Origin of the sequence: Pseudomonas sp. B20 (assembly GCF_020515755.1) — a bacterium.
GTDB lineage: Bacteria > Pseudomonadota > Gammaproteobacteria > Pseudomonadales > Pseudomonadaceae > Aquipseudomonas > Aquipseudomonas syringae.
Map to the genome: position 1 here is coordinate 342,745 of NZ_JAHPJG010000001.1, position 57,671 is coordinate 400,415.

General features: G+C 56.2%; 41 protein-coding genes (2 of these 41 only partly in view). 23 read left to right on the forward strand and 18 right to left on the reverse strand.

Going from position 1 to position 57,671, the window contains the following annotated elements; all coding sequences use genetic code 11:
* A protein-coding gene (gene fadD2 / locus LIX91_RS01500; RefSeq protein WP_100072407.1) for a long-chain-fatty-acid--CoA ligase FadD2 crosses the window boundary here: on the forward strand, positions 1–1,120 show its 3' portion. 569 nt of this gene lie to the left of the window's left edge; 1,120 of the gene's 1,689 nt are visible here — the last part of the coding sequence; its start codon lies off the left edge, out of view; its stop codon occupies positions 1,118–1,120.
* A gap of 354 nt (positions 1,121–1,474) precedes the next feature.
* Positions 1,475–3,166, forward strand: coding sequence for a long-chain-fatty-acid--CoA ligase FadD1 (gene fadD1 / locus LIX91_RS01505; protein WP_003418434.1), 1,692 nt, complete (start codon positions 1,475–1,477; stop codon positions 3,164–3,166).
* A gap of 272 nt (positions 3,167–3,438) precedes the next feature.
* Here fadD1 and LIX91_RS01510 read toward each other — a convergent pair whose 3' ends face one another.
* A complete protein-coding gene (locus LIX91_RS01510) occupies positions 3,439–3,684 on the reverse strand; it encodes a type II toxin-antitoxin system Phd/YefM family antitoxin (RefSeq protein ID WP_226487871.1) in 246 nt (81 codons plus the stop codon).
* A 173-nt stretch (positions 3,685–3,857) separates the two neighbouring features.
* Here LIX91_RS01510 and hrpA point away from each other — a divergent pair, with 173 nt between their 5' ends.
* The 4 genes from hrpA (at position 3,858) to LIX91_RS01530 (ending at position 15,315) form a co-directional block, all read left to right on the forward strand.
* The gene (gene hrpA / locus LIX91_RS01515; RefSeq protein ID WP_226487872.1) at positions 3,858–7,769 is read left to right on the forward strand and encodes an ATP-dependent RNA helicase HrpA; all 3,912 of its coding nucleotides are present in this window, start codon (positions 3,858–3,860) and stop codon (positions 7,767–7,769) included.
* Between the two features lie 241 nt (positions 7,770–8,010).
* Positions 8,011–9,132 carry a beta-ketoacyl-ACP synthase III gene (locus LIX91_RS01520; protein WP_103690016.1) on the forward strand — a complete coding sequence of 374 codons (1,122 nt, stop codon included), beginning with the start codon at positions 8,011–8,013 and terminating at the stop codon, positions 9,130–9,132.
* Between the two features lie 120 nt (positions 9,133–9,252).
* Positions 9,253–14,148 carry an NEL-type E3 ubiquitin ligase domain-containing protein gene (locus LIX91_RS01525; protein ID WP_226487873.1) on the forward strand — a complete coding sequence of 1,632 codons (4,896 nt, stop codon included), beginning with the start codon at positions 9,253–9,255 and terminating at the stop codon, positions 14,146–14,148.
* A 39-nt stretch (positions 14,149–14,187) separates the two neighbouring features.
* Entirely contained in the window at positions 14,188–15,315 is a 1,128-nt protein-coding gene (locus LIX91_RS01530) for a GNAT family N-acetyltransferase (RefSeq protein WP_226487874.1), read from the forward strand.
* 1,366 nt (positions 15,316–16,681) lie between these two features.
* On the opposite strand, the gene LIX91_RS01535 is transcribed toward LIX91_RS01530, so the two are convergent.
* From LIX91_RS01535 to LIX91_RS01545, 3 genes are all read right to left on the reverse strand, one after another.
* Complete coding sequence (locus LIX91_RS01535; RefSeq protein ID WP_003412816.1) at positions 16,682–18,514, reverse strand: ABC transporter ATP-binding protein; 1,833 nt, start codon at positions 18,512–18,514, stop codon at positions 16,682–16,684.
* Positions 18,515–18,616: 102 nt separating this feature from the next.
* A complete protein-coding gene (locus tag LIX91_RS01540; RefSeq protein ID WP_100072401.1) occupies positions 18,617–19,180 on the reverse strand; it encodes a peptidylprolyl isomerase in 564 nt (187 codons plus the stop codon).
* A gap of 221 nt (positions 19,181–19,401) precedes the next feature.
* Positions 19,402–20,325 carry a LysR family transcriptional regulator gene (locus LIX91_RS01545; protein WP_003402385.1) on the reverse strand — a complete coding sequence of 308 codons (924 nt, stop codon included), beginning with the start codon at positions 20,323–20,325 and terminating at the stop codon, positions 19,402–19,404.
* A gap of 67 nt (positions 20,326–20,392) precedes the next feature.
* Between LIX91_RS01545 and LIX91_RS01550 the strand changes: the two genes are divergently transcribed.
* Positions 20,393–20,707: a 3-phosphoglycerate kinase gene (locus LIX91_RS01550; protein WP_226487875.1), complete on the forward strand. Its 315-nt coding sequence runs from the start codon at positions 20,393–20,395 to the stop codon at positions 20,705–20,707.
* 186 nt (positions 20,708–20,893) lie between these two features.
* Here LIX91_RS01550 and LIX91_RS25670 read toward each other — a convergent pair whose 3' ends face one another.
* Positions 20,894–25,726, reverse strand: a complete 4,833-nt coding sequence (locus tag LIX91_RS25670; protein WP_226487876.1) for a M10 family metallopeptidase C-terminal domain-containing protein — start codon at positions 25,724–25,726, stop codon at positions 20,894–20,896.
* Positions 25,727–25,993: 267 nt separating this feature from the next.
* On the opposite strand from LIX91_RS25670, the gene LIX91_RS01560 reads away from it, so the two are divergent.
* Positions 25,994–26,872 carry a carboxylate/amino acid/amine transporter gene (locus LIX91_RS01560; protein WP_003418418.1) on the forward strand — a complete coding sequence of 293 codons (879 nt, stop codon included), beginning with the start codon at positions 25,994–25,996 and terminating at the stop codon, positions 26,870–26,872.
* Between the two features lies 1 nt (position 26,873).
* Here LIX91_RS01560 and LIX91_RS01565 read toward each other — a convergent pair whose 3' ends face one another.
* Together LIX91_RS01565 and LIX91_RS01570 are read right to left on the reverse strand one after the other, a co-directional pair.
* Positions 26,874–27,608 (reverse strand): SDR family NAD(P)-dependent oxidoreductase, encoded by a 735-nt coding sequence (locus tag LIX91_RS01565; protein WP_003314465.1) that lies wholly within the window; start codon positions 27,606–27,608, stop codon positions 26,874–26,876.
* Positions 27,609–27,686: 78 nt separating this feature from the next.
* The gene (locus LIX91_RS01570; protein WP_024650286.1) at positions 27,687–28,232 is read right to left on the reverse strand and encodes a Bro-N domain-containing protein; all 546 of its coding nucleotides are present in this window, start codon (positions 28,230–28,232) and stop codon (positions 27,687–27,689) included.
* Positions 28,233–28,684: 452 nt separating this feature from the next.
* On the opposite strand from LIX91_RS01570, the gene LIX91_RS01575 reads away from it, so the two are divergent.
* Positions 28,685–29,260, forward strand: coding sequence for a DUF1349 domain-containing protein (locus LIX91_RS01575; RefSeq protein ID WP_074997075.1), 576 nt, complete (start codon positions 28,685–28,687; stop codon positions 29,258–29,260).
* A 56-nt stretch (positions 29,261–29,316) separates the two neighbouring features.
* Here the strand turns inward: LIX91_RS01575 and LIX91_RS01580 are convergent, their stop codons facing one another.
* From LIX91_RS01580 to LIX91_RS01590, 3 genes are all read right to left on the reverse strand, one after another.
* Entirely contained in the window at positions 29,317–29,754 is a 438-nt protein-coding gene (locus LIX91_RS01580; RefSeq protein ID WP_226487877.1) for a DUF3757 domain-containing protein, read from the reverse strand.
* Between the two features lie 741 nt (positions 29,755–30,495).
* Positions 30,496–30,789: a hypothetical protein gene (locus LIX91_RS01585; RefSeq protein ID WP_226487878.1), complete on the reverse strand. Its 294-nt coding sequence runs from the start codon at positions 30,787–30,789 to the stop codon at positions 30,496–30,498.
* Between the two features lies 1 nt (position 30,790).
* Entirely contained in the window at positions 30,791–31,750 is a 960-nt protein-coding gene (locus tag LIX91_RS01590) for a hypothetical protein (RefSeq protein WP_122232171.1), read from the reverse strand.
* 564 nt (positions 31,751–32,314) lie between these two features.
* On the opposite strand from LIX91_RS01590, the gene LIX91_RS01595 reads away from it, so the two are divergent.
* Both LIX91_RS01595 and LIX91_RS01600 read left to right on the forward strand, forming a co-directional pair.
* Positions 32,315–33,163: a DUF2971 domain-containing protein gene (locus LIX91_RS01595; RefSeq protein WP_122232170.1), complete on the forward strand. Its 849-nt coding sequence runs from the start codon at positions 32,315–32,317 to the stop codon at positions 33,161–33,163.
* Positions 33,164–33,382: 219 nt separating this feature from the next.
* Positions 33,383–34,477 carry a hypothetical protein gene (locus tag LIX91_RS01600; protein ID WP_226487879.1) on the forward strand — a complete coding sequence of 365 codons (1,095 nt, stop codon included), beginning with the start codon at positions 33,383–33,385 and terminating at the stop codon, positions 34,475–34,477.
* Positions 34,478–34,526: 49 nt separating this feature from the next.
* Here the strand turns inward: LIX91_RS01600 and LIX91_RS01605 are convergent, their stop codons facing one another.
* From LIX91_RS01605 to LIX91_RS01620, 4 genes are all read right to left on the reverse strand, one after another.
* On the reverse strand, positions 34,527–35,198 hold the full coding sequence (locus tag LIX91_RS01605) for a hypothetical protein (protein ID WP_122232169.1): 672 nt from the start codon (positions 35,196–35,198) through the stop codon (positions 34,527–34,529).
* An 8-nt stretch (positions 35,199–35,206) separates the two neighbouring features.
* A complete protein-coding gene (locus LIX91_RS01610; RefSeq protein ID WP_122232168.1) occupies positions 35,207–36,298 on the reverse strand; it encodes a ParA family protein in 1,092 nt (363 codons plus the stop codon).
* Between the two features lie 319 nt (positions 36,299–36,617).
* Positions 36,618–37,211, reverse strand: coding sequence for a hypothetical protein (locus tag LIX91_RS01615; RefSeq protein WP_226487880.1), 594 nt, complete (start codon positions 37,209–37,211; stop codon positions 36,618–36,620).
* A gap of 307 nt (positions 37,212–37,518) precedes the next feature.
* Positions 37,519–39,639: an alpha/beta hydrolase domain-containing protein gene (locus LIX91_RS01620; RefSeq protein ID WP_317135426.1), complete on the reverse strand. Its 2,121-nt coding sequence runs from the start codon at positions 39,637–39,639 to the stop codon at positions 37,519–37,521.
* Between the two features lie 434 nt (positions 39,640–40,073).
* Between LIX91_RS01620 and LIX91_RS01625 the strand changes: the two genes are divergently transcribed.
* From LIX91_RS01625 to LIX91_RS01650, 6 genes are all read left to right on the forward strand, one after another.
* The gene (locus LIX91_RS01625) at positions 40,074–40,919 is read left to right on the forward strand and encodes a ParA family protein (RefSeq protein ID WP_137983862.1); all 846 of its coding nucleotides are present in this window, start codon (positions 40,074–40,076) and stop codon (positions 40,917–40,919) included.
* Between the two features lie 3 nt (positions 40,920–40,922).
* A complete protein-coding gene (locus LIX91_RS01630; protein ID WP_137983861.1) occupies positions 40,923–41,297 on the forward strand; it encodes a hypothetical protein in 375 nt (124 codons plus the stop codon).
* A 663-nt stretch (positions 41,298–41,960) separates the two neighbouring features.
* On the forward strand, positions 41,961–42,557 hold the full coding sequence (locus LIX91_RS01635) for a DUF6035 family protein (RefSeq protein WP_230412466.1): 597 nt from the start codon (positions 41,961–41,963) through the stop codon (positions 42,555–42,557).
* 2 nt (positions 42,558–42,559) lie between these two features.
* Positions 42,560–42,946 (forward strand): hypothetical protein, encoded by a 387-nt coding sequence (locus LIX91_RS01640; protein WP_226487883.1) that lies wholly within the window; start codon positions 42,560–42,562, stop codon positions 42,944–42,946.
* Entirely contained in the window at positions 42,947–43,117 is a 171-nt protein-coding gene (locus LIX91_RS01645; protein WP_226487884.1) for a hypothetical protein, read from the forward strand. It abuts the gene before it with no gap.
* A 124-nt stretch (positions 43,118–43,241) separates the two neighbouring features.
* The gene (locus tag LIX91_RS01650) at positions 43,242–45,758 is read left to right on the forward strand and encodes a UvrD-helicase domain-containing protein (RefSeq protein ID WP_226487885.1); all 2,517 of its coding nucleotides are present in this window, start codon (positions 43,242–43,244) and stop codon (positions 45,756–45,758) included.
* 335 nt (positions 45,759–46,093) lie between these two features.
* Here LIX91_RS01650 and LIX91_RS01655 read toward each other — a convergent pair whose 3' ends face one another.
* On the reverse strand, positions 46,094–47,458 hold the full coding sequence (locus LIX91_RS01655) for an RNA-directed DNA polymerase (RefSeq protein ID WP_137983859.1): 1,365 nt from the start codon (positions 47,456–47,458) through the stop codon (positions 46,094–46,096).
* Complete coding sequence (locus tag LIX91_RS01660; protein WP_226487886.1) at positions 47,455–48,057, reverse strand: SLATT domain-containing protein; 603 nt, start codon at positions 48,055–48,057, stop codon at positions 47,455–47,457. The genes LIX91_RS01655 and LIX91_RS01660 overlap by 4 nt, the downstream gene beginning before the upstream one ends.
* A 442-nt stretch (positions 48,058–48,499) precedes the next feature.
* On the opposite strand from LIX91_RS01660, the gene LIX91_RS01665 reads away from it, so the two are divergent.
* The 4 genes from LIX91_RS01665 (at position 48,500) to LIX91_RS25675 (ending at position 52,849) form a co-directional block, all read left to right on the forward strand.
* Positions 48,500–49,726, forward strand: coding sequence for a hypothetical protein (locus LIX91_RS01665; RefSeq protein ID WP_137983857.1), 1,227 nt, complete (start codon positions 48,500–48,502; stop codon positions 49,724–49,726).
* The gene (locus LIX91_RS01670; RefSeq protein WP_137983856.1) at positions 49,726–50,187 is read left to right on the forward strand and encodes a three component ABC system middle component; all 462 of its coding nucleotides are present in this window, start codon (positions 49,726–49,728) and stop codon (positions 50,185–50,187) included. The genes LIX91_RS01665 and LIX91_RS01670 overlap by 1 nt, the downstream gene beginning before the upstream one ends.
* Positions 50,184–52,190 (forward strand): DUF3732 domain-containing protein, encoded by a 2,007-nt coding sequence (locus LIX91_RS01675; RefSeq protein WP_137983855.1) that lies wholly within the window; start codon positions 50,184–50,186, stop codon positions 52,188–52,190. Before LIX91_RS01670 ends, LIX91_RS01675 begins: the two co-directional genes overlap by 4 nt.
* A 440-nt stretch (positions 52,191–52,630) precedes the next feature.
* Complete coding sequence (locus tag LIX91_RS25675) at positions 52,631–52,849, forward strand: type II toxin-antitoxin system CcdA family antitoxin (protein ID WP_137983854.1); 219 nt, start codon at positions 52,631–52,633, stop codon at positions 52,847–52,849.
* A 368-nt stretch (positions 52,850–53,217) separates the two neighbouring features.
* On the opposite strand, the gene LIX91_RS01690 is transcribed toward LIX91_RS25675, so the two are convergent.
* Positions 53,218–54,486, reverse strand: a complete 1,269-nt coding sequence (locus LIX91_RS01690) for a mechanosensitive ion channel family protein (RefSeq protein WP_226487888.1) — start codon at positions 54,484–54,486, stop codon at positions 53,218–53,220.
* 159 nt (positions 54,487–54,645) lie between these two features.
* On the opposite strand from LIX91_RS01690, the gene LIX91_RS01695 reads away from it, so the two are divergent.
* A complete protein-coding gene (locus tag LIX91_RS01695; RefSeq protein ID WP_226487889.1) occupies positions 54,646–55,758 on the forward strand; it encodes an XAC2610-related protein in 1,113 nt (370 codons plus the stop codon).
* A 15-nt stretch (positions 55,759–55,773) separates the two neighbouring features.
* Here the strand turns inward: LIX91_RS01695 and LIX91_RS01700 are convergent, their stop codons facing one another.
* Positions 55,774–56,667, reverse strand: coding sequence for a LysR family transcriptional regulator (locus LIX91_RS01700; protein ID WP_226487890.1), 894 nt, complete (start codon positions 56,665–56,667; stop codon positions 55,774–55,776).
* Between the two features lie 106 nt (positions 56,668–56,773).
* Between LIX91_RS01700 and LIX91_RS01705 the strand changes: the two genes are divergently transcribed.
* Positions 56,774–57,671 carry the 5' portion of an MFS transporter gene (locus LIX91_RS01705; RefSeq protein WP_226487891.1) on the forward strand. 365 nt of this gene lie beyond the right edge of the window, so 898 of the gene's 1,263 nt are visible here — the first part of the coding sequence; the start codon lies at positions 56,774–56,776; its stop codon lies off the right edge, out of view.

Here is a 57,671-nt window from a genome sequence, read left to right on the forward strand (position 1 = left end):
GCTGCGCCTGGGGCGCGACAGCCGCATGCAGGCCGTACCGCGAGGTCTGCAGGATGTTGCCGTTCTGCAGTACACCGGTGGCACCACGGGGCTGGCCAAGGGCGCGATGCTCACCCATGGCAATCTGGTCGCCAACATGCAACAGGTCTACGCCTGCATGCGCCAGCAAGGGCCGCAAGGCGGATCGCTGTTTGAAGAAGGCAAAGAGGTGATGATTGCGCCGCTGCCGCTCTATCACATCTACGCGTTCACGGCGAATTGCATGTGCATGATGATCAGCGGCAATCACAACATCCTGATCACCAACCCTCGCGATATCGGCGGCTTCATCAAGGAGCTGGGCAAGTGGCAGTTCACCGCCATGATCGGCCTCAACACGCTGTTCGTTGCGCTCATGAACCATCCGGAATTCAAGAATCTGGATTTCTCGGCGCTGAAAAGCACCAACTCCGGCGGCACTGCGCTGGTCAAGGCCACGGCCGAGCGCTGGGCGCAGATCACCGGCTGCACGATCGTCGAAGGTTACGGCCTGACCGAAACATCGCCTGTTGCCAGTGCCAATCCCTACGGCACTCTGGCGCGCCTGGGAACCGTGGGCGTTCCCGTACCCGGCACCGCGATGAAAGTCATCGATGACAATGGCATCGAGTTGCCTTTCGGCGAGCGTGGCGAGCTGTGCATCAAGGGGCCGCAGGTCATGAAAGGCTACTGGAACCAGCCTGATGCCACAGCCGAATGCCTGGACGCCGAAGGCTGGTTCAAGACCGGTGACATTGCCGTGATTGGCGCTGACGGGTTCGTCAGTATCGTCGACCGCAAGAAAGACCTGATCATCGTGTCCGGTTTCAACGTCTATCCCAACGAAATCGAAGACGTGGTCATGGCTCATCCTAAAGTCGCCAACTGCGCCTGTATCGGCGTGCCGGACGAGCGCTCGGGGGAGGCCGTGAAGCTGTTCGTGGTGGCGCGAGACCCGGGGCTGAGCATCGATGAGCTCAAGGCCTTCTGCAAAGAGAATTTCACCGGCTACAAGGTGCCCAGGCAAATTGTTTTGCGTGATTCATTGCCGATGACTCCGGTGGGCAAGATTCTGCGCCGCGAGCTTCGGGACATCGCCTGATCCTTTAATCGTCTCCATCTGTGTACCTGACCCCGTTTGCAGAGTGCTGCAAACGGGGTCGATTTTTTTCGGAAAAAGGCGATTATGCGGAGGGGCCGCTCTGGTCCGGTGCTTTTAAGGTGTTGATGAAGTTTTATTAAGTGTATTTAAAATGACCATTTGTTATATTTTAGTCTAATTAGTGACTGTGCGGCCTTCTTCTGCCTCTAGTCGACCTTTGGCAAAGCTGCTACTCTCGGCGCGCTTTTTGATCAGTCATAAAGCGGAAAAAGCGTCTACTGCATAATTCCAAGCACAAGAAAATCATCGCTTCAGGCGATGTGAAGAATTCGCTATCGCTACGGAGCCGACTGAATGATTGATAACTTCTGGAAGGACAAGTACCCGTCCGGTATCCCTGCCGATATCAACCCCGACGAGTACCCTAACGTCCAGGCGGTCCTGAAGCAGTCCTGCCAGCGCTTCGCCGACAAGCCGGCGTTCAGCAACCTGGGCAAGACCATCACCTACGGCGAACTGTATGAGCTGTCCGGCGCGTTTGCCGCCTGGATTCAGCAACATACCGACCTGCAGCCGGGTGACCGTATCGCCGTGCAGCTGCCCAACGTATTGCAGTACCCGATTGCCGTTTTTGGTGCGATTCGCGCCGGGCTGATCGTGGTCAACACCAACCCGCTGTACACCGCGCGGGAAATGGAACACCAGTTCAACGACTCCGGTGCCAAGGCGCTGGTGTGCCTGGCAAACATGGCCCACCTGGCCGAGAAGGTCGTACCCAAGACGCAGATCAGGCAGGTGATTGTCACCGAAGTGGCCGATATGCTGTCACCGTTCAAGCGCTTGCTGATCAACAGCGTCATCAAGTACGTGAAGAAAATGGTCCCGGCCTACCACTTGCCCAAGGCCGTCAAATTCAACGATGTGCTTGGCAAGGGCCGTGGTCAGCCGGTGACCGAGGTGTCGCCTGGCAGCGCTGATGTTGCCGTGCTGCAGTACACCGGCGGCACCACCGGCGTGGCCAAGGGGGCAATGCTCACGCACCGCAACCTGATCGCCAACATGCTGCAATGCCGGGCGCTGATGGCGTCAAATCTGGACGAAGGCTGTGAGATCATCATCACGCCGCTGCCGCTGTATCACATCTATGCCTTCACCTTTCATTGCATGGCGATGATGCTGCTTGGCAATCACAACATCCTGATCAGCAACCCGCGTGACCTGCCGGCCATGGTCAAGGAGCTGTCGAAATGGAAGTTCAGCGGCTTTGTCGGCCTTAACACGCTGTTCGTGGCCCTGTGCAATAGCGAAGGCTTCCGCAACCTCGATTTCTCGGCATTGAAAGTCACCTTGTCCGGCGGCATGGCCTTGCAGCAGGCTGCTGCCGAGCGCTGGAAGCAGGTGACGGGCTGCCAGGTCTGCGAAGGCTACGGCATGACCGAGACCAGTCCGGTAGCCACGGTCAATCCCTCTCAGCACGTGCAGATGGGCAGCATCGGCATTCCGGTGCCGTCGACCCTGTGCAAGGTCATCGACGATGCGGGCAACGAGCTGGCATTTGGTGAAACCGGCGAGCTGTGCATCAAGGGGCCGCAGGTCATGAAAGGCTACTGGCAGCGCCAGGAAGCGACCGATGAAATGATCGACAGCGAAGGCTGGCTGAAGACCGGCGACATCGCGATCATCCAGCCTGATGGTTACATCCGGATTGTCGATCGCAAGAAAGACATGATCCTGATCTCCGGTTTCAACGTGTATCCCAACGAACTGGAAGACGTGCTGGCGACACTTCCCGGCGTGCTTCAATGCGCGGCGATCGGCGTCCCGGACGAGAAGTCGGGCGAGACCATCAAGGTTTTCGTGGTGGCCAAACCGGGCGTGACCCTGACCAAGGAACAGGTCATGGCGCACATGCGCGCCAACCTGACCGGCTACAAAGTGCCGCGCAGCGTCGAATTCCGCGACGTGCTGCCAACCACCAACGTCGGCAAGATCCTGCGTCGCGAGCTGCGTGATGAGGAATTGAAGAAACTGGGTGTGAAGAAGTAAGAGCAGGCCCGAAACCGGATTGACGTTCATTTCCACGCCAGGCGCTCATCGTTATATAAAAATCTCGATGAGTGCAGAGCAGGGCTTTTGTAGATACTCTGTTCACGGTCAAGCTTTTATCAGGTGCTTTTCGCTGAAAAGCTTGGCTGTGTCAAAATCTTCTCCAGCGTGCATGCACGCCCACAAACCCGCCAGATATTTACGCATGACAGCACAGATGGCCTGTATTTTCCTTTTCCCACTCCTTCAAGGCCGAGGGCAGAAATTCAAGCTTAAAGGTCATCTATATCTACCGACACCGGCTTTTCATGTTGGCGAGATTTGATCAGCTCGGCCAGATCAAGGTCATCAAGCCTTTCCATCATTGCTTCAAACACCTCGGCAGGGACCATGTAGCCCATGACTTTATTGTGATTAAGGACGGCCACAGGTAAACCATGAGCGCCACTCAGGACCGCTGTCGGATTTTTCTTGAGTTCAGAGACGCTGACCGCGACATCTGCAAGGATGCTTTGCATGATTTAGGACTCCAGTTAGTGCTCTATTTTGGTCTTTTTTGATGCGCTGGTGCAGGAGAGAAGATGCTGCGTCGTTGCCGTCATAGACCGCCCAAGCCTCAGACCATCGTCACGACCCACCGCAATCTGCGACAATCCGCATCTGCCATTTGAAAAAAGACCCTGCGCGCCTGATGACCGACGAATCGCCCTCTATCGACCAACTTCTGAAAAACCTCGACCAAGCGATGATCAGCGAACGTCATCGTCTGCGCCGTCAGTTGCACGACCTGCGCAAAAAGCCCGACGAGGCGAAGCTGGCGCAGTGGGTTGCGCGGGTGCAGGCATCCTGTGCGCAGGTCACGGCGCGGCGTGAAAGTGTGCCGGCGATTCGTTACGACGATAACCTGCCCATCGCGGCCAAGCGTGACGAGATCAAGGAAGCGCTGCTCAAGCACCAGGTGCTGATCATTGCCGGCGAGACCGGCTCCGGGAAGACCACCCAGTTGCCGAAAATCTGCCTGGAAATCGGTCGCGGTCAGCACGGTCTGATCGGTCATACCCAGCCACGCCGGATCGCCGCTCGCAGTGTGGCCAGCCGGGTTGCCGAGGAAATCGGTACGCCGCTGGGTGCGCTGGTCGGCTATCAAGTGCGTTTCGAGGACCAGAGCGACAGCAATACCCTGATCAAGCTGATGACCGACGGTATTCTGCTGGCCGAAACCCAGCACGACCGCTTTCTCGAGCGCTATGACACGATCATCGTCGACGAAGCCCACGAACGCAGCCTGAACATCGATTTCCTGCTGGGTTACCTGAAAACCCTGCTGCCGCGTCGTCCGGACCTGAAAGTCATCATCACTTCCGCGACCATCGACCTGCAGCGCTTTTCCGAGCACTTCAACGATGCGCCGGTGATCGAAGTGTCCGGGCGTACCTTCCCCGTGGATGTCTGGTATCGCCCGCTGACCAGCGAGCAGGACGAAGACGGCAACAGCGTTGAAGAGGACTTGACCGTCGATCAGGCGATTCTCGCCACGCTGGACGAACTGGCGGCCTTCGAGCGCAGCGAGCGCAAGAGCCCAGGCGATGTGCTGGTGTTCCTGCCTGGTGAGCGCGAGATCCGCGATGCCGCCGAGGTGCTGCGCAAGGCGCAGCTCAGGCACACCGAGATTCTGCCGCTGTACGCGCGCCTCTCGCCGGCCGAGCAGCAGCGTATCTTTCAATCGCACCCTGGTCGTCGCGTTGTACTGGCGACCAACGTCGCTGAAACCTCGCTGACTGTGCCGGGCATCCGCTATGTGATCGACACCGGTACGGCGCGCATCAGTCGCTACAGCTATCGCGCCAAGGTCCAGCGCCTGCCGATCGAGGCGGTGTCCCAGGCCAGTGCCAACCAGCGCAAAGGCCGTTGCGGACGGGTCGAGCCCGGCCTGTGCGTGCGTCTGTACAGCGAAGAGGATTTCAACGGTCGGCCGGAATTCACCGACCCCGAGATCCTGCGCACCAACCTGGCTGCGGTCATCCTGCAGATGCTGCACCTGCGCCTGGGCGAGATCACCGACTTCCCGTTCATCGAGCCGCCGGACGGCAAGGCGATCAGCGACGGTTTCAACCTGTTGCAGGAGCTCTCGGCGGTCAACCGCGAGAATCAGCTGACCCCGCTGGGCCGCCAGCTGGCCCGCCTGCCGGTGGACCCGCGCATGGGTCGCATGCTGCTGGAAGCAGCGAAGCAGGGCAGCCTGCAGGAAGTGCTGATCGTCGCCAGCGCCATGTCGGTGCAGGACGTGCGCGAGCGCCCGCCAGAGCGTCAGCAGGCTGCGGATCAGGCTCACGCGCAATGGAAGGACGCCGACTCGGATTTCGCCGGGATGGTCAATCTGTGGCGCGGCTTCGAAGAGCAGCGCCAGACTCTGACTGCCAGCCCGCTGCGTAACTGGTGCCGGCGCAATTTCCTGAATTACCTGCGCCTGCGTGAATGGCGCGATTCCCATCGGCAGTTGAGCCTGATCTGTCGCGACCTGCAACTGACGGTCAACAAGGAGCCGGCCGATTACCCTAAGTTTCACAAGGCCATTCTTTCCGGTCTGCTGAGTCAGATCGGGCAAAAGACCGACGAGGGCGATTACCTCGGCGCACGGCAGCGGCGCTTCTGGATTCACCCGTCCTCCGGATTGGGCAAGAAGCGTCCACAGTGGTTGATGACCGCCGAACTGGTGGAAACCACCAAACTGTACGCGCGTATGGTCGCCAAGATCGATTCGGACTGGATCGAGCCGCTGGCCGGCCACCTGATCAAGAAAAATCACTTCGAGCCACACTGGGAGAAGAAGCGCGGGCAGGTCGTGGCGTTCGAACAGATCACCCTGTTCGGCCTGATCGTGGTGGGCCGTCGCCCGGTGCATTTCGGGCCGATCGACCCGGTGGTTTCGCGCGAGCTGTTCATTCGTGAAGGCCTGGTGCGTGGCGATATCCTGTCGCGAGCCAAGTGCCTGAGCGCCAATACCCGATTGCTGGAACAGCTCGACGAACTGGAAGCCAAGGCTCGACGCCGCGATATTCTGGCTGACGAAGACACCCTGTACAGCTTCTATGAAGCGCGCATTCCGGCCGAGATTCATCAGACGGCCACCTTCGACAGCTGGTACAAGACCGAAAGCCAGAAGAATCCGCAACTGCTGATCATGCGCGAAGAGGACGTACTGGCCCGCGAGGCCAGCGAAGTCACCGCCGCGCAGTATCCGGATACCTTGCGTCTGGGCGACCTGAGCCTGTCGCTGAGCTACCACTTCGAACCCAATAACCCGCGTGACGGCGTGACCTTGCGCGTTCCCGCGCCGTTGTTGCTGTCGCTGCCTGCCGAGCGCCTTGAGTGGCTGGTGCCGGGGTTGCTCGAGACCAAGTGCATTGCGCTGGTCCGCAACCTGCCCAAGGCGGTGCGCAAGAACTTCGTGCCGGTCCCGGATTTCATCAAGGCGGCGTTGCAGCGCATGACTTTCGGCGAAGGCTCGTTGCCTCAGGCGCTGGGCCGTGAACTGCTGCGCATGACCGGCGTGCGGGTCAGCGACGAAGCCTGGGCCGAGGCTGCACAGCAGCTTGAAGGCCATCTGAAAATGAACCTGGAAATCGTCGATGGCAGCGGCAAGTTTCTCGGTGAGGGACGTGATCTGGCCGAGCTGACCGCGCGCTTCGCCGAGGCGAGTCAGGCTGCGCTGGCCGTGCCGCAAACCGCAAAAAGCCAGCAGCCGGTGCAGGCCAAGGCCTTTGCAGCGGTGGCGCAGAAAACCCAGCAGAACATCGCCGGGCTGTCGATGACGGTTTATCCGGCGCTGGTCGAAGAGGGCGGCGCGGTCAAGGAAGGCCGGTTCTCGACCCAGGCCGAGGCCGAGTATCAGCATCGCCGCGCCTTGCAGCGTCTGCTGCTGCAGCAGTTGGCCGAACCCGCGAAGTTTCTGCGCAACAAATTGCCGGGGCAGACCGAGCTGGCCTTGCTGCATCGCGAACTGGGGCGCATCGATGCGTTGATCGAAGACATCCTGCTGGCCAGTCTCGACAGCTGCGTGCTGGAAGGTGAAGCCGAGTTGCCGCGCGACGGTGCAGGCCTGCTGTCGCTGGCTGAGCGCAAGCGCGCCGACTGGACCGAGCATGCCGAGCGGCTCGCGAAGCTGACGCTGGAAATTCTCAAGCTGTGGCACGGTCTGCAAAAGCGCTTCAAAGGCAAGATCGACCTGTCCCAGGCGGTGGCGCTCAACGATATCAAGGCGCAACTGAGCAAGCTGGTGTACCCCGGATTCGTCCGCGAGACCCCGGCGGTATGGCTCAAGGAGCTGCCGCGTTACCTGAAGGCCATTGAGATGCGCCTGGAAAAACTGCCGGCCCAGGTGCAGAAGGACCGGGTGTGGAGCATCGAACTGGCAGGCCTGTGGACGCAATACCAGGCACGCGCCGACAAGCACGCGCAGGAGGGCAAGCGCGACCCGGAACTGGCGCTGTACCGCTGGTGGATGGAGGAATACCGCGTCTCGCTGTTCGCCCAGCAACTGGGCACCAAAATGCCGGTGTCGGACAAACGGTTGAGCAAGCAGTGGAGTCAGGTGGAGAGCTGATCCGCTGCTTCCTGTCACGAAGTAAAAGGCCTCTATCGTGCCTATATTCATTGGCCCGATAGCGCCAAAACCGGGCTCTGTGGCACACTCCGCGCCTGTCTTCACCGTGTCATGAAATGCTGCTCCAGGTTGCGGGCAGCTTTTACAGTCGCACTGGTACGTGGGTCCCAAAAAGCAGTGGGCCTTCGATTGCCGTGCCTGAGCAGGTCATTACCTGCAACTCAATAAGAGAGGAACGACCGTGCACAACGTCGTCATCAGCGGCACAGGCCTGTTTACCCCGGCCAACAGCATCTCCAACGAAGAGCTGGTGCAGTCTTTCAATGCCTATGTTGCACAGTTCAACAGCGATAATGCCGCCGCTATCGAACGTGGCGACGTGCAGGCGCTGAGTGAATCCAGCGCCGCTTTCATCGAAAAGGCTTCGGGTATCAAAAGCCGCTTCGTCATGGACAAGGAGGGCATTCTCGATCCGCAGCGCATGAAGCCCAACCTGCCGGAGCGCAGCAATGACGAATGGTCGATCCTCTGTGAGATGGGTGTAGCTGCCGCCAGACAGGCGCTGCAACGCGCTGGCAAAACCGCGGCCGACATCGACGGTGTAATCGTTGCCTGCTCCAACCTTCAACGCGCCTATCCGGCGATCTCCATCGAGATTCAGCAGGCGCTGGGTGTTGCCGGTTACGGGTTTGACATGAACGTGGCCTGTTCGTCGGCCACCTTCGGCATTCAGGCCGCCTGCAACAGCGTGCAACTGGGTCAGGCTCGCGCCTTGCTGGTGATCAGCCCGGAAATCTGCACCGCGCACCTTAATTTCCGTGACCGTGACAGCCACTTCATCTTTGGTGACGGCGCCACGGCGGTGGTGGTCGAGCGCGCCGACCTTGCCACGTCGCCTTATCAGTTCGATATCGTCAGCACCCGGCTGCTGACCCAGTTTTCCAACAACATCCGCAACAATTTCGGCTTCCTCAACCGTACCTCGGACGAGGGCCAGAGTGCGCCGGACAAACTGTTCGTGCAGGAAGGCCGCAAGGTATTCCGCGAGGTGTGCCCGATGGTCGCCGAGCTGGTCGCTGCGCATTTGCAGGACAACGGCATCAACATCACTGACGTCAGACGCTTCTGGCTGCACCAGGCCAACCTGAGCATGAACCATCTGATCGTCAAGAAGCTGCTGGGCCGCGACGCCAGCGTCGAAGAAGCGCCGGTGATTCTCGACACCTATGGCAATACCAGTTCGGCGGGTTCGGTGATTGCGTTTCATACCTATCAGGACGATTTGCCGCAAGGCGCGCTGGCAGTACTCAGCTCGTTTGGCGCTGGTTACTCGATCGGCAGCGTGATTCTGCGCAAGCGCTGATCGCGTTCGACGGGTAGCGCTCTCGAGACGGGCGCTACCTGTCATATCCCGTTATGTCATGTGCAGGCCGTTGGGTCTTTATCGTATTGGCTATTCACAAAGCCATTAGCGGTATCGACCATGTTCACCCTCAGATACAACCCCTTTGAAACACTAGAATCGTCCGTTGCACACGCCTCTGTAATGCCTCCACCGCAGGACTCTGCGCCGTTCGAAGCGGAGCACGCCAACACCGAGTTCATCAGGCTCAACTTGCCAGACTGGTATGTGGCTGCGCCCACGGCACTGCGCCAGGCGCTGCACGCCAGCCAGCAAAGCGCACGCCGTTGCGCCCAGGCGCTGGAGCCGGTGCGCAACCGGCTGTTATCGGCGCAGCAGTTTGCAGCGCCCTTGCTGTCGAAAGCGTTTGTCGAACGTTTCCAGCTCGACCTCGACGTTGAAGCCTTTCAACTGATGACTTGGCGCTACGACAGCACCTGGAACCCGGCCCCGCTCGAGCAGACCTTGCTCCAGGCGGCCTTGCAGAACTTCGCTCCGAGCAACAGAAGCCGCTTCGATCCCTACTCGGCAATCCTGCGTACAGGTGGCTTGCGCTACTGGCTGATCGACAGCGCCCAGCGCCGCTACAAGGTGGAATACCGCGACCGCCAGGCGATCGATCTCGAGCAGTTCGCTGATTTTTGCCATGAGCTGGATCTGGGCCGTCAGTATCAGACCCATCTGGATAGCGTGTTCAAGCCGCCAGGCCCCGCTGCGCAAGCGGTTGCCAGCGCATTCATGGACAGCGAGCGGGCTGCCGTCGAGGTGCTTGCGCATATCGCCGTGATGAAAGGCGATATCACGGAAGCGGCGTACCAGACCCTGCTGGACATGGTGAAGTCCGTTGACCAGCCGCGATGGGATGGCAAGGGCGTGCGTTATTGCCAGTTGCACATGCTCGACACTTACACGTTCCCCGGCTCGCTGTTACGGGGTGCTTTGCTCATACAGCAAGATGGCGCCAAGCCCGATGACGGTCCTTGTCTGGTCTACCTGCCTTCCGAGCCCTCGCATCCGATCAAGCAGTTCGCATCGTTGCGGGCCTTCAACGCCTGGCTGGTGACCGCGTTGGGCGGCGAACACTATCGACGCTACTTCAGCCGTTTCGTCAGCCTCAGCCAGGCTCCGGCATTTTTTGCCAAGCTGGACGCGCGGCTGTATCCGGCCGGGGATCGCAAGCTGGACCCCGACGCCGATCTGGTCGTGCAGGCACAGCCATTCTCGAAACCGCCATTCGAGCTGCTGTACGACCATTTGCTGGCCAAAACCTATGACGACTCAAAGGCTATCGCGGTGCCATCCGCTCAGGTGGACCAGCAGGCTCACGATGCACTGATCGAAAGCCTTGAAAACAATGGCATGAACCTGCTCAACGTGGCCGGGTTCTTTGTGCCGGTGCTGGGTGAAATCATGTCCGTGGTCGCCCTCTATCAACTCGCCAGCGAAGCGTTCGTTGCTTACGAAGACTGGAAGCACGATGAAGTCGAAGACGCCATGCAACATGTCTACAACATCGGCGAAAATGTTGCACAGATGCTGGTGGTAGGCGGCGTCGTGGGCGCGGTGAGCGGGTTGCAACCCTCGATGTTCATCGAAAGCCTGGTGCAACGGCGTGTCGACGGGGCCGTACGTCTCGGCAAGCCGAGCATCGATGCCTATGCGCATGCGGTGTCGTTGCCCGACAACTTGAGCAGCAACGCCCTTGGGCTTTATGAGCACGATGGCAAGACCTGGCTGCCACTGGACGGCAAACTGTATCGCGTCGAGTCCGATGCCGCCGGCACCCAATGGCACATCAGACATCCGCTGAATGAGCGTTCGTACGCGCCGAAGCTCAAGCACAACGGTGCCGGCGCCTGGCGCCATGAATGGGAAAACCCCATGGGTTGGGACGAGGTAACGGCGTTCAAGCGCCTGAACCCGACCTGTCATGCGCTCCCGGAAGAAGACATTCAGAAAGTCCTGCGCATTACCGGCACCCACGAGGCGTTGCTGCGCCAGATACATGTCGAGAACCTCCAGCCTCCGGCCTTGCTGAAGGACGCGATTCAGCGCGTTGAAACAGAACGGCAGCTGCACGTCTGCATCGACGCTCTTCAGGCCGCCGACGTGTCTGAGGTCCACGTTTCTCATCTTGAGCCGTGGCTGAAACTGCTGGTTTCGTCACCGCGCTGGCATGAGCCCCGCGGCCTGTTACTCATCGACGCCCAAGGGGCGCTGCTGGAAGCCTGGAACGCGGGATCGCAGATGACGCTGTCGTCCCATGTCACAGGGCCGACCGGGCAACTCAGTCAAGTGCTCGGCCAGTTGCTGGAAAGTCTGCCCGCCGATGAAGTCACTCGTCTGACCGGGAGCGACAGTGCCGACAAGGCCGTTCAACTGCGCGGCTTCAAACGCTATCTGGCCGATTACGCCCAGACGCACGTGGGGCGCCTGCTGGATGACGTGCAGGCGCTCAAAGGTCGCAGCGACGACCCGCATGTTCAGCTGATACAGCGCGACTTCGGCAGCTTGCCGAGCAGCGTGGCGCTCGAACTCATCGGCATGGCCAGCGACGCTGACAAAGCGCGGATGACCACGGAAGAACGCATTCCTCTGACACTTGCCGAGCATGCCCGCGAGTACCAGCAGCAACTGCGGATAAACCGCGCCAACGAAGGCTTCTATCGGGCGGTAACCGACAATCTGGACACGCAGGCGGCGGGGCTGGGCATGCTGCAATACGTGCCAGGCTGGCGGGGTGATGTATCGATCGATCTGCTGAAGGATTCGCTGGAGGGCGACGAAATTGCCAGTCTCGACAGCGATCAGGCCCCATCGCACAGGCTGCTGGTCAGCACCGAGTCGGGTGTTCAGTGCTTCGATCCGTCAGGTGAGTCGCTCGGTGAAATCGATCAGCAGTTTTTCAGGGCGTTGTTGCTGGCGCTTCCCGAACAGGTTCGGCTCGACATTCAGTTGCCTGATGGTGCGGATGAGCAGCAACTGCGCAGTCTGTTGCGCAATACGGCAATGCAACGACGTGAGCGCATGGCCGCCATCTTGCAATTGCAGCCGATCAAGCCAGGTCTCAAATGGCCGCAACGCTTGCCCCATGGTCGTATCGGCTACCCGCTGAGCGGACGGTTGCGAGGTTTCTTTCGTCGTCTGGGCATTGGCGCGTCCAGGCACTCGCCGGAGCTTGCGGTAAGAAGTCTGTACCCGGGTTTTTCCGATGCAGAAGTGTCCGGCTTCCTGAGCGCGTTACGCGCCGAACACACCGGGCCGGCGCGGGAGTTGTCGACTTTCGTCCGGCAAAGACTGAGCGGCCTCGCCGATGAATTGCGGACGCTCCAGGTTACCCTGGACACCTGGGTTGCGGAAACGCCCTTTTCTTCGTTGCGCAGGCCGAGGGAGGTCGCCGCGACGCGCATTCACGATTGCTGGAAACGCTTGAGCTTTCAGTGCCGAAATTTTCAGGGTGATTTTTTAGGGTATGCGCTCGATCTGGATAACCTGCGTATCGGAGAACTACCGGATATCACGGCCAACTTCGATCATGTGGCGGTGCTGAAAGTCCGCGCCATGCAGCTTACCGATTCACAAGCGAATGCATTGCTGAAAAACTTCAATAGGCTGCGTTCGCTGAGCCTGGACTTCAATGACCTGCGATCCTTGCCGACCTCGATAGGGCAAATGCCTCAGCTTGCAGAGCTGTCCATCAGCCACAATCCGCTGATCTGGACAGAGTCCGCCAACGTCGCGTTGCAGAACCTGAACCGGCTGGAAATTCTGGACCTCAATTTTTGCTCGCTCGGCTCGGACGTCCCCATCACTGCACTGAACTCGCTGCGCCTGTTGTTTCTGCGCGGTACCGGCATTAGCGCATTGCCGGCGTGGAACTGGCTGCGGTCCGAGCTGATTCGTATTGATGTGCGTGACAATCGCATCTCGGAGATATCCATCGATGAGCTCGATAACATCGAGCGCTCCCTCAGTTCCTCGCGCCTGCACCTGCATCTGAACGGCAATCCGTTGAATTCGCCCACGCTGGAACGCATCAGGCTGTTTCGCGAGGGCAGGCTGCGACCGCGATGGGGTGTCAGCCAGAGTGTCAATCCGGTTGAGGCCGGACCTGACAGTGCGCCGTGGCTTGCGGGCCTGAATCGTGAGCAGGTGAATACCCGCATCAGGCTGTGGCAAGACCTGCGCGCCTGTGTCGGGTCCGCGGATTTTTTTCAGATGCTGAACGATCTGACGCACTCTGCCGACTTCTCAAGTAGCCGCGATGAGCTGATTGCGCGAGTCTGGTCGATGATCGAATCGGCGTCGGTCAACGCCGAGCTGCGTGCCCAGCTCTTCGATGTTGCTGCGCACCCGCAGACGTGTGGCGATGGACTGGCATTGGTGTTCGGCGACATGGAAGTGCGCGTCCAGCTGTTCTCGATCATGTCATCCACGCCGGCGGCCGCGCAGCCACGCAAGCTGTTCAGGATGACCCGCAGCCTGGACCGTCTGGACCAGGTGGAGAAAGTTGCCCTGCGCGATATCGCGTTTCGTCAGGCGAGCGGCGAAAGGGTCGATGAGGTCGAAGTACGCCTGGCCTACCGCGTCGGTCTGCAAGCGCGGCTTGAACTGCCGGGCCAGCCGCGAACCATGTGGTTTCGCGCTATTGCCAAGGTGAGCGAAGCGGATTTGCAGGCGGCGTACAACGAAATCATCGATCGCGAAGCCACCCCTGAGTTTTTCCAGTCGATGATTGCCCGTGAATTCTGGATGAGTTATCTGGAAATTCGTTACGCCCCGGAGTTCGAGCCGATCAAGCAGCCTTTCAATCAGCGCCTGGTGGCCCTGGATGAGTTGCCGCCTGACCAGCAATCCGATCAGCAGTACCTTGAGCAGATTGGCGTGATCTCCCGTGAGCGTGAGCAGGCGATCAACCAATTCGCGATCATTCTTTCCAGGCAGATTGCGGAGGCGATGAACATGACGGCTCAATAAGGGATATTCTTCACCCTGTCTGCCTATCGGGGAACCTGCATGCCTGTTCACGTAATCGACAGCCTCGGCACCGTCGCGCCTGCCCAGTGGGATGCGCTGGTACTTGGCAATCAGCCATTCCTGCGGCATGCGTTTCTCAGCTCGCTGGAGGACAGCGGCAGTCTCGGACCACGATCAGGCTGGCGTGCCGAGCACGTGCTGCACTACGAAAACGATCAGTTGGTGGCGGCGTTGCCTGCCTACCGAAAGTGGCATTCGTATGGCGAGTACGTGTTCGATCACGCCTGGGCAGACGCCTGCCGTCGTGCTGGCATCGCCTATTACCCCAAGCTGCTGGTCGCCGTGCCTTTCAGCCCGGTCGGCGGTTCGCGGATTCTGTCCGCGACGCCTCAGGGTGGCATCGAGTTGCTGGGTGAGCTGCCGGCGTACCTGCAACGTGAGGGACTGTCCAGCGCGCACGTGAACTTTACCGATCCGGCGGCCGATGCCTTGCTTGAAACCCAGCCGGGCTGGTTGCAACGGATTGGTTGCCAGTTTCATTGGCAGAATCGCGGCTACCGCGATTTTCAGGATTTTCTCGACGCATTGAGTTCGCGCAAGCGCAAACAGATGCGCAAGGAGCGTGAGCAGGTGGCCGGGCAGGGCATCGAGTTTGAATGGCTCGAAGGCGCGCAGATGAGCGAAGTGCTGTGGGACTTCGTGTATGCGTGCTACTCCAATACCTACGAGGTGCGCGGGCAGGCGCCTTATCTGACGCGTGAGTTCTTCAGCCTGCTGGCCGAGCGCATGCCCGAATCGATCCGTGTCGTTATCGCGCTGCAGGGCTCACGGCCTGTGGCGATGGCTTTCAGCCTGATCGGTGACGACAGTTTCTATGGGCGTTACTGGGGTTGCCTGGCCGAGTTTGACCGGCTGCATTTCGAAACCTGTTTCTATCAGGGTATGGACTACGCCATCGCCCACGGCCTGCAACGATTCGATGCTGGCGCGCAGGGCGAACACAAACTGATCCGCGGCTTCGAACCGCAGATCACCCGTTCGTGGCATTACCTGATGCACCCAGGCCTGAAAGACGCGGTCAGCGAGTTTCTGGAGCAGGAGCGAGTTGGCGTAATGGCCTATGCCGAGGACGCGCGCAGCGCTCTGCCGTATCGGCAGACGGAGTAACCGGCCAGAAGACATCCAGCGACTGCACGGGCCTCTTCGCGAGCAGTTGGCCCCCACAAGTACGGTGTACACCTGACCGGCAGGTGAGCAGCTACCCAGAAGACATCCGGCGACTGCACGACCTCTTCGCGAGCAAGCTCCCACAAGTTCGGTGTACACCTGACCGACAGGTGAGCAGCTACCCAGAAGATATCCGGCGACTGCACGGGCCTCTTCGCGATCAAGCTCCCACAAGCTCGGTGTACACCTGACCGGCAGGTGAGCAGCTACCCAGAAGACATTCAGCGACTGCACTGGCCTCTTCGCGAGCAAGCTCGCTCCCACAAGTGCGGTGTACACCTGACCGACAGGTGAGTAGCTATCCAGAAGACATTCAGCGACTGCACTGGCCTCTTCGCGAGTAAGTTGGCTCCCACAAGTTCGGTGTATACCTGACCGACAGGTGAGCAGCTACCCAGAAGACATTCAGCGACTGCAAGGGCCTCTTCGCGAGCAGTTGGCTCCCACAAGTGCGGTGTACACCTGACCGACAGGTGAGTAGCTATCCAGAAGACATCCAGCGACTGCACTGGCCTCTTCGCGAGTAAGTTGGCTCCCACAAGTTCGGTGTACACCTGACCGGCAGGTGAGCAGCTACCCAGAAGACATTCAGCGACTGCACTGGCCTCTTCGCGAGCAAGCTCGCTCCCACAAGTTCGGTGTACACCTGACCGGCAGGTGAGTAGCTATCCAGAAGACATCCAGCGACTGTACGGGCCTCTTCGCGAGCAAGCTCGCTCCCACAAGTGCGGTGTACACCTGACCGGCAGGTGAGCAGCTACCCAGAAGACATTCAGCGACTGCACGGGCCTCTTCGCGAGCAAGCTCGCTCCCACAACTTCTGTGTACACCTGACCGACAGGTGAGTAGCTACCCAGAAGATATCCGGCGACTGCACTGGCCTCTTCGCGAGCAAGCTCGCTCCCACAAGTGCGGTGTACACCTGACCGACAGGTGAGCAGCTACCCAGAAGACATCCAGCGACTGCACGGGCCTCTTCGCGAGCAAGCTCGCTCCCACAAGTGCGGTGTATACCTGACCGACAGGTGAGCAGCTACCCAGAAGACATTCAGCGACTGCAAGGGCCTCTTCGCGAGCAGTTGGCTCCCACAAGTGCGGTGTACACCTGACCGACAGGTGAGTAGCTATCCAGAAGACATCCAGCGACTGCATGGGCCTCTTCGCGAGCAGTTGGCTCCCACAAGTGCGGTGTACACCTGACCGGCAGGCGGGGTAGCGGGGATATCACTGCCCCTGAAGATTTTATGGCTTGTGAAGATCTTGTGGGAGCGAGCTTGCTCGCGAAGAGGCCGGCAGCCTCGCCCTATCAATCCACGCCTACAAACCCACCCGTCTGATGCTGCCACAACCGCGCATACAGCCCGCCATGCGCCAGCAGTTCGCTGTGGGTGCCGGTTTCGGCGATCTGGCCTTTCTCCAGAACCACCAGGCGATCCATGCGTGCGATGGTCGACAGGCGGTGCGCGATGGCGATCACGGTCTTGCCCTGCATCAACGTCTCCAGGCTCTCCTGAATCGCCGCTTCGACTTCCGAGTCGAGTGCCGAGGTGGCTTCGTCCATGATCAGGATCGGCGCGTCCTTGAGCAGCACGCGGGTGATCGCGATACGCTGGCGTTGACCGCCGGACAGCTTGACGCCGCGCTCACCGACATGGGCGTCGAAGCCGGTGCGACCTTCGGAGTCCGAGAGCAGCGGGATGAACTCGTCGGCGCGGGCCTTGTGTATCGATTCCCAGAGCTGTTCATCAGTTGCGTGCGGATTGCCATACAGCAGGTTCTCGCGAATCGAGCGGTGCAGCAGCGAGGTGTCCTGGGTAATCATGCCGATCTGCGCGCGCAGGCTTTCCTGGGTGATTTCGGAAATATCCTGGCCGTCGATGAGGATCCTCCCGCCTTGCACGTCGTACATGCGCAGCAGCAGGTTGACCAGCGTCGACTTGCCCGCGCCGGAAGGCCCGATCAGGCCGATCTTCTCACCCGGTTTGATGTCCAGGTTGAGGTTGTGAATGATCCCGTTGCCATTGCCGTAATGGAAATCGACGCCGTCGAAGCGGACGCCGCCGTTTTCGATCTTCAGCGGCAGGGCGCCGGGTTTGTCATTGACCGTGACAGGCTGCGAGATACTTTCCAGGCCGTCCTGCACGGTGCCGATGTTCTCGAAGATGCCGTTGACCACCCACATGATCCAGCCGGACATGTTGACGATGCGGATGACCAGACCGGTGGCCAGTGCGATCGCACCCACCGAAATCATCGACTGCGTCCACAGCCAAAGCGCCAGACCGGTCGTGGTGACGATCAGTATGCCGTTCATGGTGGTGATGGTGGTGTCCATCGAGGTGACCACGCGGCCAGCCAGCTGACTTTTTTCGGTGTGATCGCGCATCGCTTCGCGAGCGTACTGCTGCTCGTGATTGGTGTGGGCGAACAGCTTGAGCGTGGTGATGTTGGTGTAGCCGTCGACGATGCGGCCCATCAGCCTCGAGCGCGCATCGGACGAATCCACCGAGCGCTGCTTGACCCTCGGCACGAAATACATCAGCGAGAGGATGAACGCCGCGATCCAGGTACCCAGTGGGATCATCAGCCGCCAGTCGGCCTCGGCGAACAGCACCATGGCGCTGATCGCATAGATCAGCACATGCCACAGCGCATCCACCGACTGCACGGCCGAATCACGCAATGAGTTGCCGGTCTGCATGATGCGCTGAGCGATACGCCCGGCGAAGTCATTCTGGAAGAAGTTGACGCTCTGTTTGAGCACGTAACTGTGGTTCTGCCAGCGAATCAGGTTGGTCATGCCGGGGCTGATCGTCTGGTGGACCAGCAGGTCATGCAGGCCGACAAAAATCGGCCGTAGCAGCAGGGCGACGACGACCATCCAGATCAGCTCGGAACCGTGAATGCTGAAGAAATTCTCCGGCGGCGTGGTTTGCGCCAGGTCGATGATGCGGCTCAGGTAGCTGAACAGCGACACTTCGATCAGCGCACCGATCAGCCCGACCACCAGCAGCGCGGTGAACGTCGGCCACACCTGACGCAGGTAGTAGAGGTAAAACGCGAAGACGGTATTGGGCGGGGCAGCGGTAGGAGCGTCTTTGAAGATATCGATCAGTTTTTCGAAACGACGATAAAGCATTGGCTATCACACCCACGCGACGTGGGTTCTCCTTGATAAGTGGAGGCTCTCCCGTCCGGACCGCACGAAGCCCGAAGGCCTCATGCGGTGCAGGTTTCCCGATCAGTTGACGCGTTTGGCGGACTTGATCAGGATCGGGTCGATTGGCACGTTTTGCATGCCTTTCTGAGTAGTGGTGCGGGCGTTGACGATGTTGTCGACGACGTCCATACCCTTGACGACTTTACCGAACACCGCGTAACCGAAGTCGCGCGCGCCGTTGTCGAGCATGGCATTGTCATTGGTGTTGATGAAGAATTGACTGGTGGCCGAGTTCACGTCCGAGGTACGCGCCATGGCAATGGTGCCACGCACGTTATGCAAACCGTTCTGGGCTTCGTTCTTGATCGGATCCTTGGTCTGCTTCTGAACCATCTGCTGGGTGAAGCCACCGCCCTGCACCATGAAGCCCGGAATCACCCGGTGAAAGATGGTGTTGGTGTAGAAGCCGCTGTCGACATAGCCCAGAAAGTTCTGGGTGCTGACCGGCGCCTTGGTGTCTGCGAGTTCGATTTCAATCTGGCCGAAACTGGTGTCGAGTACCACGTGCGTGGCTTTATCCGGAGCAGCCATCAGGTTAGCGGCGAACAGCACGGAGCAGGCGGCGAGAGCGATTTTTTTCAGCATGTGGCAACACGTCCTTCATTAAGAGATATCGACTGTGATCGGCAAGGTAACCACGTTTGGCTTTTTTTGCCCAGCGTGTTGGCGGGTTTGCAGCACTTCAGGCGATCAGGCTGCACGTCCATGGGCCGCACAGAGCTTCAGACTGCGTTGCTGGCGATGAATTCCTGCCGCGTGCGATTGAAGTGCTGCATACAGTGAAGAGCGCCACGTGCCTGCGCCTGTCAGGCATTTTGCGGCGTGCCGAGTGCAGCGGTGAGCGGGGTCGTGTCAAAGCTGCGGATCAGATCGATCAGAATCTGCGTCGCCGGGCCCAGCGGTCGGTCCTTGCTGGAGTAAAGATAGAAGGTCGGGTTGCGGCTGCCGCCCTTGTCCAGGCGCAGGGGCTTGAGCAAGCCTTCGCGCAGTTCGCGCTCGATCATGTGCCGCGGCAGCCAGGCGAAGCCCAGGCCGTTGCTGACGAAGGTCGCGGCGGTGCCCAGACTGCCGACGGTCCAGCGCTGTTCCGCGCCCAGCCAGCCGAAGTCCCTGGGTTGCTGCCTGCCCGAATCACGGATGACGACCTGCAACTGGCTTTCCAGGTCCTGAAAGGTCAGCTCGCGATTGGCCTGATGCAGGGCGTGGTCGGGGTGAGCGACGGCGACGAACTCGACGGAGCTCATCTCGGTGCCCAGATGCCCGGCAATGCTGTAGCCGCTGATGGCCAGGTCCGCCACGCCTTCGAGCAAGACCTCTTCGACGCCGGAGAGCACTTCTTCACGCAGTCGCACCCGGCAGCCGCGGCTCTGTGGCATGAATGCGGTCAGCGCCTTGACCAAACGTGCCGAAGGGTACGCCGCGTCGATCACCAGGCGCACTTCGGCTTCCCAGCCCTGTTCCATATGGTGCGCGAGGTCTTCCAGCTGGCTGGCCTGCTTGACCAGTTGCCGCGAGCGGCGCAGCAGTACGCCACCGGCTTCGGTCAGCACAGCCTTGCGCCCGTCGATACGCAACAACGGCACGCCGAGCTGTTCCTGCATGCGCGCCACGGTGTAACTCACCGAGGACTGCGAGCGATGCAGCGCTTCGGCGGCCTGAGCAAAACCACCGTGATCGACCACGGCCTGCAATGTGCGCCACTGGTCGAGAGTCACGCGGGGCGCTTTCATGCTGTAATTCCTCTTTAAATACGGGCTTATTGTTCTACTCTGACAATCCCGACTCGGAGATTGCCGAATGAATCGACTGTGTTGTGCGCTGCTGGTCATGTTGCCGGTGACGGCCCTGGCGTACCCCATCGAGGTGGAAAAACAGTACCAGGACGTGAAGATCGATTATGTTGCCCACAACGTCTATCACGATACCGGGTCAATCACCGTCAACAACCACGGTGAAGTAGACGCCAAATGTTCGGTGGTGTTCATCAACGGGCCGGAGGCACCGCGCACCCGACATGTGCAGGTTGGCGCAGGCAAGAGTCTCGACGTCTCATCCCGATTCAATCGCAGCATCATAAAGTTGCGAATCAGGCTCAGCTGTCAGCCCGCCTGAGAGTAGAGCGCTCTTATGGATAAGACAAATTTATGGGTAGGGGCACAGAGGCTTCGCGTTTTTGTGCAACGCGTTGGTGAAGGACCGGGGTTGCGGGGGATGTCACTCCCCCGGTCGCTCTTGCAGATATTCTGAGGGTGCAGCCCCGTTTCCAGGGCTGTTTATGAGTCATGTGCTTTGGGACGATCAGACAATAATGTCGGCGGCCTGCAGGGTCTGCACGCCCGTGAGCTGGATTTCGAAGTCCGCGCCGACGTTGTCATCGATATTGCCGTACAGCACGCCGTCGGCAAAACGCAGTTCGCCGCTGTTGTTGGCGCTGAACGCTGCGTTGCCGATGAATACGAACGCATCGTGGCCATCGGTCAGCGGGCGGGCATCGAAGCCGGAGAAGTCCAGCTTGTCGCCTTCGACTGTCTTGAAGCCATTGATGATGTCGCGCAGTCCGCCCAAGCCCGTATCGCTGCTGCTGTTGAACACGTAGTGGTCTGCCCCGGTGCCGCCAATCAGCGTATCCGCGCCTGATCCGCCGATCAGCACGTCGTCACCCGCGCCGCCGGACAAGGTGTCATTGCCATCGCCGCCACTCAGGGTGTTGGCGTTCTTGTTGCCGGTCAGCGTATCGGCAAACTGGCTGCCGATCAGGTTTTCAGTGAATTTCAGTGTGTCCAGGCCCGATCCACCGGTGGCTTGCTGGGCGCTGGTGTTCAGCGCAACGGTGACGCCGGCGGTGGCGAACAGATACGACACGGTGTCATTGCCGTCGCGACCGTCCATGACGTTGTCGCCAGCGCCTGCATAAATCAGGTTATCCAGGGCGTTGCCGGTGGCGTTGGCGGCTCCGGTGCTATTGATGACGATGTTTTCCAGATTGGCCCCCAGCGTGTAGCTGGCCAGCGAGCTGTACACCGTATCGACGCCGCCCACTTTTGCATCGGCATTAGTCTCGACCACCCGGTCGGCGGCATCGTCGACGTAATAACTGTCCGATCCATCGCCGCCGGTCAGCATGTCGGCACCTGCAGCGCCGTCGAGAATGTTGTTGCTGGCATTGCCGATGATGACGTTTTTCACGGCGTTGCCGGTGCCGTTGATGGCAGACACGCCGGTAAGCACCAGGTTTTCCACGTTGGCGCCCAGCGTCCAGCTGACAGACGACACCACGGTGTCCACCTGCGAGGGCGAGTCGTTGCTTTCGGTGACGGTATCGAAAGCGTTGTCGACCACGTAGATATCGTTGCCATCGCCGCCGCTCATGTCGTCCGCGCCCTGATCGCCGTCCAGCACGTCATTGCCGGAACTGCCGACCAGCGTGTCGTCGTCACTGGTGCCGAAGATGTGGCCGCCTTCATTCTGGCCACTCTCGAAAATGGCCGCCGGGTCATTGTTGTCAGCGGTGTTGCCATGAAAGCCCAGGTCATCGGCGATGAAATCGGCCAGACGCTGGCCGACGATCTCGGCGGACTCTTCATGCAAGTGCCAGACGTCATCGGGGTAAACCAGCGGGTTGACCTCGTAACGCAGGGGCAGATCGGTGTAGTCAACCGCCAGCTTGACGTCGGCGCGCTCAGTGGCAATGGCTTCCTGGACGCTTCTGACGTACCCGGTGCCTTCGACAATGGCGTTGATCTTTTCTTCGGTGTAACCGCGCGCCTTGGCGGCGTCGGTCTGGTAGTGCCCGGTTTCGGCGATGTACACGGTGAAATCGCCGATCTGCGCGTGCAAATAGTCGAACACTTTCAGCGTCGAAGCCTTGTACAGGTCGGCCGCCGTCTGCTTGTCAGTGGCGCGGGCGATTTCCTGAGCGGCTTCTTCGCCCTGACCCCAGATGATCCCGGTGGTCACTTTGTCGATGGCGGTCAGCGACGCCAGTTGCGACTTGAGCAACTCGGTGGCGCGCAACAGCGCAGGGCCCGGCTCATCGGTGTCGACCAGCCACCAGGAAACACGCTGTTCATCCTGAGTGCCGGTCGAGTAGCCGACCACGGTGCTGCCGCCCACGGCGAGGTCGATGCCATCACCGTTGGCGTCGGTGAACTGGCTGCGCACGTCGTAATCGGTGTAGCGAGTCAGGTCCTTGACCATTTCCGAGGTGCCGGACTGGTTATCGTCTTCAGTCATGCGCAGCAGGCGCGCATTGGACTGGCCCAGCGTCGGCAGGTAGAGAATCTCCTGCGACTCACGCTGGCCGAAGACGAAGTCCGCATCGGTCAGGGTATCGATCAGGTTGCCGCTCAGGGCGATTTCGAAGCGATTGCCGTCGGCATCCGCCGTGGCGGACTTGATGTAGGTCTTGTCGCCCGTTTCGTTGAGGGTCATGTACAGCGTGTGATCTTCGCCGTTGCCCAGCCCCAGAAAGCCCAGTGCGGAGACGTCTATCTTGTCCTGGCCGGGGGTGAAGTCATAGATCGTGTCGGTGGCGGTCAGTCCGCCAGCGTCGTAATCGCGGTAGCTGTCGGTCAATGCGCTGTAGACGAACGTGTCGGCATCGGCGCCTCCGTACAGGGCATCGCGTCCTGCGCCACCGTTGATGATGTCGGCGCCGGTATCGCCGCGCAGCGTGTCGTCACCGCCCAGGCCCAGAATCGTGTCGTTGCCTTCGGTGCCGTACAGCGCCTCGGCGTTCTCGGTGCCAGTGAGGATCCCCGGTGTCACGTTGCCCACGTTGATGGCAAAACTGTCGGCCACCGAAGCACCGGTCGCGTCGCTCGCGGTCAGCAATACCGAGTAAAGCCCCGATGCCGTGCCGCCCGGTGTGCCGCTGAAGGTCAGGGTCTTGCTGTCGAACTTCAACCAGTCGGGCAGGGCGCTGTTATCGGCCAGGGTGGCGCTGTAGGTCAGCGTGTTGCTGTCCGGGTCGCTGAAGCTGCCGGGCTGCACGGCGTAGGAGAACGCCTTCAGCTCGGTGATGTTCTGGTCCATCAGCGGCGTATTGAGCACTGGCGCCTGATTGGCGGCGGCTGCGGTGGAGAAGATGAAGTTGGACGCGCTGAGTTTGTCGGCCAGGTTGCCTTGCAAGGCAATCTCGAAGCGATTGCCTGTGCTGTCGACCGCATCGGTCTTGATGTAGGTCTTGCTGCCGTCGGCATTGACGGACAGGTAAATGGTGTTGGCGCTGCCATCGCCCAGGCCGCGCAGGCCGATGCTGGACAGGTCGATGCGGTCTTCGGCCGGGTTGAAGTCGGTGATCGTGTCGCTTTGCTTGGTGCCGCTGGCGGTGTAATTGCGATAGCTGTCCAGGCGCGAGTTGTAGATGAACAGGTCCGCGCCTGCGCCACCGGTCAGGGTGTCTGCATCGGCTCCGCCAGTGATCGTGTCGGCGCCCGCGCCGCCGTCGATGCGGTCCGTACCGGCATTGCCGTTGAGCACGTCATTGCCGTCGGTGCCGGTGAGGGTATCGCCGCCCGCCGTGCCTTCCACGACATGCTGGAAGATGAAGTGGCTGGCATTGAGCGTGTCTTTCAGGTTGCCGCTCAAGCCCAGCTCGAAGCGGTTGCCGCTGGCATCGGCGTCGAGTGATTTGACGTAGGTGCGGTCCAGTGTGGCGTTGTAGCTGATGTTCAGCGTACCGCCCTTGCCGCTGCCCAGCCCGGTGAAGCCCAGGTTGGTCAGGTCGATGCGGTCCTGACTGATGTCGAAGTCGGTGACCAGATCGGTGGAACTGGTGGTCGCCGTACGGTAGCTGTCGGTCAACTGATCGAAGCGAAAGGTGTCGGCCCCCGCGCCGCCGGTGAGCTTGTCGGCCCCGGCACCGCCGACCAGAATGTCGTCACCCGAACCGCCGTTCAGGGTGTCCTTGCCCGCCAGTCCGAAGATCTGCTCGTGGGCCGCGCCACCGTTGATGACGTCGTTGCCCTCGGTGCCATTGACGGTCACCAGCGGGAACGCATCACCGGCGAAGCTGCCATCGCCGTACACCAGGGTCAGCCCCTTGCTGGTGTGGCTGATGGTGTTGCCGACGATGCCGTTGCGGTCGGTGCCGTCTTCGTTGCGCTCGGCGACGCCGTACGTGGAGTTGTCACTGCCGGTGATCGTGTTGCCACGGATCAGGTTGTCGCTGCCGCTGAAGAACTTGCCGGACACGCCTGTGGTGTCGTCGTAGGACTGAATGATGATTTCCGGAACCGCTGAACCCAGCGCGTTGTTGCTCAGGGTGTTATCGAAGATATCCACCCCGGAACTGCCATAAATGCGCACGCCGGCGTTGCCGTTGTCGTGGATGTCCACGCCGCTGACCGAGACCTGGCTGGACAGCTTGATCAGCACGCCTTCTGCTGCGTTGCCATACACCGCGCCGCCGGTGATGGTGATGTTGGCGGGCGAGGGGATGTTCTCGCTGCCGCGCTGCACCACGATGCCGGTGCTGCCATTGCCGTAGGCAACGTTGTTGCTCAGGGTGAAGTCGTGGGTGCTGGTGACCACGTTGAAGCCGTGACGATCGTTGTCATAGGCGACGTTGTTTTCAAACACGCTGTCGCTCAGGTAATCGGCCACGAAGCCGTCCAGGCCGTTGCCATGCGACACGCTGTTCTTGATCACCATGTTGACGGTCTGCTCGTGCGGGTCGAAGCCGTAGCCCGAGCAATCCTTGATCTCGACGCTGTCGAGGGTGACGTTCGAATCCTTGCCGTCAGAGCCTGGAATGTAACCGTTGAACCAGCCGTCCACCTTGCCGGTGGTGGCGTCGCGGTTACCGTCCAGCGTCAGGTTCTTCATGCCGAAGTCGTGGGTTTCTTCGCCATAGGCCGAGCGCACGATGCCGGTCACCTTGGTGTCCGAGCCATCAGCGAGCTTGATGATCGTCTCGCCCATGCCTGCGCCCGACAAGGTGACGTTGCTCTTGAGCATCAGGCAGCCATCCGAAGGCTCCTCGCCACCGGACACGACGTACGTTCCGGCCCCCATCACCACTTCACCGCCGCCTGCCGCAGCAGCTGCGTCGATTGCGGCCTGAATGGCTGCCGTATCGTCAGTGACGCCGTCGCCCAGTGCTCCGAAGTCTTTTGTGTTGAATATCATGGTGTTACTCCAGGCGACGACGAATGTGGATGAATTGAGTCAATATTGCAGCGTCGGGATGATAAGACCTTTTTCTGTGGAAAAGTTGCCGATATAGGCTATATTTTCGTCGAAACCGACGACATGTACGTCAATAATGCGACTGTCATATTTGTGACGGGTAACGCGGAGCGCGGCGACGGGTTGGCGTCAAAAAGCGGCGGCCGCCGAGTGGACAGTAAGTGACGCAACCGCTATGGTCGCGCCCTTCAAAAATGGGGGGCGGGCATGGGTTATCTACTTTTCGTCACACTGATTCAGGCGTTCTCGTTCAGCCTGATCGGTGTCTATCTGGCCGGGCACGTCGACAGCTATTTCGCGGTGCTGGTCCGCGTGGTGCTGGCGGGTCTGGTATTCATTCCGCTGACCCGCTGGCGTCAGGTCGAACCGCGCTTCATGCGCAGCATGCTGCTGATCGGCGCGCTGCAATTCGGCGTAACCTATGTCTGCCTGTACCTGAGTTTCAGGGTGCTGACGGTGCCGGAAGTGCTGCTGTTCACCATCCTCACGCCGCTGCACGTGACGTTGATCGAAGATGCGCTGAACCGACGCTTTAACCCCTGGGCATTGCTGGCGGCAGTGGTCGCGGTGCTGGGCGCTGGCGTGATTCGTTACGATGGCCTGGACGGCGACTTCCTTGGCGGCTTTCTGCTGCTGCAGCTGGCCAACTTCACCTACGCCGCCGGGCAGGTGCTGTACAAGCATCTGGTGGCGCGTTACCCGAGCGACCTGCCGCATTACCGACGCTTCGGCTACTTCTACCTCGGCGCACTGGCCGTGGTCCTGCCCGCGTTCCTGATGTTCGGCAACCCGCAACACCTGCCGGAAGCACCGACCCAATGGATCGTGCTGCTATTTCTCGGCCTGTGTTCGACGGCGCTGGGCATGTACTGGTGGAATAAAGGCGCGTGCATGGTCAACGGCGGCACACTGGCGGTGATGAATAACCTGCATGTGCCGCTGGGGTTGTTGATCAATCTGCTGATCTGGAACCAGCATGAGGACTTCACCCGCCTGCTGATCGGCGGCGGGGTGATCGTGGCGTCGGTGTGGATCAGTCGCCTGGGCGTGCGACGCGTGCCGGAGAGCGTTTCCGGCACACGTTGAGTCAGACGTGCTGGCCGCCGTTGACGTGAATCTCCGCACCGTTCACGTAGGACGCGCCAGCCGTACACAGGAAGTAGATCAGCGAGGCGACTTCCTCGGGCTTGCCCAGCCGGTGCATCGGCACCAGCCGCTCGACAATCTCGGCGGTGCCGGGTGACAGAATCGACGTATCGATTTCACCCGGCGCAATGGCATTGACCCGTATCCCGTGCGGACCGAAATCGAAGGCCATTTCCCGGGTCAGCGCCGACAGTGCCGCCTTGGACGTGGCGTAGGCGACGCCTGCAAACGGGTGGACCTTTGAGCCGGCGATCGAGGTGACATTGATGATGCTGCCCTTGGCCGCCTTCAACTCGTCAAACAAGCCCCGACCCAGCAGCGCGGTGGAGAACAGATTGACGTTGAACACTTTGATCCAGGTGCTGTAATCCGACTCCAGCACACCCATGCGCCCGCCGTCCTCGGTCTTCGGTGAAACGCCGGCATTGTTGACCAGCGCATCGAGCCGCCCGCCGAGCTTGTCCTTGATCGCTGCCATGCTCTCGCTGACGCTGTCGATATTTTCCAGGTCCAGGTGAATGTGGTTGAGCAGACCTTCAGCCCACGGACAGTCAGCGACCCAGTTCTGCCGCGACGCGGTAAACACCTCCCAGCCAGCGGCATTGAAATGCTTGACCGTGGCATGACCGATACCCCGGCTTGCGCCAGTCAGCAAAAGCTTTTTCTTGTCGCTCATGAGTGCGTTCCGGTTTTTAGGGTGGATGCATCATGTTTTTTGGTGGGTGGGGTGTCAACGGGGTTCAGACAGTACCGGTCAGGCGGCAGTGCGCATTGTGTTGATGCGCTTCAACACCCTGCGCCATAACGGCCGCTTCGGACGAGGAGCTGCCTCGGCCACTACATTCGGCATGTCGCGCAAGCGAACCCAGGTTTCGCTGCGCCAGTGCAGCACGCTCAGCGATGTGCCGGGCCATTGCAGTTGACTCATTCTGGGGTTATCCAGCGTGACGTTCTGTTGATCGTGCAAGGTCGTCAGCACCTCATGCGTCAGCCACTGACGCAGCGCGCGGTTCTCCGGCACGTAGTGATGAACCAGCAGCGCCAGCACGCCGGACTCGCTGATCATCAACTGCCGCTGGCACTCGCCATGAGCTTCCAGCCAGACCTCGCGACGCTGATCCGCATCGAGCTTGAGCGTGGCACGCTCATCCAGCGGCCTGCCCATCAGGCGGGCAAGGTCGGCGAGGCAGAACCAGGCTTGAGATTCGGTGAAAATGGCACGCAGGGTGCGGCTGTGGCGGAGGAAGAGGGTGGCTTCGAAATGGGGTGTATGGGTGTTTCTGAGAACGATATTTTGCATGGGTGACGCTCTTTTTGGTTATCGAGAGCCGCCACGGATTGTCGCCAAACATTGGGTGGCAGCTGTGTGCAGGTTGGCGAACCGGGCAAAAAGACAAACCCCGGCAGACCCGAAGATCTCCCGCGCACAGCCGCCATAGCGCGACATGCAGGCCGACAGGATCTGCTGTTTCGCGATGGAGCGTATTTTTGTCTTTTCTTTGGGTCGCCAAACCCAGCCGCTGATTTTGCAGCGAGCGGCGGGGAGGTTAGCGTGGTGGGAACGGGGTGGCAAGGGTGTGGGCGTGGGTTTGCAGCGTAGGAAATGGCGTTTTTTGGATGGGTAAGATGCGTGCGGTTTTAGGGTGTGGTCAGATGGTGTGTTGTTGGTTGATGTTTATCATCGGGAAGGTATCCATGCATATGGAGTAGATGAGGTCAGTAAACCCTCGACAACCCCACACAGGAGGCGACATGTTCGACGAAGGCATCTGGCTGAACCAACCCCGGCACTGCAGCGTGACGGACGAGCGTCTGACAGTCACCACAGACCCGCAAACCGATTTCTGGCAGCAGACGCACTACGGCTTCTGCCGCGACACCGGTCATTTTCTGGGAGTTTCGGTGACCGGTGATTTCACTGCGCAAGTGCATGTGCAGGGTGATTTCAAGACACTTTACGATCAAGCGGGCTTGATGGTCCGCATTGACGAGCGCAACTGGGTCAAAACCGGCGTTGAAGTCAGCGACGGAGCCTTGATGCTGGGTAGTGTTCTAACCTGTGGACAATCCGATTGGGCTACAGGTGCGTTTGATGATTCGTCATCCGGCCTCTGGCTGCGAGTCACCGTCGCCAAGGGCGTGCTGCGCATTCAGCACTCTAGCGACGGCCTGCGCTGGCCGCTGCTGCGCCTGGCACCATTTCCCGTGAGTGAGTCTTATGCCGTAGGCCCAATGTGCTGCAGCCCGGAGCGGGGAGGGCTGGAAGTAGTGTTCTCTCATTTCGAGGTCATGCCTGCATTGGGCAAGGATTTGCATGATCTGACGTGAGTGACTCTTCAGCGAGCCATTGCAGGCTCGCTGAAGAGCGACAGGGTTATTTCGTGTTAGTGAACGACAGTGAACTTGCAGTTATCAGGTGATGTTTTTTCACACACGTTATAGACAAGACCAAAAGGCCCATCTTCTTTCTTCCAGGCATTGCCTGCAGTTTTTATAGTGAAATCCTTATTGTTTTTAGCGATGAAACGCATGTCCAGCGCCTCGCGCCCACCGATGTTGTAGGTGCAGTGTTGCAACATCTGAGGTGCGTCTGCACCCTCTTGAATAGCGATGGCCAGGTCAAACGACTGCACAGGCATTTTCTTTGTCACAACGCCTTGCAGCACGCCGGTCCACTCGCCGTCATTGCCGCTCGCCCGGTATACACCGGGCGAGACCTGCTCGATCTTCGAGACGGCAGGGCAGTTTTCCGCAGCTTGAGAGGTCATCGACAGTCCCAGCAGGGAGGTAGCAATTGCAGCGCTGATCAATACTTTTTTCATGATATTCCTTAAGTTGATTTAATTCTTGATGTGTATATAAGCGTATATGTAAGATTTTTACGCAGTTAGGCCGAGCGAGCTTGTTTCCCAAGTCTGCTAGTTGGTTGCATATGGCTATCTAGTGTGTGGCAAGAAATGTGTTGCTTGTTATCTCGTTATTAAGCGAGGTGCGTGCTTCAGTAGTAACTTGATCGTATCCAGTGTGGATGGGTTTATCGTAGGCGTTAGTCTGTCTATTGTCTGCGCCTTCAGGCCTTAATTGTTTGTAGGAAATGGCGTTGGTTCGTGTGGGGAAGGTGGGTTGGCTGATTACTCCTGAAAACCTGTCCACATAGGCATGGCAAGGGCAGCGCGCGGGATGACGGCTCGAAAGACCGAACCGGTGGCTTCACCAAGGCTTGGTTCGTGAAAGCCACTCCCCACAGGCGTACGCACCAATAATGCCTTTGCGGTATCAGCAGATGGGAGCCGAATTGTTTGGCTGGCGGGATGGCGGTTATGGTCCATTAGATCTAACGCCGAAGCGCTCAGAAATCCTGATCATTCTTGAGGCGCCATTCACGTATGTGCGCCTCGACCAAGCCAGCGCCATAACTTCATTTTGGCTAACCAGAGGCCATCCGGCGTACCCAGTATTCTAGGGCTTCTCTTTCGATATTCAGGGCCATGGGAAAAGATCGATTCTGATGGGTGGTAGTAGCGACTGGGTTAGGAATGTCTGACCCTTGAACTCTATTTTGGTCAGGCTGCTTTTAATGACCGCTTTGGGTACAGGGTGTGTAAAAACGTCACGAGCGAAGGCAAAACAGGCAAAACAGCGGAGTCTAGGTGTTCTAAAGAGCATTTTTTGCCTGTTTTTAACGCAGTATTTTCAAGCGCAGTAGTTTTTACACCGCCTGGGTCGTTTGCGGCCCTTCGAGACAGGCAGTAATCGGCCAGAAGCGGCCGTTCCGTAAAACCGCTATTCGATTTAAGCTTATATGCATTTTTATCGATTTTTGGCATGTGGTGGCGACGTTCTGATGCAAAATACATGTCACTCCAAACGCGTTTTTAGGGGGACCGCGCTGAGCACTTTAAGACGGCCTTCTCCGTCGTTGAAAAGTCTGTCAAGTTCAAACACTTGCCCAGAAGTAACCATGGTTGGGAGATAGAAAACGATTCCGTCTCGATGTCCGGAACTGGCGATCACGCTTTCAAGCTGAATTAGCATCGATTCGTATGTATGAATATTTACTCTATTCTTGATCTCCACAACTACTGACTGATCACTACTCTTCACTAGGACATCTGCAATAAGCTTCCGTTTTTCCCCGCCAATTTGAGCTTCAGATAACACTTCTGCATCAGGAAAGATAGCGGACAAAAAACCCGCTACCGACCCTAGCCACTGAGAGTACGAGTTACTTTCCAACTCCTCCACGGAACGGAGAGTAAAATACGATTTAAGGGCCTCAGTAACACGACCCAAAAGATCCCCATCCGCAAAATTGAACTTGCTTTTTATCGTCTGCGTCAATAATTTTGCGGCTTCCTCTTCTCGGTCGCGTGCAAGCTGTAAGGCTATCTCGTCTACAAGAAGGCATGAGAACGCTGTTACCGACACAATAGCCAGGAACGCTTCACTCTCGCTGAAGTCCAATTTGTGATCATGAGTAGATGGGTTTCTCCACTCCTGTCTGTAGTTCGTAAATTGATCCAGCACTCTCTTCCTAAAGACATTCGATTTGCTAAAGAACTGCTCAATATCAAATATTCGCGTCTTATCAAGTTTTTTCTTGGCTAGAACACCGTAAGCCTCTTTGAGACCACCCTCGAATGCTTGATTTGTTCTATACACTGCATCAGTGAATGCCGAATCATCGGAGTTCTTTTGCCCCCTCTTCAAATGTTTATAAGCAACTTCTACGTGCGCGAGCAGAGCCATCAGTCCAAGCGTATGATCACCCGCACCAGCTTGATCTATCTTTGCTCGAAGGGTCGCAATAATATCCATTAACTAAAAGAGCTCTAACAATCGATGAGCAAAAAAGCGTAATGTTATCAGCCATCGTTCGTGAGGTCTACCTCGCCCAATCCTGCCATCTGCGAGACGCGCCTTGGGTCGATTCTGTTGAAAAAGTCCGCTTCGAATTCCACGGCAGAAAAGTACGCGCCTGAGATTGAAATCTGAGTTTTGCGCAGAAGGTTCAGGCGTCTGATTTTACGTAGCAGAGTGCAAGCGAGATGTTTTCATCCATCAATATTCGAGCGTTTTGGGCATGCCGACTGTTTTCAACAGAATCGGTCGAAATCGGCTGGCCACAACCAGATGCTTTCGACTATCACCGGCACGCAGCACCCCTCTGCGCGATCACCCATTAATGTCAGGTGGCGATGATCAAAGCATTCTTGTGGCGGCAGGACCTGCTTAAACGAACCTAAGGGCACTATCCCGATGATAGCAATTTGCCTATAATGGCTTAAAGCTAAAACCTCACAAGTAAAATTTCACTCCAGCAAAATTTGCCAGTTAATAACTTTAGGCAGCCAAGACAATACTTTTCAGAGTTATATTTAAATGATCTTATATCATTATACAGACCAAAATGGATTTATGGGTATTTTTCAGCAGAGAGAACTATGGGCGACAAAAATTCAATTTCTTAATGACTCCAATGAACATAAGCTAGCATTGGATCTGGCCGCGGAACTTTTAGAAAGTTACGCAAAAAAATCAAACGATCGAAATGTAAAGGCACGGCTAAATCACTACAAAGACAGTATTCCCCATATTAAAGATAGGAATGTGTGTGTTTGCTCCTTAACTGAAAATGGAGACTTGCTTAGCCAGTGGAGAGGGTATTCGCAGAGCCATGGTGGATACTCTATTGGTTTGAATTATTATGCGCTGGAGCCCTACATAAGATTGCAGGGGTTTAAATTGGTGCAGTGCATATATAGCAAGAAAGAGCAGGTAAGCGTTGTTTCTAAGATGATTGAAGCACTGATTGAGGAGTTTAAAGACGAGCCCGAGCCTGAGTATGGATTCGACATTAGCTATGAAAGTACGTCGACTTTTCTTGACCGCCTATCAGAGATCGCTCCCGTATTAAAGGATCCGAGCTTCGAAGAGGAGGCTGAATGGCGAATTATCGTGACCGCAAGCTTTAGACAATTAAGTTTTCGTGCTGGAAAGTCAATGCTTACTCCTTTTTATAAAGTCAGCCTGCGCAGTAGTGATGATGACAAGTTTAGATTTCTACCACTTGTCCAGGAAGTTGTTGTTGGTCACACTCCTCACCCCGAGCTTGCAGTACTGGCCACAGAGGCCTTCCTTATTAATATGTTTCCTCCCAGATTGCTAGATGGAGATTACTCGACACTAATCGAAGTGCGGAAAACCTCGATTCCTTTTCGAAACTGGTGAAGGGTTATTCCTTGTAATGGAGTTGCATCACTGCCCCCCTCTGAGGGGCCAGTGGTGCGGTTGGCAGCATTTAAGAGCGAAATTTTATGGCCGCTTCTGGCTGATTGCAGACCTTCGTGAAAGGTAATAGTCGGCCAATAGCTGCCTGTTCGTAACGGAGGAAAACTTCCGGAATGGGATGCCTGAAAGCGTATGCTTACGCACTCTAGGTACTACGATATGCCCTCAATTCATACCCTGAACGCTCGCGGCAACGTTCTGCTCCCTGTAATGCGGCAGTACTTTTCCCTCAGCGATGCACGTAGCTTTGCTGAAATACAGCATTTTCATGGTGAGTGCGTCGGCATCCTTAAAGCCAAGGGAATCGATTATGCCTTGCTCAGGACGGCCCTGACCCCGCAACCAACAAAGCACGAGGCGGCGTTCCTCTTCGATACCGATCTTTGTGCCCGGAGCTTTCTGCCTGGAGTGGAGTGCGCCGAAGCGCTATTTTGCGCGCTGGATGCCCAAACGACACATAGTATCCTGGGTGGAGAGCTTTTCGGGTCGAGCGATCAGCTTGCGCGCAAGCTGCTGGATCCCGCAGTCGTCAGCACAAAACCGAGTTTTCAGCTGCCTGATACGTGCTTCGTCCTGTATGTGAACAACCTTTCCGCAGGTGCTATTGCTACAGTCGACTCCCAACTGCAGCAGCTTCCCGCCTACTTAGGCTACTTGCCGTGTACTTACTCAAGCGCAGCCAAAACATTCACCTCGCTGAACCTGATGAATTATGTGATTAAGCATGGCGGGACGGTCATCATGGGGCATGAAGATGATCGACCGAACGCGCAGGATTTCAACCTCCACCAGCATGACTACAAGACACAGGGTTTCCGACTCAGGAGCATTCAGTCGATTTACTTCGGCACATTCCTCTCATACAAGCCTGAGCGCCTGCTGCTAGATCTAACCGACGACGACTTGGAGATTGCGTTAAGGGCTATGTCCTCTGCAGTAGCACCGCTGGCAGAGTTCACTGTCCTCATTGAGGATGCCAAGTTCGAAAAGTACCTTCAGACCACGAAGCTAGGAAAACTGCAAAAGGCCGGGCTGGCAGAACTGACCAAGGCTGAGCTTGAGACCGCAATCCGAAGCAAGCTGCGGATGAACTACCTGTACAACCTCGAGTGTGTGAGCCAACCGACCCACCAGCTCAGCAAATTCAACATCTTGCTTGAGTTCCCTCGAGTTGGCGGCCACCCGGAACGTGTAGTTTTGGCCCTGGAGTACCGCCCAGTCGACCGCATTGTTAGCCTTGTCACCATTACCTGACTACGCCGAGCCTTCGGAACATGGACTGACTATTGTAATTATTTTGAGTTTAATCTATTTGAATTCGGCCTCCCTCAAATTTTGGAGGCGTGTGATTTGTTTTCAAAATTGCATCTGAATAATTAGCAAGCCATATTCCTTTCTCTCTGATGGAAGGTATATCACTGAATTTCAGGGAGTTAACAATATTTCGAATTGCCCGTTTAAGCAAACGCGGTCGCTTGTCTTTTGTTACACCAATATAATCTATGAAGTACAACCCATCGTCCTCCTTCACTATCTCAACGGAGGGAGGGGAACTGGGGTATATAAGATCAATCACATCCGGCGCGATGACCACTCGGGGATAGCGTGCTGATTTACTCTCTACATTATATGCGTCAATAAGTCCTGCGCTAAACGTAAAGGTTCCATTTGTAAAGTGCTGATTTACTGCTACGCCTCCTCTGCATAGCAGTTGCTCATCAAGTAGATACCTTTGATATTCAGCGATACTTGTAATAAAGGGTATGAAATGCGATGCGTCATATGGACGAGAAATTACTATTGAGTCCGAAAATTGGATTATGTTCAGGTTTGGATCTGACTTGAAGATCTCTGCACATTTTTGATGACAACGCAGAAGCTTTTCAAGATATTCTCCAGAGCCTGAGCGAACCTCCTCGTCTACCAAGGCTTTAAACCCAAGAATATCAAGGAAAGCTACGAAGTGGATCTTCATGGTTGTACTCATGGTTTCTTCGCATCAAACTCGTTAATAATATCTGAAATCGACCCAAAGAGAGTTTTATAAGTTGCCATTCGCTTTTGAGCGCCGCTCCAGTTATTCCCCTTCCAAGGCTTAAGGCTTTTGGTGATCAGTGCAGTGTCAGTTTGTTCAATGTTAAACACGGCCTTTCCGACCTCTTGCATAAGCGGGGCAAGCTGGTTGAAGTCGGGTATTTCAACTGATATTGAATATTCGGCAGACTTTACTCTTTGTGTGGGCAAATACAAGGACTCGCTGACGGGGTCATTGAAATAAATCGGTTTCAGCTTTTCATCAATCTCAAGGGGGAGACGTTGCATCCAAAGTTTGAAGCCTGGCTTCGCTTCACCAGCATATTTCTTGAAGGCTTGAACGACAGCACCAAGAAAAGCGGGCTTTCCTGAGCGAATGGGCATGTCTAAAGATTCGTATTGCGAAACTACTTGCTGATGCTCCTTCATCCAACGCTGCAAAATGTGCGAAAGGGTTCCGATGGCTTGAACATTAAAACGATCTGGTGCGACCGGGATAAAGAAACCATCACATACAAGAAAAAAAGCTCTTGTTAAAGCACCTGAGCTCGGACCAACATCTATAAAGATATAATCAAACTTTTCTTTTTTTGCAAGCCGGATAAGAAAGTCTCCAATCGCGACGTATGTCCGCATAAGGTTTGTTCTCATGCTCATTCTTTGAACATGTGCTTCTGCCAGATCGTCCTCAATGGAACTTAAGTCTACGGCACCTCTAATCAAGTGCAAGTTTTTGTGCACTTCAACTGTTTTAACTTTGCTAATATCAATAAATGCGGCATCACCTTTTATCCTCTGATTTAGAGCGTCAAGGATACTAGTGCCGGGTAATTCGTTTACTTTATGATTGGCGGATTTTGCTGCTGCCGCGTCAAGATTTTGTATAGTTCGAGCCAGTGCAATCTCGGTAAGGTTGCACTGGGGATCCGCATCGACCATGAGTACTTTTTTGCCGGAGTTGGCCAAGTAAGTAGCGATATTAAAGGTGGTCGTTGTTTTGGATACGCCGCCTTTGTGGTTATACAAAGTAATAATTTTCAAAAGTTATTCCTTTTCTAATTTGGGGTATTCATCGCATTTATGAATAAATTAGGCTAGCTAATAGCCACTGGTTAGCTTTTTAACACAGATTTCAGGATCAGGGTAAGCCAAGAGTATTCGAGGTGCTCACACTGTGCGAATCGAGCCGTGGGAAGACCGATTCGTGATTGATGTGTCGAATATCGGATTTTGGCTGTGAGCAATCTTAGAGGAGCATCGACTGCTTTTGGCCGATTGCTGCCTGTCGCAAGGGGCTGCAACCGACCCATAGCTGACGCTCAGCGGCGTTAAGAAAGCGGGGGGGGGGGGAGGGCGGTGTTCACAGGCGAGATGCCAACTTCTGGAGTTGGTCGAACAGTCTGAACCCGACATAGTCAGGTTTAAGCTTGTATAGCGACCGATAATAGCAATCCCAGTAGCTGATCATTCGGTCTCGTGTGGCCTGAAAATACTTCGGGTTGTCTCTGGTGAAGGAGCCGTAAAGCACAGGGTCAAGCAGGGAAAAGTAGGATTCGCACGTGTCGAGTATCTCGATCACATACTCGCCAGTGAGCTGAACAACGAATGGAACAACCCAGGGTTCGGAGACCGGAAGGATGCGCTCAAGTTGGCGCTGGCGCACATAGCCATTGTGGTGCCTGGTCAATAGGCAAGAGTACATAATGCTTTGCGTCCGGCTTAGGGACCTACCATCCTGCTCACCGCCCTCGTGGTGGATTCGGTATGGAATGACCACACGATTTTTGTCTGTTGTGACCTCTATGCCTCGATGATCAGCAAATCGGGTATCGCCCATGACCAGGCTCAGACGAGCTGCCTCCAATTTCAAGTAGGGCGGAAAGGCTTTAGCGATTGATTTCGGCGTGGCTGAAGTCTGTAGCGTTACACCGCTTTCCATGGCGAACCTTTTCATGATGATTCAGCTTTTACGACAAGTCGTTTATTTAGGATAACGACCTAGGCTGCGCCCGTCTGCGTCTGCGTCTGCTATTTGCCGATTGCAGCCGGTAAGCTCATGCAAATTCTAGACAGTAGCGAACATCGAACCTGCTTGGTGGCTCAATGATTACGCTCTACGATAGGGCGATAATGCCCGATTGAATTGATCGGACACCATCGCTCCTATGGCTTGGGCTCTGATCGCGAACATCCGCTCCGTAAGGAAAAAGACTTAACGTCGTGTCCGGAATCACTAAGCCACTACAACAGATCACCCCTGCTTAAGGCCCCGTACGCACCCCTTTCTCCTGCGCCTCCTTCACAAGCCGCTCACGGTCTTCAGGAAGCAGCATCCGCGCCTCAACCAGCGAGTCTGCGGCTTTACTCACTGCAGACACATAAGCCTCCTTCGTGGGGTAGCGTTCCTCCAGGGAAAGGCGAGGGTCTCCGGCCACGATTCGCTCTTTCTTCGTCGCGGCAAACGGGAGGAAGCTGCCTTGGAAGTTGCAAAAGCCGCCATCAAAAAACTCGGGCCGGAAGGTGTTCCAACCCGTGTAAGTCCCGATGGGCGCACCCAGATACACATCCCGAACGCCACCCACATCAATTCCGTCTGCATCCACTTGAGGCACCAAGAGGCCGTAACTGCCAACCCCCGATTTCGGCGGCTCGTTTGTGAGAATGCCTGAGCTGTCTTCGGGACGAAACCCAGGTCCAAAATCAAGCACTTGCAGGCTATTGACGGCCCCGGTGTAGCGGAGCTCGGGGCGCGAAACGCCACCATAATTGGTCGCGGGGATGAGCGGGAAACTGACCCTGTCCGCCGGTACGAGGGTGCCGTCCGCCACAGAAGGCTTTATCGAAGCCGGCGGTGTTGTGTCATCACGAACCCAGCCAACGAGATTGATGAACGCTGCGCGCATGGTCCAGGTGTGTGGATTTGGATTTGATTGCACCTGGCAAAGTCCAAAGGGGGGGTTAACCGGGAGTGGCAAAGACGGCGGGGCATGCTGCGTACTTGCCATAATAAAAGTGCGGACGTTTTCCGGTTCAGGTGTATCGCGCAAGCCGAGTGGATCGGTAAGGCCAAGCGACTGGCGTCCCTCCCAAAGTTCAAGGGCCGTTGCCATGTGGAATATCAGAGGGCAAGTATTGTTATCGTTGCAGCGATCCAGCAAACCCTGCGAGCGTCCGGTAACAGGATCGGTTTCCCGGCCATAGGTAAACGGAAAATCGTAAGCAGGGGAGTCATGATCGACCTGCTGGCCCCACGCCCGACCAGGTTGAGCAAACCGGATGTTGAGCGGCATCAGGCCGCCACCGATATGCGGCATCGCACCATCATAGACCCGATGACCTTCCTCGCTGCGGTTGAAACCCAGCGCGATCATGCTGCGGATGAATCGCCCGGATTGTGATGAGCCAGTGATAATCGACTTGACCTTAGGCCCATGCACTACAGGGTTGGGCACACCGGTATCGTCATGCTCGGCCTGCTGGAAAAACGCACCAACATCCCGTGCGATCGCAAAACCAATACCCATTACCGCCGGGTCCTTGGCCTGGTAAATCAGCTCGTAAAGCTTACCGGGCTGAAAACCAGCGGGTAGGCATATCTGGGTTTCGTTCGGCGTATTGCAATCGCCAAACTTCCAGTCATTCACTGGAATTTCCTGTCGGGGCGCATTTGCCCGCGAACGCACCGTCAACGTCGGACGAAAGCCATCCGCGAGCACTTTGGTATTGTCGGTTTCAACCGATTTGTAGCTCGTGTGAGGCGGCGTGGAGGTGAACCAACCTGCAGACAGGTTAAGGCTGACGGTCGGTGAGAGCGTGGTCAACTCACTGCGCACCACACCTGTTACCGGCGACCCATCAGTATTTATGGCCGTCGGCAGTTGCACCATCATGCGGTTGTCACCCGGGGCAACGTCCCCCTGCCAGGCAAACGCGATCAGCGTCGTACCCTGGCGCTGTAGAAAACCGTCCCCGGCGACTTCGAAGTTGTTGAACGCTGCTGGACTACCCTGCATATCAGCGTTGAACAATAACATCGCGCGCTTAGAGCCTCGATTTGGCACGTCGAATAGAAGAATGTCATTCGATTTAGCCACGTCAGCGGGACGCAGGATTGCAACATCAGTCGTGTATTCAACCATCCCACGCCCGTTACGGGGTGCAAGTTCGATGTCTTGAATAATCTTGTTTTCAGGCGCTCCTGGGTCTAATTCACCATGAGCGCGCGCAAAGACGCGTTCGTAAGCTCCTGTATTCCCGAAGTTTTCGCCTCCGAAAGCGGGTTCGGTCCGCAGGATCTCCAATTGTGTGATACGGGCTTGGGCGGGTGCTGCAACGATCATCATGGAGCTTGCAAACGCTGCAGCATGAAATAGGCGATTCATCTTTACCCCCAATTTTTCATTTTTTTTATAGATGGCTTTTGATGCCCTGATAGCAATGCTTGTACAGATCAAAAGGCCTCAAGCATAGCCTGCAGGTAGCTCGGTTATCATGAATTTGTAAGCGTTCCGAGAGTATACCTTGCCAATTTTAGCCTTCAGGTGGGCAGTGGCTAGGTGAGGCATGTACGCCGTGGCTTCGTGCTGAGCCTGAAGCCGTGCTGCCTTTTGCTCTTAGCCGGCGAAACCGCTCACGACAGTAGGAGTGGTGCTGATCATTTTTTGCTCGAGTTAATACCGTCGAAATTTTGCTCATGAAAAACCTAGACTCCACGCCTTCAAAATAGTAGCGTCTGAGTGAGTGGAGAGTACGGATAAAGAAATACCTTCCAAAATGAAAGTAAATCATAATAAATTTATACCAAAAGGATTGGGTTATGACAAAAGTAGTAAGTTTCATTAATCTAAAAGGTGGTGTTGGAAAAACCACTACTACTGTAAATATCGCTGCAACTCTTGCCACAGACGGTTACAAGGTCCTAGTAATAGACCTTGACCCACAAACAAATGCCACTGTATCGCTAATCGACCAAGAGGAATGGCAAGAACGGCATGACCGCGGACAAACTTTATATCATATGTTCAATGATATGCTAAAAGGTGAGGATCAATTCAATATAGATGATGCCATACTTAATGATGTTGGGGGTATCGACGGATTAGACTTATTGCCATCAAGCATACATCTGGTAGAAATCCAAGATGATATACCCGATATGGACAACAAAGCATATGTCAGTCACGTCGACGTGCTAGGTAATATAATTGAAAATATAAAAGAGGATTACGATTTTATACTCATTGACTGTCCGCCAAATCTTGGTGCAATAACATTGAATGGAATAAGTATTAGTGATTATTATATAGTTCCAACAGTTCCAGATATTTTATCAAAAATCGGTATAAGTCTGATACTAAATAGAATAAACTCTTTCAAAAAAAGAAAGCATAGTTGCAAGATAGAATTGGCAGGAATTGTTTTTACAAAGGTTGACTATAGAACGAACTTGCACAAGTCTACTATGACAGAGTTACGCTCAGGCGACTATAGTAAGGTCGTTTTCAAAAATGATTTTCCTCAAAGAATCTCGGTCGCTGAAGCACCAGTAGACTCAAGACCATTCATAACATCTGCTACAGCCAAAAGAAAATCGGATTTCCACGACACGAAAGGAATTATAACAACACTCACCAATGAGTTTCTTGAGCGGGTAGGAGCTTAAGGTATGAAAAATATAAGCAGAAAAGACATAGAAGTATTTGGAAAAGTACTATCTGAGATTGGTGAGGTAATTGAGGGGAACCCAGAAATTATTCTAAGTATACTAAGGCCGTTTTATGAAAAAAATCAAAAAGAACAAAAAGAAAAGGAGTTAATTCGGGCGGAAGTTGAAAGTCTAAATATTTTCGACTCATTTAAAGAAAAGAAAAAAAGTGAAATCGAGAAAGAGCTCGCGACTTTTAATAAAGAAGAATTAAAGTTTATAATTAAAAAGTATAGCCTTGGTGCAACCAAGCTGACCTCTAACGAAAAACTATCAGAGTTCATTGCTGACCAAGTAACAAAAAGAACAAAGGATGTATTTATAAATCAAGAATAAATTTACTCTGGCTGTGTTGCTTTTTTCAACGCAGCCAGACCATCTTCGCCACTTTGCCTATTTTTAACTGGCTGACTAGCTAAAAGCTTGATATCTGCACGCCGCTACATGGCACTTTTTATGTCGTGCCAGAAGAGTATTATAGGCTAGTGCCGTAAGGGATGATTCATTTTCTAACTTGCAAAAAAATAGTGTGGATCCATCGCCCGAGATGGGGCTTGGCATGCTTCCTATTGCTCCCATTGCACTGCAACGCGTAGATCTGAATATGAGAATAACCGTCTATTTTTTGCTCCGAGGTTCATGGGCGCGTGTTGAGCGGTGACGTTTATTTAGACCAGAAAGACCGTTTCAAAAAAGGTCGGCGGATCCTCATCTAGCCACTCCGCAGGGCCCGGAGATTATGACGCGATTATCTTCGGCGCCCCAAAGGAAGCTTTATGTTCACGTATGAGGTCGCTCAGCCCACTGCCACCATGCTCCTGACAGAAATCCTCGATCTAGAGACTGTACTGGATGTCGAACTACAAAGCTTCTTGACTCGCGATTTGGGCTTGGTCATGAAAGGCAGGGGGGGCGTTGGCGAGTCGATATGCTCGTGATCCCGGCAGTCCTTGGCTGGTGTGCGCGTTGTGCATGGCCCCGGTGATACTCGTGCGCACCATGGAGCTACGCTTTCATTTCCGTCATCATCCACGTGCGGAGGCAGAGCAAAAATGCTCGATTTCTATACGTGGCCAACTGAGCGCCGAACAGATCAACTGCATCAAGTACAACGCCGCGAAGGAGAGCGCGGTACACCTGAGGCTCAAACGCATCATCCGAGACAGCCTGATAGCCGATGAGCAGTGTTCCAAGCCGTTGGTGGCGACAGTGTGGAAAGGCATGCGCCTCGTAGATCGCGCGCAATGGCGAAAGCCCGATGTCCAAGCTGAGCTCAATGGCCAACGACCGGCATTTGAGGTGCAGCGTTCGACCACGTACCTGACAGAAATCGCGGCTCGGCTTGAGTTCTACCAAGCTAACAACGGGGCTATGGTCTGGATCTTCCATAGCTTCGATCCGAGTTCCGACCGCACCTCTGAAGAGGACATCTTTTTCCTGAATAAACACAACGTCTTCATCGTGAATGAAGCGACGCCTGCTCGACCCCAAGTGGTGAGGCGCATGGCTCTGGAGTGCTGGTACGCCATCCCCCATCTCAGGGGCAAGACAATCATTGACGAATGGGTGATGGAGGGGGTGTTTCTTGATCACTGATCGTGAGCGCCCAAGGGCAGAAGGTGTGCTTCAAGGGCTACGACGCGCTAAGGGCCGAGCTATTGAGCAGCGTGAGCAGCGACACAGCCCGGCAGGCCTTTCTCGATTTCTGGATGCAACATGCAGCAACGGACATCAAAGAGTCGGATGAGGCATGGCGAGCTCTGCGGGAGCAACTGAACACGGCACTTCCTGACCTTTCGCTGCCTTCGGACTATCGCATGGGGAAATTCCATGGAGCTGCCTCGATTATATTGTGTGCCCGTTTTGGTTATCTGGTGGGCTACAACCTACCTCGCCTACTGAACGTGGCCAACACCGCCTTCGATCACTACAAGGGCCATTTACTCGCCTTTGGGTGGACGCTGCGAGCGTTCGGGAATGAGTAAATGTTAGCTGACCAGGACGCCAAGCAGACTTGGCAGCGGAGGAAGAAGATGATCCGCGAGGGCCTTGAGCGAATGGACCAAGCCTTCCGGCAAGATCGGAGTTACAACCACGTGATTGCGTTCCTGATCCCTAAGATCAAGGACAAGCTGGCCCTCGGGTGGGAGTTGTGATAATCACCAGCTTCTGCGTTTGAGCTGTAGGAATTTTCCACCTCGGTGGTAGGCTCTCTTGTTTCGGATCCTCTAGATGCCCCGTCAATGGGGCTTGGCTTGATGAGCAGGAGCTTTTTTCGCAGTGGACTCAAACACCAAATCCATACCCGTGCCCACCTTCCCGCCGGATGATGCGGATCCGCATGTATCCAAGGGCTTGATACTCAAAATTTTCGACTGGTTCTTAGATAAGGTGGGGATTGAACAGGCATCGTCCTGGCGTGCAGGGCGCTCTCGGGGGCGAAATGAAGGTTTTAAAAAGGGATACATCGAAGGGCACGACCAAGGCCTTGAAGACGGCAAGCTGATCGTTGAGCTGCGTCCTGGGCCAAGTCAGGAACCGGGTAAGCCGAAGACTCGTCCGCCAACGTTTTTCAAGACGTGGTCATTTGAGATCACTGACGATCTGGCTCAGGAGATCAGAGACGACTTTGCTCGGCTGTTGGAGCATCAGCCGTCTGAAGATCAGTGGAAAATGATCCTTTCCAGAACACCGACGACTGCGGTTGTCGCGGGGGCGGGCAGTGGTAAATCCACCACCATGGTGCTGAGGCTCTTGGTGCTCCATCACTATCTAGGGATTCGCTTCGAAAGCCTTACGGTGATCACTTTCACCCGAGAATCCAAACTGGACTTCGCGCACAAGGTGCGCGAGGTCTTCAAGCTTTGGCGCTATGACATTACCAAAGAAGAGTCGCTGGATATCGTCAGGACATTCCACTCTCGCATTCTGTCCTTCACTCGAAGCCTTCCTGGCCTTGAAAAGGCACAGGCATTTGAGTTCCTAGATCTCAAGAACGAGGATGATGAGAAGGCCGGCTCCATGTTCCAGGTCAAGCTAAAGCCTGAGCAGTTGACGCTCATGAACGACTGCTATCAGTCGTTGTACGAAGGTGACCCAGTTTTCAAGGATTTGATCGCTAAGCTTGCGCGGCGCGCCATCATGCTGGAGTCGATGGAAGCAGACAGCCCTGATGCCAAGACTCGTAAAGACAAGGTCGCAGAGATGGAGGTCATCGACGACGCCCTCTGCGGGAGGCTCGAAGAGCTATGGCGTTCCGCAGGCCGATGGCCTATCCCTGGCGTTCAGCCGAATCGTGCCCCCATCACGTTGCTCGGCAAGACCTTTCACTCCAACGGCTTCATCCCTCAAATTGGCGCCTACGTGATTCTGGGTGTAGATGGAAACGAGCCGAAGAATCTGAAACTAGACCCCGATCGATGGCCCTATCTCACTTTGGATGTGGCTGACAAACGCATCCTGTTTCAGGCGTTCTGCTCGAAACCCGTGATTTTCTTGAACAGCTACACCGACGCTGGTGCTTCGGTTGACGCTATGATCAACCTTGCCAACGCCTGCCCCAAATTCCGGTACAAGGTCACTGGGGAGATTTCTGCTCGATACATCCTGGAGGCCTTCTACTCTGCGGCGTCTTTCATCGAAAACCTTGGGCTGGATGTGATCCATGCGATCAAGCAGATGGATCTACCAGACAATGACCCTGACGTTGATTTCTTTGAAGCGTTGGCAATCTTCTGGAGCTCTTTGGACAAGCAATTGGAGTCTATGAGTCCGCCTGTGCTGACCTTCAACAAGATGTTCGCAATGTTCGGTGAGCGTGGCGCTGCCAACCTGAGGGCGATACCTAATGGCGTCTTGCAGCCCATGTCGACCTTGCTTATTGACGAGTTCCAAGACGTCGGGGCAAACACGATTTCCTGGGTGAGGGCTACTTTCGCCGAAATCGAGCGGAGAAACCTGCCCGTGCTTACCGATGGGCCTGTCTCATACGCCTCCCTGATGGCCGTCGGGGACGACTGGCAAAGCATTTACGGTTGGCGCGGCAGCTCTCCTCAGTTCTTTGTGGACTTCGACAAATACTTCCCAGCGTCGGCTACGACTCGCGTATTCATGCAAGATAACCACCGCTCGCATCAATGGGTGATCGATGCAGCGGAAGCCATCGTGAAGCGCACTGGAGGCTTTGATAACAAAAATGGCAAAGCAGCGAATCCACGAGTGACTGGTTATAAGGTACCAGTGCAGATGCGAGATCTGGATTTCATGCATCTCCGGGAAAAAGCCAAGGCCCATTATGACTCTGGGCACAAGATTTTGGTGTTGTACCGAATTGGGCGAACCAAGGCCAAAGTAGAAAAAAGTCTGAGTGAGCTGATCCGGCAAGCGGAGGATGAAGGCCGAGAAAACGATCTGAAGCTGTTGACTTACCATGCCTCCAAAGGCCTGCAGGCGGACGCAGTGTTTTTGTTGGGAGATTGTGAGATGACCACAACCTCACCCTCCAAAAACGACATTTTCCGCCAAGCTAAGATGGGCGGTAGTGATCCGTGTGGGTACGACACATCGCAACGCCAGGAAGCTCTTCGGACAGCATATGTGGCCATCACCCGCGCGATTACCTACTGCTATTGGTACGTTGATCGTAAGGAAGGGAAGACCCCGGCTTTCGAGAAAGCGAGTCGGCACGTTGATCCGATGTTGGACTGCTGGGATGTAGTTCCATCCGCCGCTGCTCAGAAGAGAGCCTTTGGTAAGGCAAAACCCGGTCGCCGTACCGGCTCCCGACGATTCGTGTAGCTGCATCGGGCTGATGCATTCTTAAGCGTCAGCCCTCCCATTGATCCGCCTGCTGTGGGGGCATCTGATTTGCGAGTTGGTACCGAGCACTCAAATTACTATTTGAGGTGCCTGTCTATCCATAAATTGCCTTAAGGGCGCTTGGTGGTGAGCATATGGACAAGTCACTTTCCCAAACTCGTGGTGCTCTGGCGAGCTTATTCAACATCGGCTTGTAAACCTAATTTTTGATCTGTAAATCGCCGTGATTTATAAGTCAAAAAAGAGGTTTACAAGCGGTTTGAGTTGCCCGTTTGCCACATCGCGCAGAGCTGACCGCTTGGGTACCAGGCCTGTCATGATCGCTGGGCAATATCCTCTTCAAGCTCTCGTACGGCCTTGCTCACCTTGATCACAAACAGCCGTTCCACTTGGTCATCGCGAAGCGTGGCAGCATCATCACCAATCCAAAGCGCTAGCACCTTCCGCTTATCCGCGATGCTGTGATCATCCAGGTTTGGAATGTAGGCGTGATTGCCGGCTCTCCCACGTTTGAGCTCGTAGAAGGTCTTGATCAGCGACTTGAGCTTGATTCTCCCTTCCAGCGAGGAGCGTTTGGTCAAATTGCGTATCGTGTGATTGACCGACCGCAACTGGGCGGTCGATGTGATCTGGGAAAAGTAGGATGCCCAGCCTCGCCGTTTCCCTTCGAAGAAGCATCCGGTGATCCGCAGGTTCACTTTCCATTCGCAATACGCGCGGGCGCGCTCCATATCCCTGGGCGACTTAGCGGTTGCGACTTTGTGCCTGTATGCAGTGAAGATATTGGCAATGGACGATTCGAAACGGAGGATGCTTTCTCGTCGGATGATGACATGGCCACCTTCGATCTGGTAACCCAAGAAACTGAATGGGTCGGTCAGGGGGGCGTACTTCGATTTCGAGTCCGGGCCGAAATCGTGCGGGTGCAGTCCCATCTTTTGCAGCTCAGTGATAAGCTCTTTGGCCACTGTCTCGGAATGCCCGGCTAGCGTCAGGAGCAGAATGTCGTCCACGTAGCGCTTGTACCAGATCCCTGGCCTGCCATTGAACGCCAAGTCGATCTCCTGCAGTGCGATCTCAGCGAGCAGGTTTGAGATTGCCAGCCCTTGGGGCACACCGATGGTCGAGTTGGGCGTGTCCTTTCTGCCTCTTGATTCAGGCACAGTCGGCGTGGTGATTGCCGAAGTTATCAGGTGCTTGAGCTCAGGCTTGCGAATCTTTTTTCGAATAGCGGCATCGATCAGGGTGTGAGGGATCGAGGGGTAGAAACTCTTCAGGTCGATCTTGGCATACTCGGCATAAGCACCGGATGCGAGCGCAGTTTTCAGATCTTCAATAACCACCTGGGGCAATGAAAGCTTGGCCGTCGGGTAGACTTCTGCGAGGCATTCACACAAGGCACGCAACACGATTCGATCCCGCGCAGTCGGAATTGAGATCTGTCGGGGAAGCGAAGTCGCTCCCTTGAGAATCAGCTTTTCCTTGTAGGCAGTGAATCGATACTTCCCCTGCCTAACCTTTTGGACGATCAGTTCAAGCTCATCAGTCAGCCTGGAATCGAGCTTGGACGGGCGAGTGCGATCAAGCCCAATAGCACCGGATTTCTTGATCTTATCCGTGTAGATGCCAAGTAGTTGTTTGCGGGAAAAATACTTCTTGAAACTACGGGCGGCACTCATTTCCCTACCCAGGAGTATGCGGCGGCTGCAAGGGGAAGGGCGTACAGGGCGACGGTAATAACCAGGCGCGCACCGAGCCAGGAAATGGCGTAGAAGATCTCGAACGCAGTAGGGGTTCGACTGGTCAAGCCCGTCGAAAATACCCGTGCGATTCGGTCATCGATCTCTCTGTGATTCTCTGACTCAGCGAGCAACTCATCATACTGCTGCGTCTGAGTGGGAGTAGGGGCGGTGTTCGGGGCAAGCTCACGGTACAGACCCTGCAGTTGCAGGTAGTTTTTGCGCATGGCCATTGCCCGCACCCGGAAATCCCGGTTTGTTACGGCAAGCGAGACGCCGAGGAGCGCAACAGAAAGTACGGTGGCCAGTACGTCAGTGTCAGGGCCGAGGATGTGTTCGTAGCGGATAGCCAGGACACCCAGAACCGTGCTGAGAATTGCGTACCAGACTAGAAGCATTTGTGAGTGAAAGTCCAGCCACTCCAGACGATTATGGGCCTGGATACGAGCTTTGTAGGTGAACCAGACACTATCCTTCACAGATACTTCTCCATTAAATTTGGGAGAAGAGGCAAGCGGGTTTGAGTCATCTTTGAACATCCCCGAGGGGATCGGTGGGCATACGCCCAACAGCAGAAGCTGTTAATTATCAGAGCCGCCCTCGAATGAACGAGAGGAGGTACCTGCCTCTTCAGCGCTGATCTTACAATGCTATCACGTGCCAGGGAAGGTACCTTTTGGCAGAGGCTCAGGTTGATGCGAAAGGGGTATAGGCCAAGGCAGCGTTGGCGACATCAGATGTTTAGAGAGGACGTCAACGATCAATATGATGGCATTTGGCGACTGCGGTAGTGAGTGCTGGTAGCATATATCGTAAGATTGAGAATAACTGTATTTATATACAGTAATTGAATAACGGTTATGTGCTCTTACCAACGCCGGGCCCGTGCCTGGCGTTGATTCGTTGTTGTGCATCCCGAAGGCATGGGCATGCTTGATGTGTTGGGCGAGTCGTTGGTCAGGGAGTCATGCCTAACTTGGAATGTGTATGGATACGACGCAACCACTAAATGCGGCGCTACCCGGCGATGCTCCTTTGCCGTTCGATGCGACCCTCCTGTTCAAAGCGCTCCAGTATCAGTTGCTCATAGCCGTGGAGTACTGCTATGACCTGGCACCTGATGAGTGCCTGTGGCTTGAAGTCATGGGTGATGTAACGGTACCCGGCAAAACCCAGACCGAGGTCAAGCTGTACTCCAATAGCCTAACGGACAGTCACGCCAATTTCTGGAACACCGTAAAAAACTGGCTCCATGAGAACTTCGACCGCACTTCGTTCAAGAGTCTAGTGTTGCTGACCACTCAAGAGTTCGGGGCGCAAACGCTACTCAAGGGTTGGAACACGGCCACACCTGCAGCGCGACTGTTGATCATGGAGACTATCGCTGGGTCATCCGATCCTGCGGTGGATCAGCAAGTAAAGCAAGAATCTGAAGATGTGGAGGGGGCTGCCAGATCTTCCAAGGCCAGGAAGCTTCAGCAGCATGTGATGGCCCCCGAACGACGCAACGCGTTGATGGAAGTGCTAGAACGGATGCACATCACTACCGGCGCTGAGTCGCTGGAGCAGCGCCTGCAGAGCTACCAGACCCGGCATCTCAAGCCGATTCGTCCGTCTAAATGCCAGCAATTCATCGAAGATCTGTTGGGCTTCATGAGTAGCCCTCAACTGGTGATTGGCGGGTGGAAAATCACCCATCAGGCTTTCACTGACAAATTGTCGGAGCTTACGCATCAGTACATGAAGCACCCCAAAACCTTCCCAAAGGTGGACTTGGCGGCGCTCAAAAAAACTATCGACGTCGAAGAGATTCGACCCATGCCATTTGCTCAGAAAATTGTTGAGATCGGGGGCGAGCATCACCTGAAGCGCGCAGCTCTTTATCGTGTGGTCGCCCAGAACACGATCTCCGATCTGTATACAGATGGCGTGCTCTTCAAGCCGATGCTCGATGGCTACCTCGGGAACCATCACACGCTGCACCAGTATGGTCGCGAACTCGCGATGCTCGGCTGCACGGGAATTACCTGCCCAACGGAGTTAAGCACCCGATCCATGGTGTTCTTCATTGAGCGCAATGGGCTGCCTGTAGAGCCTTTCTGTGGTTTGGAACACACCATGCCCGAGTTCCGCAATGGCATTTATCACATGCTCGCAGGGGAGAAACCTGAGGATGAAGATGACGAGTTTCACTGGAGATTATGGTGATGACCACTCAAGTCTCTGACCACCTGTACACCTTGCACAGGACACCCTTTGCGTTGGCTCCTTTGATCCAGAGCTTTTACCAGGACTGGGAGCCCGTTGAGAAGGATGTGTTGCTCAGTTACCTGATCCTGCCGCTCGTTACCTACAAGCCGATGCACAAGTTCTTGAACAGAGCACGGCGTGACAGCTCTGTACGGACGATGGCATCAGAAGCTGAGAGGCTCATCGGCCTGGCCATGCGTGTTAAGGAATTTAAGCCAATCACCAACGCCGCCCTGCTGATCCTGGCTGCAGAGAAAAGCCTTGAGATCACGCCTGACCTCTCCGTAAGAGCGCTTCAGAAACCGCAGTCGGGCAATGCGGACAAGTCTTTGCTGAAGTACAGCCAGAAGCTGGCGATGGTGCTGACTGGCGAAAACGTAGTTTCTATTTACAGGATGTTAGGGCTCAAATCGCTATGAAGTGTTACGTAGAGTACATCGGTGTGGTTGACAAAGATGATGGCGTCCACCACGTTCCCTTCAAGCCGGGTCTCAACATCATCACGGGTAAATCCTCCAAGGGTAAGAGTGCGATACTCGACATCTTCGATTACTGCCTGGGGAGCTCCGAAGACACGATTCCCGAAGGCATAATCACGGATCGTGCGAAGCTTTTCTTTACCGTACTTCGATTCCCAACCATCGCAGTCGTCACAGGTCGAGAAGCGTCCGGCAACCGTTGTTTCCTGCGTGAGGTTTCGGGGCCACAGGCGGAACATGTCCTGGAGCTGATCCAGGACAATGTAAAGGAATTCTTCGCCCCGAACTTTTTCCAGTACAAAAGCGAATTCCTCAAGAGCATTGGTCGATTCTTCGGCGTTACGTTGGAGAACATCGACACGGATCCGCTGCAGAAGGAAATGACTGGAAAGTGGAGCGCGACCCCTTCGATTCGTAGCTTCCCATCGTTCATGCTGCAGCATCAAAACCTGGTAGCTAACCGGCACGCAGTATTTTACCGCTTCGAGGAGAAGCGCAAACGTGACCAGGCCATCGATCAGTTCAAAATCTTCATGAACATCGTAGGTGAAGATTACTTCGATCTCGCCAAGTTACGTACCGAGGCCATGTACGAGCTCAAGCGCGCTCAGACTCAAATTCCAAAGCAGGAAAAGATCAAGGACGACTACCTGGCCGAGTTTTCGAACCTGCTTAAGGAGTACGAGGCGTTCGCGGGCCAGCCACTGACCGAACTGACGCCCGACGAAATCTGGGCGAGGCCAAAGCCCGCGTTGGAGCGTCTCACGGGCATCTCCGTTAGGGTGGACGGTCTGTCCAGTGCATTTGAAACCCGAAGGGCTGAGCTGCGCGAACAGAAAGCGGAGTTGATGTCGACCATCCAGAAAGCGCTCAACACCCGCTATCTGCTTAAGGTTTCTGCCGAACAGGCGTCGGGGTTTGCAACATCCGTGACAGCGCTGCCCATCCCGAAAGCCGTGAACCTGGAAAATGCGGTATGTCCGGTCTGTGCATCGCAATCGGATGTGGCGGAAGATGAAGCCAACAAGCTATCGGCAGCGATCCACTGGCTTAACGGCGAACTCAAGGTCTCCACCTACGCACGCGAAGGTTTTGGCGAGGAACGTCGAACCATCGACGCGGATCTCAAAAAACATCGCGCGGCGCTGGCTCTTGTGGAGCAAGCTCTGAAGCCGCTTGATGACGAGGCTGATCGGCTGGAGCGATCGAAGTCTGTCGATGGTGGTGCGCAAAAGGCCAAGCTAAAGCTGGAGCTTGCCATCGAGAAGCGTCTCGCGAACCCACCTTCAGAAATCAAGGGGATGGTCGAATTCTGGGAGAAGGAAGTCGAAAAGCTCGATGGGCAGATGGCCCAGTACGACGTGGAGTCGAAGCTGTGGGCGCTGCAGAATGACATCAACAAGACGATGAAAATCCTGGGTAAAGACTTCGATTTTGAAGATACGTATAAGAGCGGGTCATTGAAATTCGATGTCGAGACGTTCGACCTTTGGCATGAACGGCCCATTGAGGGCGGGCGAGTGAAGAAGGTGTTTTTGCGCAGCATGGGCAGCGGTGCCAACTGGCTGTACTCGCACCTGACACTATTCATGGCCTTGCATTATCAGTTCGCGGCGCATCCGAAATGTAAGGTGCCGCCGATTCTCTTCCTTGATCAGCCAACCCAAGTCTATTTCCCTTCTACAGATGATGCAGATGCCTTCAAAGCAGGTGAATTGCGCGGTGACAAGCAGACCACTAGGACGGTGGATGAGGACGTGGACTCCGTCTCCAAAATGTTCACCAGCCTCGCCAGGTTCTGCGATGTAACGTTAACGGAAACCGGCGTTATGCCGCAGATCATTGTGTGCGACCATGCTGATAAACTGCCCCTTCAGGGCAATTACGTTTTTGAGAGTTTCGTGCGCGCTCGGTGGAGAACGCATGGGCTAATCGCAGAATAATCTGAGGCCTGCCAAAGGGGTAACCTCCTTTGGCAGGGGGGGGCATGGCTATGGATACTGGCGTTGAATCCAAGAGCTGGTTTCTCGCCTGCTCGTATTACCTTGGGGAAATGGCCCAAATCCTCCAGAGCGCACTTGGATGTTTTCCCCCGCAGTGCGGGGCTTGATGATTTGACGCGTCTTTACCCACTTACGCTGACCGACCTTGGTTTTGAGCTACTCTGTGACGCGTTGCTACGTGATTCCAAGGAGGCTTGGCTCGTTCGTCATACAGGCCACCTTGAGCTCCGTTGGCAGTTACGGATGCATATCAAGCGGCGCCTAAAGCAGCGACTTGTCCACGACAACTTAGCTTCCGGTTCGATTCGTGACGACTACTTTGCCGCTGACCTCGGGCTTTGAGGCATGGCAAAAGCTGAGCCAACGAAAGTCCGCGGAGCTTGCGTGCCAAGTTTCGCATTGCCAGACTTGAGGTTCGCAGCACAATAGCTCGTGCGCGCAAATCTGTAGATCTACCATGCCTGCCGTATACGCCTCCCCACGCATCCAAGCAACTGGTAAACCTCAGCATCAACGGCGACTTGCTGGATCGATCGAAGGAGCTGGGTATAGATCTCTCCGCTGCGTCAGAGAACGCCTTGGCCGAGGCAGTTTCTTAACATCAGCGCAAGCTCAGGCTTGAAGAAAAACCTAATTTACTGGCTGTTACGACAAATCTATTTGGGGACGAGCTCCGCGCGGAGCAGTGGCTGGCCGCACCAAATGGAGCATTGGGTTGACTGTGCCCAATTGACGCTGAAGTTGATGAGGTACTGGATCTGATCAGGTGCTTGGAGCATGGCTTTTGTGCCTAGAAACAGGCAGGTCATTTGATCCAATATCGATCGATCGTTGGGCGGCCAGCACCTAGCGGGCGGGCGATTTCCATTTTTTGCAGCCTTGAGTCTGCAGCCCTTGCACCGCCGCACGGGTCTGATTGCCCCGCTTGCCTCTCAAGTCACCTGATGCCGCTTCCTGGACTTCGTTATTAAGCTGGCCTTGTAGTCTCCCCCCTCAACCCCACCCGCATATCCGCCCCACTAGGCTGCTGATACAAACTCAACCCGAACTCCGGCATCACGGTAATCAGATAATCGAAAATATCCCCCTGTATCCGCTCGTAATCCACCCACACCGTGGTGCGGGTAAAGCAGTAGATTTCCAACGGGATGCCCTGTGAGGTGGGTTCGAGCTGGCGAACCATGCAGGTCATGTTCGGGTTGATGTCGACGTGGCTTTTCAGGTACGCCAGGGCGTAGGCGCGGAAGGTGCCGATGTTGGTCATGCGTCGGCGGTTGGCGGACATTTGTGCGACGTTGCCTTGTGCCTGGTTCCAGGCCAGCAGTTCGGCCTGTTTGCGGCCGATGTAGTCGGTGAGCAGGTGGATTTGCATGAGTTGCTGTTCTTCATCGTCGCGCACGAAGCGCACGCCGCTGGCGTCGATGAACAGGCTGCGCTTGATGCGCCGTCCGCCGGATTGCTGCATGCCGCGCCAGTTGCGGAACGATTCGGACATCAAGCGCCAGGTCGGGATGGAGACGATGGTTTTGTCGAAGTTCTGCACCTTGACGGTGTGCAGGGTGATGTCCACCACGTCGCCATCTGCGCCGACCTGCGGCATTTCGATCCAGTCGCCGACGCGCAGCATGTCGTTGCTGGTCAGCTGCACGCTGGCGACGAAGGAGAGCAGGGTATCTTTGTAGACCAACAGGATGACCGCCGACATGGCGCCGAGGCCGGACAGCAGTAGCAGGGGCGAACGGTCGATCAGGGTGGCGACGATGATGATCCCGGCGAAGACGTACAGGATCATCTTCGACAGTTGCACGTAACCCTTGATGGAGCGCGTGCGGGCGTGCTCGGTGCGCGCGTAGATGTCCAGCAGGGCGTTGAGCAGTGCGCCGATGGCCAGGGTCATGAACAGGATGGTGAAGGCCATCGCCAGGTTGCCGATGACGTTCTTGCCTGTGGCGCTCAGCCCGGGGACCAGGTTCAGGCCGAATTGAATGACCAGCGACGGCACCATTTGTGCCAGGCGATGGAAAACCTTGTTGTGGCGAAAGTCGTTGATCCAGTGCAGCGACGCCTGACGGCCCAGCATCCTCACGGCATACAGCACCAGAAAGCGCGCCACGCGGCCAAGCACCAGTGCGGCGGTCAGCAACAGGATCAGGGCCAGCCCGGTGCGTATCCACGGGTGCTGATCGAGCATGTCCCAGATTTCCTGGGTCTTGAGCCAAAGCGAGTGAATATCCATAAAAGCATCGGGCCCGTTGAGCGAGGAGGGGGGCGTGATTAGAACATTTACCGGGTCGGACGGGGCGGCCTGTGAGCACGAAGTGCACGTTGGGCAATGATTTCAAATTGTATCAATTGCTGAAGTAAACTCATCGCTCATTATCAAAGGAGTTGCGTCTTGCACCTATCCATCGTTCAACGCTGTGCGTCACGTCTCGGGTTGCAGGCCTTGTGGGTACTGGTCGGCCTGGCCTCTTCGACACTGGTCAGTGCCGCCGGTGCGTTACCGACCTACGGTGAAATGGACGCAGCAGGGTTCGCGGGCTCGCCCCGGGAGAACTACGCCCTGCAGGACTTTTCCGATAAATACCGTGCGACGCTGGATATTTCCGCCAAGGACGATGTGTTTCGTCCCGGCGTCATCAACGTGTACGACAAGGCCAGCGGTGCGGCCTTGATTCGCGTGCAGTCGGATGAGCTGGTACTTGGCACTGACCCGAAAACCGGCAAGGTCAAAACCAACGTGCACGAATTGCCCTATGGCGAACAGAGCGTACTGATCTATCAGGATTTCAACTTCGACGGCATCAAGGACCTGGCCTTGATGGACGGGCAGAACAGCTGCTATCACGGCCCCTCGTATCAGGTCTTTCTCGGCACGGCCGATGGTTTCCGGCACAGCGATTCGTTTACCAAACTGGCCCAAAACAACTGCGGCCTGTTCAGCGTGAATGAGAAAGCCCGCAAGATCGAGACCATGACCAAAGACGGTTGCTGCTGGCACCAGACGTCTACCTACAGCATCCGTAATGGCGAGCCGGTTCTGGAAACGCAGACGGTCCTTGACCACACCGGCGGGTCGGGACTGCCGACTGAAACAGTCAGTCGCAATCAGAATGGCAAGATGACGCACACCACCAGCATCGTCTGGGAGGAAGACCAGCAGCGTGAGATTCTCCTGTCGTTCAGGCTCGCGCCGTCCGGCAAGCGCATTGTGCTGTTCCGCTCAGGGGACGCAAGCCCGGTGTTCTACGCGGCCGTGGACAGCAAGAATCAGGTCGGGCTGCTGTTTCCCCAGTCTGAAGGTGAGCAACTGAAGTACGACGCTGCCAGTCACGTATTGAGCTTCGTGCGCGGCGACACCGTTTACCGGATCGTGGGTGACGCAAAGGGTGCGCCCACCGCCATGCAAGTGGTGGTGCGTGGCAAAACCACCGAGCTGAAACTGCTGGCCGAACCCGCTCAAGGTTCGCTGAACAAGGTCGCGGATGCGTTGAAAGCCGCGCAGTAATCAGGCGGCGGGGGGCTAGCCCCGATACCTCACCGCCTCGACAAACGCACTGAACGCCGGCGACGCCTGTCGCCGGTTCGGGTAGTACAAGTGAAAGCCTTCGAAATACGGGCTCCAGTCGACCAGCACTTCTTTCAGGAGGCCGCTGGCGATGTGCGGTTCGGCCATGGAGTCAGGCACGTAGGCCAGGCCCACGCCGTCCAGTGCGGCGTTGAGCACATGGATCATGCTGTTCGACGTGAACTGCCCGTTGACCCGTATGTTGAGCTTGCGGCTGCCCTTCTCGAACTCCCAGGCGTAGCAGCTGCCGTTCGGCGAGTGGCGGATGTTGATGCAGGTGTGTTGAGTCAGGTCCTGAGGCTGCAGCGGGACGGGGTGTCGCTCGAAGTAGGCAGGCGACCCGACCACTGACAAGCGCCAGTCAGGTCCCAGGCGTACGGCAATCATGTCCTTGCTGATGGATTCACCCAGGCGGATGCCGGCATCGAAACGTTCGCTGACAATATTGGTGAAGCCGTAGTCGATGCAGATCTCGATCTGGATATCCGGGTACTGCGCCAGAAACCCTGCAAGCATCGGGCGGATGATGCCTTCTGCGGCGTCATCGGAGCAGGTAATGCGAATGGTGCCGGCGGGCTTGTCACGCAGTTCGCCCAGCACTTCGACTTCTGCGGCAATCTGGTCCAGCAGCGGCCCGATCGAGCGCATCAGCCGTTCGCCTGCTTCGGTCGGGGCCACGTTGCGGGTGGTTCTCGCCAGCAGGCGCAGGCCCATGCGCTCTTCAAGGCCGCGCAGGGTGTGGCTCAGGGCTGAAGGCGTAACGCCCAGCTTGGTGGCCGCCTTGGTAAAGCTCTGATCGCGTGCTACCTGCAGAAAGGCTTGCAGATCATTGAGTTTGGGTGTGCTCATTGCTGAATCCTTTTCACAAGCGCGTTTAAATTGTGGTGTCTAATCATCCTAATTCCTTTGCCCTAACCTGTGCCGACTATTTTTTAACGTCGCCAGGTCAGGACGCATGCAAGCATTTGATTCAACTCTGAAGCAGTCCGAAATAACCACTCATCCGCCCGCATGGGGCGCCGTGTTTTCGATGGCGCTGTGTGTGGTGGTGCTGATTGCCTCGGAGTTCATGCCGGTCAGCCTGCTGACACCCATCGCGCAGGACTTGGGCATCAGTCAGGGGCAGGCAGGCCAGGCGATTTCGATCTCCGGCTTTTTTGCTGTGCTGACCAGTCTGCTGAACACGCCGCTGACCGGGCATCTGGATCGCAAGCCTGTCCTGCTGGGCTTCAGCCTGTTGCTGCTGGTGTCTGGCGTGATCGTCACGCTGGCCGCCAACGGCTGGTTGTTCATGACAGGCCGTGCATTGCTCGGGATAGCCATTGGCGGCTTCTGGTCGATGTCGACCGCCACCGTGATGAAGCTGGTGCCGAAGCAATCGGTCGCCAAGGGCCTGGCACTGATCAACGGCGGCAATGCGCTGGCGGCGACGGTCGCCGCGCCATTGGGCAGCTTCATGGGCCAGTACATCGGCTGGCGCGGGGCGTTTTTTCTGGTCATCCCGCTCGCGGCGCTGGCGTTTACCTGGCAATGGCTGAGCCTGCCGGCCATGCGCAGCCAGCCGAACAACCGGGCACGCAATCCGTTCCGCCTGCTGCGCAACCCTCAAGTGGCCGTCGGCATGAGCGCGATCCTGTTGCTGTTCATGGGCCAGTTCGCCGTCTTCACCTACCTGCGCCCGTTTCTGGAAGAGATCACCGGGGTCAGCGTCAACACGTTGTCCCTGATGCTTTTGGCGCTGGGGGCCAGCGGGCTGGTCGGCACCTACCTGATCGGCAGGCTGCTGCACAAAGGCCTGTATGCCTGCCTGATCGCCATTCCGCTGCTGATGGCGGTGCTGGCCGTGGCGCTGA

Coding starts and splice junctions, on each gene's coding strand:
- fadD1 (WP_003418434.1), top strand. CDS start 1,475: ATGATTGATAACTTCTGGAAGGACAAGTACCCGTCCGGTATCCCTGCC.
- LIX91_RS01665 (WP_137983857.1), top strand. CDS start 48,500: ATGTGTATGGATACGACGCAACCACTAAATGCGGCGCTACCCGGCGAT.
- LIX91_RS01580 (WP_226487877.1), bottom strand. CDS start 29,754: ATGAAAAAAGTATTGATCAGCGCTGCAATTGCTACCTCCCTGCTGGGA.
- LIX91_RS01625 (WP_137983862.1), top strand. CDS start 40,074: ATGACAAAAGTAGTAAGTTTCATTAATCTAAAAGGTGGTGTTGGAAAA.
- LIX91_RS01565 (WP_003314465.1), bottom strand. CDS start 27,608: ATGAGCGACAAGAAAAAGCTTTTGCTGACTGGCGCAAGCCGGGGTATC.
- LIX91_RS01530 (WP_226487874.1), top strand. CDS start 14,188: ATGCCTGTTCACGTAATCGACAGCCTCGGCACCGTCGCGCCTGCCCAG.
- LIX91_RS01585 (WP_226487878.1), bottom strand. CDS start 30,789: ATGTATTTTGCATCAGAACGTCGCCACCACATGCCAAAAATCGATAAA.
- LIX91_RS01690 (WP_226487888.1), bottom strand. CDS start 54,486: ATGGATATTCACTCGCTTTGGCTCAAGACCCAGGAAATCTGGGACATG.
- LIX91_RS01525 (WP_226487873.1), top strand. CDS start 9,253: ATGTTCACCCTCAGATACAACCCCTTTGAAACACTAGAATCGTCCGTT.
- LIX91_RS01655 (WP_137983859.1), bottom strand. CDS start 47,458: ATGAGTGCCGCCCGTAGTTTCAAGAAGTATTTTTCCCGCAAACAACTA.
- LIX91_RS01670 (WP_137983856.1), top strand. CDS start 49,726: ATGACCACTCAAGTCTCTGACCACCTGTACACCTTGCACAGGACACCC.
- LIX91_RS01700 (WP_226487890.1), bottom strand. CDS start 56,667: ATGAGCACACCCAAACTCAATGATCTGCAAGCCTTTCTGCAGGTAGCA.
- LIX91_RS25670 (WP_226487876.1), bottom strand. CDS start 25,726: ATGATATTCAACACAAAAGACTTCGGAGCACTGGGCGACGGCGTCACT.
- LIX91_RS01570 (WP_024650286.1), bottom strand. CDS start 28,232: ATGCAAAATATCGTTCTCAGAAACACCCATACACCCCATTTCGAAGCC.
- LIX91_RS01560 (WP_003418418.1), top strand. CDS start 25,994: ATGGGTTATCTACTTTTCGTCACACTGATTCAGGCGTTCTCGTTCAGC.
- LIX91_RS01510 (WP_226487871.1), bottom strand. CDS start 3,684: ATGCAAAGCATCCTTGCAGATGTCGCGGTCAGCGTCTCTGAACTCAAG.
- LIX91_RS01620 (WP_317135426.1), bottom strand. CDS start 39,639: ATGAATCGCCTATTTCATGCTGCAGCGTTTGCAAGCTCCATGATGATC.
- LIX91_RS01630 (WP_137983861.1), top strand. CDS start 40,923: ATGAAAAATATAAGCAGAAAAGACATAGAAGTATTTGGAAAAGTACTA.
- LIX91_RS01545 (WP_003402385.1), bottom strand. CDS start 20,325: ATGAAAGCGCCCCGCGTGACTCTCGACCAGTGGCGCACATTGCAGGCC.
- LIX91_RS01595 (WP_122232170.1), top strand. CDS start 32,315: ATGATCTTATATCATTATACAGACCAAAATGGATTTATGGGTATTTTT.
- LIX91_RS01605 (WP_122232169.1), bottom strand. CDS start 35,198: ATGAAGATCCACTTCGTAGCTTTCCTTGATATTCTTGGGTTTAAAGCC.
- LIX91_RS01575 (WP_074997075.1), top strand. CDS start 28,685: ATGTTCGACGAAGGCATCTGGCTGAACCAACCCCGGCACTGCAGCGTG.
- LIX91_RS01660 (WP_226487886.1), bottom strand. CDS start 48,057: ATGTTCAAAGATGACTCAAACCCGCTTGCCTCTTCTCCCAAATTTAAT.
- hrpA (WP_226487872.1), top strand. CDS start 3,858: ATGACCGACGAATCGCCCTCTATCGACCAACTTCTGAAAAACCTCGAC.
- LIX91_RS01600 (WP_226487879.1), top strand. CDS start 33,383: ATGCCCTCAATTCATACCCTGAACGCTCGCGGCAACGTTCTGCTCCCT.
- LIX91_RS01675 (WP_137983855.1), top strand. CDS start 50,184: ATGAAGTGTTACGTAGAGTACATCGGTGTGGTTGACAAAGATGATGGC.
- LIX91_RS01535 (WP_003412816.1), bottom strand. CDS start 18,514: ATGCTTTATCGTCGTTTCGAAAAACTGATCGATATCTTCAAAGACGCT.
- LIX91_RS01635 (WP_230412466.1), top strand. CDS start 41,961: ATGGAGCTACGCTTTCATTTCCGTCATCATCCACGTGCGGAGGCAGAG.
- LIX91_RS01540 (WP_100072401.1), bottom strand. CDS start 19,180: ATGCTGAAAAAAATCGCTCTCGCCGCCTGCTCCGTGCTGTTCGCCGCT.
- LIX91_RS01645 (WP_226487884.1), top strand. CDS start 42,947: ATGTTAGCTGACCAGGACGCCAAGCAGACTTGGCAGCGGAGGAAGAAG.
- LIX91_RS01615 (WP_226487880.1), bottom strand. CDS start 37,211: ATGAAAAGGTTCGCCATGGAAAGCGGTGTAACGCTACAGACTTCAGCC.
- LIX91_RS01550 (WP_226487875.1), top strand. CDS start 20,393: ATGAATCGACTGTGTTGTGCGCTGCTGGTCATGTTGCCGGTGACGGCC.
- LIX91_RS01590 (WP_122232171.1), bottom strand. CDS start 31,750: ATGGATATTATTGCGACCCTTCGAGCAAAGATAGATCAAGCTGGTGCG.